Below are 57,671 nucleotides of genomic sequence, written 5' to 3' on the forward strand. Positions count from 1 at the left end.
AGCCACTTTTTTTAGTTGACTTTTTTAATAACACAACCGTTTTCATCACATATATAAGCGATTTCATTTTCTAATGGTCTGCCCTCATGAAATTGCATAATGCTATTAAGAGTAGTGGTAGCAATATTATTCAATGCTTCTTTTGTGAAATAGGCCTGGTGGGATGTAATTAATACATTAGGGAATGTAATAAGCCTTGATAATATATCATCATAAACTCCTTCAACAGAAAAATCTTCATAAAAATATTTATCTTCTTCTTCGTAGACATCTAAAGCAGCACTACCTATTTTATGTTCCTTAAGACCTTCAATCAAATTTTTGGAATTAATTAACTTACCTCTACCAGTATTAACGATCATAACCCCATCTTTCATCTTATTAATACTTTTTTCGTTAATAATGTATTCAGTATCTTTTGTTAAAGGACAATGTAGAGTTATGATATCACTTTCTTTGAATAGAGTACTAAGAGGAACATAACTAAAACCTAATTCTTTTGCTGAATTTTCATTGGGATATAAGTCATAAGCAATAACATTACACTCAAAGCCTTTTAGAATCTTAATTAGAATTTTTGCTATTTTGCCTGTACCAATGATACCTACTGTTTTTTGGTACATATCAAATCCTAATAAACCACTTAGTGAGAAGTTAAGATCTTTTGTCCTATTGTGTGATTTATGTATTTTCCTATTCAATGTGAGCATCATGGACATTGTGAATTCAGCTATTGCATGGGGTGAATAAGCTGGAACATGAACCACATGTACTTTTCCTTGTGCTGCTTTAAAATTAACATTGTTATAACCTGCACAACGAAGTGCAATCAACTTAACTCCATATTCATGCAGTTTATTTACAACAAAAGAAGAAGCTTTGTCTTGTACGAATATAGAAACTACATCAAACCCTTCTGTAAGCTTTACTGTTTTATCACTTAAACGTTCTTCAAAGTACGTTATTTCAAAATTATAATCCTTATTTAAAACTTCAAATATTTCTTTGTCATATGGTTTAGTATCAAAAAATGCTATTTTCAACATATCAGTCACCTCTTATATTATAGTTAAGTAAATATTAATATATTATTCATATGAATAAATAATAATTATTATTAATTAGGTATTAGTATAAATTAATAGTTTTTATAAGTCAAGTAGAATGACTAATAAAATAAGATAGATCCTGCCTAGGCTAGTGGGCAGAATCTATCTTTTGAAGTTAAGAAGTATTGATGAATTATGACAAATTATTCTATTATAGATTTTATCGTCAATAAATCATTGTAAGTCTGTTCTTTTAACTCTAATATTTGATTAAGAAGGTTTGCTGTTGATTCAAAGTCTTGAGAGGACATAGCATTTTTAGCATCTTCTCTTAAAGATTTAACCATAGAATGTCTTTCTTTAATTGCTTCTATATAAGGTTTAATTTCATCTCTGTGATTTATGAATTGTGACTTTAAATCTTGGAATAATGATTTTTCGTCTTCAATATTTGCTTTTCTAGAAAGAACATCGGTCTTTTGAGCTTGGAACTGGTTTACAGCAGCTTTCTTTTCTTCTATAAGAGATGCCAATCTTTCTTTATCTTCAGCGTCCTTTGCGTTTTTTACCTGCTGTGTCAATTCGGTTCTCAAAGTGTTGAAGCTATCCTTTGTAGTAGAAAATTCCTCTTTTAATGCTTTGTTTGATTCTTTCTTTGTATCCATTCTGCCTTTTATTTCATCTGCTTGAGATTTGAAGCTATCTTTTTTGGATTCACGAATTTCTTTTATTGAATCTCTAGTGGTTTTGATGTTTTCGTTCATATTCTTTATGTCATCTCTTAACTCAATAACATTCTCTGGAATCTGAACTTTTTCTTCAACATTTTCTGGAGCGCTCTCTGCAAGAGCAGATATACCTGAGAAAGTCATTATTCCCAGTATTACAATAGTTGTTACAAGTTTTTTCATATTAGATCATCCTTTCAAAAATTTTCTTAACTTGTTTACAGTTATAGTGTAAAATAAAAATACGGCAGAATATTATTGTAAATGTGGAAAAAGTATGTAAAAAGAAATTTTGATGCTAAAACAGTGGAGGATAGGAATATGACAGATAAATTGATTTATGTGGTTGATGATGAGAAAAGTATTCGAGATTTGATAAAAGCATATTTAGTAAAAGAAGGTTATACAGTCAAAACCTTTCAAAGTGGGGAATCAGCATTATCAGTTTTTAATAGTACTAAGTGTCATTTGATGGTTATTGATATAATGATGATCGGTATGGATGGTTATGAATTGTGTAGAGAAATTAGAAAGTCCAGTGATATACCAATAATTATGGTTTCAGCAAAAGATGATGAGATTGACAGGATACTAGGTCTGGAGCTTGGAAGTGATGACTATTTATCAAAACCTTTCAGCCCAAGAGAGTTAGTAGTTCGTATCAAAAATATATTCAGAAGAATTGATAAATCCAACAGTAGTAATCCGGATTAAAAAGAAATAAATAGATTGTTGATAAATGATTTGATAATTTTAGAAGATGAAAGAAAAGCAGTAGCTAATGGTAATGAATTAAAGCTTACCAACAAAGAGTTTGAATTTCTATTATTTATGGTTAAAAATAAGAATAGAGCATTTTCAAGAGAGCAAATATTAGATAACATATGGGGATATGATTATTATGGTGAAGAAAGAGCTGTAGATGACTTGGTAAAGAGAATCAGAAAGAAATTAAGAGAAAATAAGTCAAAGGTTGAGATATTAACAGTATGGGGTTATGGTTACAAAATTGTTGACCAAGGTGAATCATGAGAAGGAATATTACTAAAAAAGTCATCTTACAATTCATACCCCTGATAATAGGTGCATTACTAGTTAGTAGCATTGTAGCTAATATTGCTATAAAAGTATTTTTAGAGAAAAAAGTTATGGAAGACCTTACTAATGAAGCAGCTATCATAAGAAATGTCATCACTACAGAAATAGGTAGTGAAAAAAATATTGATAGAGAAAAATTCAAAGATGTTATTATGCGTTCTCATAAGTTGGATAAGGTTGGCTTGGATAGCAGACTTGAAGTAATAACTAAAACAGCTAATAATGTTATTGTGTCCCAATCAAAAGACTCGCAGTTTGATAGTCAGATGTTAACTGAATTAACTAATAGAATACAGAAAGGCAAAGAGAAATTTATTATTGAAAATGATAAAGACGGGTTTAAATATTATGTTGCTGTGCTTCCAATAAATAAACTGGTTAATAATAATAGAAAAGTAAGGTATTGGGTTATTTTGTATACCACTACTGAAGAAGTTTCTAATCTAACAAACACCATATTGAGAATAAACATTCTGATCATGGTTATTATAGGTTTCATATCCATCATTATTGGAGTAATTTTTGCTAGGTCATTGACAAAACCTATAATAAAATTAAAAAACAGAGCCAACAGAATATCAAAAAGGGATTTTGATTCCATAGAGATGATTAATACAGGAGATGAAATAGAGGAACTAAGCGAATCTCTTGAACATATGGTCAATGAGTTAAAAAATTATGATGAATCCCAAAAAAGATTTTTGCAAAATGCTTCTCATGAACTAAAGACTCCTTTGACATCTATTAGTGGATATGCAGAGGGACTGAAAGATGGAGTTTTTGATAATACTGAAGAGGCTCTTGATACCATTATTGATGAAAGTTTAAGATTAAAAAAACTAGTTGAGCAAATAATATTTCTATCTAAATTAGAAACTACTCATGAATTTTTTGAGATGAAGGTGGTTGATCTAAAAGAATTAATAGGAAATGCAGTTAAAAAAGTCTATGGATTATCAGCTAAGAAATCTATTAATGTCAAGCTAGATATAGAAGATAGGGTTAACATATATGCAGATGAAGATAAGTTGATTCAAGGATTCATCAATATACTATCAAACTGTATTAGACACTCAGAATCTAATATAGATATTGCTGTTAAACAAGAACAAGATTCATGTCATATTGTTATCAGTGATGATGGAGATGGTTTCAGTAAAGAAGACTTAAAGCATTTATTTGATAGGTTCTATAAAGGGAAAAGTGGTAGTACAGGTCTTGGTATGACCATAACCAAATCCATTATCAATAAACATGGTGGACAAATCAGAGTCTCCAATAATGACAATGGAGGAGCAAAGTTTATTGTGACTTTCAGAACTATTTAGAGTTTCTCAACCTTTTTTTATGTTTATTATTATATGGATTTATGATATAATCATTAAAATATTTATATACAAACTGTATGATAACATTATGAACATATCTTAATTAAATCATAGGAAGAGAGACAAGATTATGACGAAACTTTTTAGCATGAAGAAGGAAACGGTTGTATACTTTATTATTTTAGCACTAACCGCACTTGGACTTGGTTTATCTAATGATATTTTTTCTAATTATTTTAAAGATGCTTATAACATTACAGCTTATCAACGTGGAATAATTGAGTTTCCTAGAGAATTGCCAGGAATGTTATGTATTTTTGTTGTTACAGCTTTGTCATTTTTGGGAGATATTAGACTTTCAATAATTGCACAAATATTAAGTTTTATGGGTATAGTAGTATTAGGGTTTATAACCCCTACATTTTCTATAATGTTAATATTTCTATTTATCAATTCTATGGGAATGCATTTATTCTTTCCGTTACAAGATAGTATTGGAATTTCTTTAATTGATGATGATAAAATAGGAAAAAGAATGGGTCAGTACAAAGGTGTATTTACTGCTTTTAGTATGGTTGCAGCTATTATTGTATTCTTAGGTTTTAGAACAGGATTTTTTAGCTTTACCACGGATATAAAGTATATTTTTATCATTGATGCAGCTATATTTCTGGTGATTATTGTTTTATTTATATATTTGCTCAAATTATTAAAGAAACCTTTAGTGAAAAAGAAAAAAATGAATTTTTTGTTTCGTAAAGAATACAAATATTATTATATATTAGCTATAATGCATGGTGTCCAAAAGCAGATAATGGTAGTATATGGACCATGGGTTTTAATTGAAATTCTTAGCAAAAAGGCAGATACATTAGCTATATTAACAATGATTGGTAGTTTTATCGGTATTTTCTTTATACCAGCAGTTGGTAGATGGTTAGATCATTTCGGTATTAAAAAACTACTGTATGCTGATGCAATATCATTTATTGGAGTATATGTTGCTTATGGTTTGCTAACTACAGGATTTGCTTCTGGGAAGTTTACACTGGTTGGTTTGCCGGTCATGCTAGCTTACGGTCTAATAATCATAGATCGTATGTCCATGCAAATGGGAATGGTAAAAACTGTATATTTACGTTCAATCGCAGTTGATTTATCTGATATTACACCAACTTTATCTCTGGGTATCAGTATGGACCATGTTGTATCCATCTTATGCGCTTTCCTTGGTGGTATAGTATGGAGTGTATGGGGACCACAGTACATATTCTTTTTTGCAGCTACTTTATCTTTGGTCAATCTATTTGTTGCAAAAAAAGTTGAAATAGAAAATTAAATTGATTTAATATAAAATTTATACCCCTAGCTATTGACTATAGGGGTATAAAAATATATAATTATATTAAACAGTGTTTAATTATTGAATAATGTTTAATATAGATATGCGGAAGAGTTGATTATATGAGTAGACAAAGGCAAATGAATAAGAAAGAAGAAGTAAAGCAATTGATATTGAATACTGCAAGAGAAATAATGGCAAAAGAGGGTATCAATAAAATATCTATAAGAAAAATTACTAACGAATTAGATTATTCTCCTGGAATAGTTTATCACTATTTCAAGGACAAAGAAGAAATTATAGAAACATTATTAAAAGAAGGTTATGGAAGAATATTAAACAGTATACAAGAGATAAAAAAGTCTGAAAAGGAGCCAGAGAAAGAAATCAGAGAGAGATTTATGAGCTATATTAATGCTGTTTTGAAGTTCTCTGATTATTACTTAGCAATAACTTTAAGTAACAAACCCTCTATTTTACAATATACAGGTATGCTTCATAAAGGTGTTAGTGAAGATAGAAAATCAATCAACATACTGTGTGATAGCATTAGGAAAGGTATCCAATTGAATCAGTTTACAGAATGTGATGTTGAACTTACAGCCCAAGCTTTATGGGTTTCAATTTTTGGATTAACTATAAGATTACTCATTGAAGGGGAGATTCAAATAGAACAGAGAGAAAGATTGATTAATCAACAATTAGATATTCTAATGAATGGAATAAAAAAATAAAAAGAGGTGATTTAATGAAAGCTCTAAAGAAAAGCAGTAAGGTTTTTCTAATAGTATTAATTATTCTTATAATAGCATTTTTTGTCGTTAAATCGATTAATGTGAAAGAAGTTGAAGTAAGTAATATTGAGCTTGATATGATAGAAGATGGTATCTATACAGGGGGACATGATTCTACATTAGTCAAGGCACGTGTCAGTGTAGAAGTTAGGAGTCATACCATTAAAACTATCACAATTGATGAACATCAAACAGGTCTAGGCAAGAAAGCAGAAGCTATAATAGATAAAATTATTTATGAACAATCGTTACAAGTGGATGGTATAACTGGGGCAACAGTTAGTAGTAATACTATTAAAAAAGCCGTGGAAGATGCATTGCAAAAAGGTAGCTACAATAATAACTAATATGGAGGTTTTATATGAGTATCTTAATAGTTTACGGGACGAAATATAGTTTTACAGAAGAATGTGCTAAAGTTTTAGAAAATAAATTAGACGAAGAAGTAGTTTTTATCAATTTACAAAAGGATAATATTAATGATTTATCCAATTATGATAAGATAATTATAGGTGGTCCAATCTATGCGGGACAACTTTCAAAAAAAGTAAGGCAATTCTGTATGGATAATCTACAGATATTATTGAGTAAAAAAATAGGATTATATGTATCCTGTTCCATGACAGGTGAAGAGGCAATAAAACAAATGAAAAATGGTTTCCCAGAACAACTATATAATAGGGCAGTGGCAAAAGATTATCTTGGTGGGAAAATCAATTTAGATAAAGCTAAATTTTTTGATAGATTAATTATTAAGATGGTATCAAAAGCGGATGATAATAGTTCTAAACGAAATGATGGAATCTGTATGGATAGGGTTGGGAAATTTGTTGACATCATGAATGAATGTTAATAATCTATAATTATATATTTAATCATTAAGTATAAATTGATTCCTACCATTTGATTTAGCTTCATATAGTGCTAAATCAGCTCTGCTCAATATATCTATAACAGTATCTAGAGGCTTTAATCTGCTTAAACCAATGCTGATTGTTGATTCTAGATTTTTGGCTTTTCCAATATTTCGTATAGTCTGCAATAAATCATTCATTCTAGATTTAACTATGTCTTCGTTTCCAAAATATATTATAGCAAATTCATCCCCGCCCCATCTAGCTAACATATTTGGGGCTATTATGATTTCACGAGCTTTCTCTGCAAAAGATACTAATAGCTCATCACCAATAAGATGTCCATATGTATCATTGATTTTTTTAAAGTTATCAATATCTAAGAGAGCCACATATATATCAGCTTCAATTATTTCTTCATCAATTAAAATAGCTTGTAGATAATCGTCAAAAATTCTTCTATTATTAACATTAGTTAAAGAATCAAAAGTAGCTAAAGCATGTAATTTATGATTAGCTTCTTTTAACTGTACGCTATATTCTTCTTGTTTGTTCTTTTCAGTAGTATATGCAGTAGCAAATCGTTTGATTAAATAATATGATGCATATAATGTAAGAGGTATTTGAAGAAGTCTGTCCCAAAATTGTGAATCAGATGAATAAGAATTAATTAAGTCAGGTCTAATATGTTCAAATATGTAAAGTCCATTAAAAGTTGCAATTAACATAATAACTAAAATGGTTCTTTTTTTGGAATTAAATAGATAGGTTATACAAATTAAAAGTATGAATACATAGGCAATAGTATTATTAGCGGTTCCACCTGAATCAAACCATCCAACAGGAATAAAGAACAAAATGATAAATATGAAGTATGAAAATTTTACACGTTCTTTTATTGAGGTTTCCTTAGTCTCATAATGTAATGCCAAGAAACATATAATTATTAAAAAAATCCATTTTGTATTGATGATGAGAGGAAATTTGAATATTATATTACCGATTATACATATAGCTGATAAAGCTATTCCTGTTTTTAATATGGATTTGAAAATCCTATCTTCTAGCATAATTACACGCTCATTTCTTATTATGAAATCAATATTTTAGTATGAGTTTATTTATAGATTCTATCATATACTTATTTTCGTTTCAATATATATGATAGATTAATTGGATTATTTTAATAATTCATTCTAGAGATTTAATTGTTAAAAGCATAATGTAAAATTAATTGACATTACTTACCACTACAAAGATGAAACTTTTTATTAATTGTATTCGTCTTATAAATGATTAGGTTATTCTCAAAAACCTAATGCTAATGTTCAACTAATTATTACACATTTGGCAGATAACTATTATCTGCCCTTTTTTTATTTCATAATAAAACCTCATTTTTTAAACATAGGAAATAATATATAGATAAAATGCCATATTCTTATTGTTTTTTAATAGAGTTTTAACTGAAGTATAAGATTAACCATGTTATAATTTTATCAAGAATAAATAAGAAAAGGATGGTGAATATAATGCCTTTTACTTTATCGCATCCAGCGATTGTTTTACCTTTTGGCTTGAAAAAAAGTAAATATGTAGATTTTACTGCATTAGTTATTGGGTCAATGGCTCCTGATTTTGAGTATTTTATACATTTTAGACCTTATAGAACGATTGGACATAGTTTTTTGGGACAGATATATTTTAATTTGCCTATAATATTGATTCTTGCATATATATTTCATTATATTATAAAAGAACCTTTGATTACTAATCTTCCCAAGCCCTTGTGTAATAATTACTATTATATTACCAAATACAAGTGGAAATTAAATTCCTTAACTAGAATAATTGTGTTTATATATTCTGCTTTGATTGGAGCTTTTTCTCATATTTTTTGGGATGGATTTACACATTCAAGTGGTTTTTTTGTACAGAAATTTCAGGTATTAAAGGAATCTATAGATATTATTGGAATTAGACTTCCAGCATACAATTTATTCCAGCATATGAGTTCGATTATAGGATTGATAGCTATATTTTTATTTATTGTTTATAAGAGAGATAAAAATTCTAAGGTGGATGTTAAAAATACAGTAGCTAATAAGTTGATATACTGGAGTGGTGTCACAATAATAACAATTTTGGTCTTGATGGTGAAAAGAATATTGACTGGTAAGTTTTTGATTGCAAGTTTGATTATTACATCTATAAATGGATTTTTTATAGGTTTGATTATTATGTCGATATTAATAAAAGTTAAAATGAAAGATTGGCTTAATTAAATTAAAAAAATATACTTAAATTTCCATTAATTTAATATATATGTTAATATTAAATATATAATTTATTAATTTTACCAGTATTTCTTTATAGGTTTAAAATAATTAATTATAATTTTAGATTTCATAGGAGGAGGGAATTAAGTGTTAAGTAAAGCATTAGTTGAAGATGTGTTGGCAGCAGCTGTTTCTACAGGAGGAGACTTCGCTGAGATTTTTGTTGAAGACAGAAATGATACACATTTATCATTAATAGGTGGTAAGATTGAGAAGAGTGTATCAGGTAAAATATATGGTGTGGGGATAAGAATATTTAATGGATTGAACTGTGTTTATGCTTATACTAATAATCGGGCTAAAGATAATCTAATAAAAGTGGCAAAAGAAGCAGCATCAGTAATTAAAGGTGTGAGGTATAGTAATAGAGTACTTAATTTTAATCAAGGTGAATTAAATAATATACATCCAATTAAAATCATGCCAAGCTCAATATCAAAAGGTAATAAAGTAGATTTGATGAGATTAGCATATGAAGCGGCAAAAGGATATGATCCTCTTATTTCACAAGTGAAGGTACAATACTTGGATCATAATCAAAATGTACTTATTGCTAATACTGAAGGTGTTTTCGCAGAAGATAACAGAATACGTACAAGAATTATGATTCAATCTATAGCCTCTAGAAATGGAGAAATGCAAACTGGTATACATGGTCCAGGAGCACATATGGGTTATGAACTTTTTGATAATATTGATACAAAAGCTTATGCTGAAGATTCAGCTAGAATGGCAAAAACAATGTTACTAGCCGATTATTGCCCTAGTGGAAAAATGCCAGTAATAATTAATAATTGCTTTGGTGGAGTATTATTCCATGAATCTTGTGGTCATGGCTTAGAAGCTACAAGTGTAGCTAAAAAATCATCCGTATTTGCAGATAAACTTGGTGAACAGGTTGCTTCCAAATTAGTTACTGCAATTGATGATGGAACCATACCTAATGCTTGGGGTTCAATAAATATAGATGATGAAGGTTCAGAGGCTAGGAAAAACGTATTAATAGAAAATGGTATTCTAAAAGGTTATATGATAGATAAACTAAATGGACTTCGTATGAATATGGAGTCTACAGGTTCAGGTAGAAGAGAATCCTACCGTTATGCTCCAACTTCAAGAATGACTAATACATATATTGCAGCAGGTAAGTCAACAAGAGAAGAGATAATAGCCAACACTGAATATGGGTTGTTCGCTAAAAGCTTAGGCGGAGGTTCTGTTAATCCATCAACAGGTGAATTCAATTTTGCTGTAACAGAAGGTTATATTATCAAGAATGGAAAGATAGATAGACCTGTTCGTGGAGCTACGTTGATTGGTACTGGAATAGAAGTTCTTGGAAAAATTGATATGGTTGGTAATAATATGGATCATGGGCAAGGTATGTGTGGTTCTATTAGTGGTAGCATACCAGTCAATGTAGGTCAACCTACTATTAGAATAAGCAAAATGACTGTAGGTGGAAGGGATGGTGATAAATAATGGATAATAAGAAAATTATTAAAATGCTATTTGATAAAGGTAAAAAAGCAGGATTCGGAGAAATGGAAGTATATATTCTTAATAAAAAAGGGCTTAGTGTGAAGGTATTCAAAGGCGAAGTTAACAGCTTTGAGAATTCTGTAGAAGAAGGACTTTCATTTAGGGGATTATATAATGATAAAATGGGTTATTCATATACAGAAAAATTAGATGAAGACTGTGTTAATATGTTGATAAATGAAGCTATGGAGAATGCTGAGATAATTGATAATGATGACGTAGATATAATTTTTGGGGGTTCCAAGGAATATAAAGATATAAATACTTATAATAGGGATTGTGAAAAAAACACTAATCAGGAAAAAATAGATTATTTGATACAAACAGAAAAAAATGCATTTGAAATGGATAAAAGAGTTGTTGCAATGCCTTACAACATACTTAATGAGGTCACTTATCGTACAATGATCAGTAATACAAAAGGGCTTAATCTTGAATACAAATCAAACCGAGTAGAAACTGTTGCATTTGTGAATGTAAAAGAAAATGAAGATATAAAATCAGCTTTTAGATATGAAGTTGTTGATAATCTAAAAAAATTAGATGGAAAAAAGTTAGCTACAGAAGTCGTAGATGAAGCGTTATCAATGCTTGGGGCAACACAGATGAAGTCGGGAAAATATCCGGTTATCCTTAGATCTGATGTTGCAGCTAAAATTCTACAGGCGTTTGCGCCTATTTTTTCGGCAGATAATATACATAAAGATTTATCACTATTAAAAGGAAAGATTGGAGAAAAGATAGCTGATTCATCAATTACCATTGTAGACGATCCTTTTATGAAGGGTGGAGTATCCACTAGACCATTTGATGCAGAAGGAGTAGCGAGCAAATATAAGAAATTAGTTAGCAAAGGTATTCTAAAAACTTATTTCCATAATCTTAAAACAGCGGTTAAAGATGGGGTAGAGGCTACAGGTAATGCATACAAACCATCTTACAATTCACCAATAGATATTGCTCCTACTAACATGTATATAGAAATTGGTAGAAAAAGCTTAAATGAGTTAATCGAAAGTATAGAAGAAGGTATATTAATTATTGATGTACAAGGTCTACATTCAGGATTGAGTACCATTTCAGGTGACTTTTCTGTTTCTGCTTATGGTTATGAAATAAGTCAAGGTAAAATCAACAGACCAGTCAATCAAATTACTATATCGGGTAATTATATAGATATGCTGAAAAATATAGAAGACATAGGAAATGACTTAGAATTCATAATGCCTAGTAGAGGATATGTTGGTTCACCATCTTTAAAAATTAGCGGTTTGTCTGTAGCAGGAGAATAGTTAAATAAATAGAATGCTCTTGACAATGATTGTTGAGAGCTTTTTTCTTATTACCATATTTTAAAATCCATGGAGTAGAGGTGTTAATATCAAGTAGTTATGTATTAGTGTTTGAATTAATAGCGAATTATAATATAATAGAGATTAATTAATAGTTCTATATATTGAACCTATATATCATCAAAAATCAGGAGGATTGTAATATGAAGAAGTATATTATTTTAGTAGTGTTAATAACATTGATAACAGGTTGTGCTATGGACAATGAAAAAACAGAAGATAATCCACAAATGGTAGGAGGCATAATAGAAGAGAATAATGATTTGAATATAGAGGAAAAAGATAAAAAAAATAGTGATAATACCATAGACATTGTTGAAGTAGATAGTGAAGAAGTTCAACTCATTAATCCAGAGGGTAATAATGTTCAAGAGAGATTCAATGTACCCACTAATTATGAAAGGGTAAAAGTAGAAGAACAATCTTTTGGAGAATATTTAAGAACACTTCCACTAAAACCACATGGTTCAAAAGTTGAATACTATAATGGAAATATAAAAGACAAAATGAATGTCTATGAAGCAGTTATTGATATGGATATTGGAGATAAGAATCTACAGCAATGTGCTGATGCAATTATGAGGCTAAGAGGAGAATATCTATTTGGTCAGGGTTATTATGATAAGATACATTTCAATTTTACAAATGGTTTCAGGGTTGATTATAGCAAATGGATAGATGGATACCGAATCAAAGTAGATGGTAATAAAACAGAATATGTCAAGAAGAAGCAACCATCCAATACTTACAAAGACTTTTTTGAATATATGGAGTATGTGTTTATATATGCGGGTACATTATCTCTTTCTCAAGAGCTTGATGATATAGAATTGAATGATATGCAGATAGGTGATGTTTTCATCAAAGGTGGAAGCCCTGGACATGCAGTCATAGTAATTGATATGGCAGTCAATAAAGATACAGGTGATAAAGTATTTATGTTAGCTCAGAGTTATATGCCTGCACAAGATATACAAGTGTTGTGTAACAATAATAATAGTCAAAGTCCTTGGTATAATCTTAATGATGAAACGATCAATACTCCAGAATGGACGTTTGATAGAAATCAATTAAAAAGATTCCCTAAATAAAAATAATTTTTTTTATTATTAAAATGATATTGACTTTCATTATCAATAAGTATATAATATTATTAACAAGTGTTAAGGTTAACCTTAACAATTAAGAGGTGATGAAATGTTAAATAGAGCAGAGCAGGATTATATTAAAGTAATATCAGTCCTAGAAGATAAAAATACAAAAGAATATCTAAGTAATAGTGAACTTGTAAAAAAATTAGGTCATACACCACAAACTGTAAATGAAACAATTAAAAAGCTGGTTAATAAAGATTTGGTGGAATACATTCCATACAAGGGATGTAAATTGACTAAAGAAGGTAGAGATATAGGAATAAGATTAATAAGAATTCATAGGATATGGGAGTATTTCTTATATGAAAAACTAGGATATACTTGGGAACAAGTACATGAAGAAGCTGAAAAATTAGAACATGTAACGTCATTTTTATTAGAAGAACGACTTTATGAATTTTTAGGAAAACCTGAACAATGTCCCCATGGAAGCTATATACCTAAGCTAGATGATTAATTGGGAACAAATTATAATTAGGAGGTTAGATTATATGAAAAAAAATTTATTTATTATGTTTTTGGTTTTAGTATTATCTGTAGGAGTAACTGCTTGTAGTAATAGCAAAAAAGTATCAAAAGTTGATGGAAAATATAATATAGTTACAACTACTACTATGATAGCTGATTTAGTTAAGATAATTGGTGGAGATAATGTAGCAGTTAGGGGTCTGATGGGACCAGGAGTTGACCCTCATCTATATAAGGCAAGTGCAGGAGATGTATCACTGATGCAGAATGCTGATATGGTTGTCTATAATGGGGTACATCTTGAAGGTAAGATGGGTGAAGTTTTTGAAAATCTTAATGGTAATGAAAAATTAGTTATTGAAATAGCGTCAGGCATTGATGAAAAGGATTTAATAGTAAGTGAAAATGATTTACATGATCCACATATATGGTTTAATGTTCTGCTGTGGAAAGATGCTGCAAAAGTAGTCAGAGATGGTCTTGTGGATTTTGATGAAAAGAATGAAGACACATATAATGAAAATTATGAGGCTTACCTAAATGAGTTAGATGAACTACATGAATATGTTAAAACTAGAGTTGATGAGTTACCAGAAAGTAAAAGAATATTGATTACTGCTCATGATGCTTTTGAATATTTTGGAAATACTTATGGGTTCCAAGTTAAAGGGTTACAAGGGATTTCAACAGCTTCTGAGGCTGGTACATCAGATGTAAGAGAATTGGCAGATTTTATTGTTGAACATGAAATAAGTGCTATATTCATTGAATCATCAGTTCCTAAAAAGAATGTTGAAGCTCTACAAGAAGCAGTAAAAGCAAGAGGGTTTGAAGTAGAAATAGGTGGAGAGCTTTTCTCTGATTCATTGGGAAGTGAAGGAACAGAAGCAGAAACCTATATAGGAACGGTAAAAAGCAATGTAGATACTATAGTTGATGCACTAAAATAAAATACATTAATAAAAAAAGAGGGTAATTATATGGTTAATACAGATAATTATGTGATAGAAGTTGAAGATATGACAGTAGCATATCAAGTGAAGCCAGTACTTTGGGATATTGATCTAAGAATTCCAAAAGGAGTTTTAATGGCGATAATAGGACCAAATGGTGCTGGAAAGTCGACATTGATTAAAGCTATGCTTGATTTGATAAAACCCATTTCTGGAAGTACACTTTTTAATGGACGTTCTTATAGGCAACAAAGAAAAAATATAGGTTATGTTCCACAAAGAGGAAGTGTAGATTGGGATTTCCCAACAACTGTTTTAGATGTAGTTTTGATGGGAAGATATGGTCATATAGGTTGGATCAAGAGACCTGGTGGGAAAGAAAAAAAATTAGCTATGGAAGCTTTGGTTAAAGTAAGTATGGAAAATTTTGCTAACAGACAAATAAGTGAATTGTCAGGTGGACAGCAGCAACGTGTTTTTCTAGCAAGAGCAATAGTTCAAGATGCGGATATATATTTTATGGATGAACCGTTCCAAGGAGTGGATGCCAAGACAGAAAGAGCTATTGTGGATATATTGAAAGGTATGAGAAAACAAGGAAAAACGGTAATAGTTGTTCATCATGATTTGCAAACAGTAAAAGAGTATTTTGATTGGGTAACTCTTCTTAATATCCAGTTGATAGCATGTGGACCAATTGCACAAGTATTCACAGAAGAGAATCTAATCAAAACATATCACAGTACTGGTAAATTGTTAAAAGGTAGGTAATGTTTATGGTTGATTTCAGAATGATATTTACAGATTACACATTACAAATAGTTTCATTAGGTTCTGCGTTGCTTGGGATAATAAGCGGTGTAGTTGGAAGTTTCGCAGTACTCAAAAAACAGAGTTTATTAGGGGATGCAGTATCACATGCAGCATTACCAGGAATAACTCTTGCATTTATTATTAGTGGGAGTAAAAATACATTGGTCCTTTTGATAGGAGCATTAATCACAGGATTATTAGCTACATGGTTAGTTGGGTTAATTGATAAACATTCAAGAATTAAATTCGATTCAGCTCTAGCACTTGTACTATCTGTTTTTTTTGGTATTGGATTAACGTTGTTGACATATATTCAAAAAATCCCCAATGCTAATCAAGCGGGACTCGAGAATTTTATCTTCGGTCAGGCGTCCACTTTACTAAGCAGGGATGTTAAAATAATATTTATTGCCGGAGTAGTTGTTATTACATTGGTGATTATATTCTGGAAAGAGTTGAAGATAATTTCGTTTGATTACGAATTTGCAAGAAGTATTGGCATTTCTACTAAGAAAATAGATTTTTTATTAGCTAGTTTAATTGTAACAACGATAATTATTGGACTACAAACAGTAGGAGTCATTTTAATGAGTGCCATGTTAGTAGCTCCAGGTGTTGCGGCTAGGCAATGGACGAATAAACTTTCCATAATGGTTATACTTGCATCTATCTTTGGTGCAGTAAGCGGAATATTAGGAACCATAATAAGTTCATCAATAGAAAATATGCCAACAGGTCCATCTATAGTATTAGTAATAAGTATAATTGTAATAATTAGCATTTTATTTGCACCTAATAGAGGATTGTTTTGGCGAAAGATGAAAGAATATAATAATAAAAAAGATTGTATGATCGTTAAGGGGGAATAGATATGACACCACAATTAGAGATTCAAATAATAGCAGTAATAGTAGCAGTAGCTTGTTCTATTCCAGGTGTATTTCTAGTTCTTAGAAGAATGGCTATGATGTCAGATGCTATAACCCACACAATATTATTAGGAATCGTAGGAGCATATTTTATTGTATTTGATTTGAGTTCCCCTTTGCTGATAATAGGTGCTGCAGTAGTTGGATTGTTGACGGTATACTTAGTTGAACTTCTTAATTCCACTAAGCTACTATCAGAAGATTCGGCTATAGGAGTTGTTTTTCCACTACTTTTTAGTATTGCGATCATTATTGTTTCCAAGTATGCTAGTTCAGTTCATTTAGATACAGATTCAGTACTTTTAGGTGAATTGGCTTTTGCACCTTTTAACAGAATGGTTGTAGGTGGAATAGACATAGGTGCAAAAGCAATTTATTCAATGGGAACTATATTGTTGATAAATCTAGTATTGGTAATAGTATTTTTTAAAGAGTTGAAGATAGCTACTTTTGATAAAGGACTTGCAGCTGTTCTAGGATTTTCACCTATTCTGGTTCATTATGGGTTGATGACATCTGTTTCAGTTACTGCTGTAGGAGCTTTTGAAGCAGTTGGGTCTATACTAGTGATTGCATTTATGGTTGGACCACCTGTCTCTGCTTATCTAATAACAGATAATCTTAAAAAGATGTTAGGATTAAGTGCTTTCATTGGCGCAGTTAATGCTGTTGTAGGGTATCAGGTAGCTGAATTTTTTGATGTATCTATTGCAGGTTGTATGGCAGCTGTTACGGGTTTAACTTTTATGTTAGTATTCGTTTTTGCACCAAAACGAGGAATAATAACTATAATCAGAAGACGTAAATATCAAGAAATTGATTTTGCTGCAAAAACAATGTTATTCCATGTTTACAATCATGAAGGTAATGAAAATGAGTATATAGAAAATGGTATCGTAAGTATATGTAATCATTTGAATTGGCAGAAGGATTTTATAGAACGTATTACAATAAGATTAAAAAATAATAATTATATTATTGAGACTAATGGAATTTTTAAATTAACTGAAGAAGGAAGAGAATATACTATCAATAGCTATGAAGAGATTGTAGCACAATAGAAGCAGTTTAAGTTCTTAACATTTATTGTTGGGAACTTTTTTTATGAAAAGTATTGCTTGTATAAGTTTTGATAAAATGATACAATACTACTAATGTAAATACTTTAATAAAGTTATAAGGATGGGATAATATGATAAAAAAAAGAGCAAGTAATGTAGAGGTAAAAAAGATTAATCGGAATAGAATTTTTAGATATCTCAACAAATATGACCGAGTATCAAAGCCGGATATCTCATCGGAGTTAGGTATTAGTATGCCGACTGTTCTGCAAAATATAAATGAATTGATGAAACAAGGTCTAGTAGATGAAGTTGGTGAATTTCAATCAACAGGGGGCAGAAAGGCTATTGCTATTGCACCAGTAAGAAACTTACATTATGCCTTGGGCATCGATATTACTCAAAATCATATTGGGGTTGTATTAACAGATTTATCAGGGGATGTATTAAAACATAAACGTGTTTATAAGCCATTTTTCAATAATAGGGAATATTATAAAGAAATGGCTGCTATAGCACTTGAATTTAAAAATAGTGAAATCGGTTCCGATAAAAAATTTTTAGGAGTTGGTATTTCAATTCCAGGAATTGTTGATACAAGGAACAATAAGATTCTTTTTTCTCATGCTCTTAATTTGACTAACATTGAAACCGATAGATTTACTGAATTCATTCCATACCCATGTATTCTAGTCAATGATGCCAATGCTTCAGGATTCGCAGAAATGTATCATTATGATAAGTGTTTTAATGCAGTATATCTATCTCTAAGTAATAGTGTAGGAGGTGCAATTATTGTAGATGCACAGTCATACTTAAATGAGAGTTCTATTACTGATAAATTATACTTAGGAGATAATTTAAGAGGTGGTGAGTTTGGACATATGACTCTAATTCCAAATGGCAGTGAATGTTATTGTGGTAAAAGAGGATGTGTAGATGTTTATTGTTCTGCTAAAACATTATCAAAACATACAGATGGGAAATTAGAAACTTTTTTTGAAGAAATTGAAAATGGAAATAATGAATTCAAACAGCTATTGAATCAATATCTATCTTGTTTGGCGATAGAAATAAATAACTTACGAATGATATTTGATTGTACTATTATCTTAGGAGGGTATGTGGGTAGTCATATTGAACCGTATATTTCAAGATTGAAAGAAGAGGTAGCAATGCTAAATACGTTTGAAATAGATGCGTCATATATTAAGCCTTGCCGTTATCGTGTAGAAGCATCAGCTCTAGGAGCAGCATTACAGCATATTGAAGCATTTTTATGTACTGTATAAATCAATTAATATAAGTATTGTGCAAAAAACCAGCAATTGAATAATATGCTGGTTTTTTATTTGTGTATATTGATGGGAAAAACACGATAATAAAAACTATTATTATGAAAAAATACAATAAACTATTGACAGAAATATAAGCAGGTGATATTATGTAGATACTTAATTAAAGAGTTTAATAAACAAAATACAAATGTCTTGGAGGAAATTTATTATGAAAAAGATTTTATTGGTGGTATTAACGATGGCATTGGCTATGACAATGATAGCTGGGTGTAGTAAAGAAGAAAAGAAAAGCAATAGTGAAACAGAGACTGAAAATGTTGAAAAATCTGGTATGTCAGTTGGTATGACAGTTCAAGATCTAAGTAATCAGATTTGGTCAAGTTCATGTGAATCATTAAAAGGGTTGGTTGAAGCAGATGGTGGTAGCATGACATATTTGGATTGTGGCAATAATGCATCAAAACAAATAGAACAAGTAGAGAATTTTATTTCTAATGATGTTGATGTAATTGTTATTCATCCTGTAGATGTAAATGCAGTAGAACAAGTACTTTCTGATGCTAGAGAAGCTGGTATAAAAGTATACAGCTGGGATGAAAATTTAGAAAATGCAGATATTGTTTGGTTAATTGATAATTATGAATTAGGTAAGATCATTGGTGAACAAGCCGCTAAATGGATAAACGATGTTCATGACGGTGTATGTGAAGTTGCAGTATTAGATTATCCTCAAATCCCAATTCTTCTAGAAAGAGGTAATGGTATAGTTGATGCATTAAAAGAGAATGCACCAAATGCTACTATTGTAGCTAAGACAAGTGCAATTAATCCTACTGAAGGTATGACAAAAATGGAAACAATCTTTCAAGCTAATCCAGATGTACAAGTAGTTGCTTGTATAGGTGGTGGTGGTGCAGTTGGTGCCAATGAAGCTATTAAAGCAGCTGGCAAATTAACAGATAAAATAGGTGTATTCGCTGCTGATGCAACAGATCAAGAATTGGAAGCAATCAAGAACAATGAAGCAAACAGGATGTCTGTTCTTATTACAGGTGATGGTGATGCCATTGCAAAAGAAATATATAGCTGGTTAGAAAAACTTGTTGCAGGTGAATCTGTAGAAAAAGAAGTATATCGTACTACTTTTACCGTAACAACTGAAAATATTGATGAGTATTATAAATAAACATACATATTAAAATGTTTACGTGAGGTAGATATAATGGATATTACAAACACAATTTTGGAACTTAATCATATTATTAAAACTTATCCTGGAGTAGTGGCTTTGAATGATGTTACTATTAAGGTTGCAAAAGGTGAAATTCATGCTCTAGTAGGTGAAAATGGTGCAGGTAAATCTACATTAATTAAAACATGTACTGGAGCAGTAATTCCTGATAGTGGTGAAATAATCGTAGATGGTAAGAAATTTTCATCTATGACACCAAAATTATCAGAAGAAAGTGGAGTTGCTGTAATATATCAAGAATTTAACATTGTTGGTGAATTATCAGTAGCTGAGAATATATTTTTAGGTAGAGCTATAAGAAAAAAAGGAATAATAATTGATAAAAAAGCAATGGTTGATAAATCTAAAGAGATATTCAAACAATTTGATATCAATATTGATCCTAATGAGTTAGTTAGTAATTTGACAGTTGGATACCAACAAATTGTTGAAATCGCTAAAGCAATGTCTCAAAAAGCTAAAATTCTTATTATGGATGAGCCATCAGCACCTTTGACTAAGTCAGAAGTGGAATCCATGTATTTAATAGTGGACAAGTTAAAAGAAGCTGGTGTTACCATAATTTATATTTCACACAGAATGGACGAGATTTTTAGATTGACGGATAGAGTAACCGTTATGAGAGATGGCCAAAAAATAAAAACATTAAATACCAACGAAACAAATATCAATGAGCTAGTAAAACTTATGGTTGGGCGTGAGTTGAAAGAAACATATCCTTCTCGCCCGCCAGTAGTTAAAGATGAAATACTGCTGGATGTAAAAAATTTATATGGGAATGGACTTAAAGATATTTCTTTTCAAATACAACGTGGAGAAGTTTTAGGATTTGCAGGATTGATTGGTTCAGGAAGAACCCAGCTTGCAGAGTTGATTTTCGGTATAAAACCAAAAGCAAAAGGACGAATAACTTTTAAAGGGAAAGAAATATCTCCCAAAACGCCTAGAGAAGCAATTGATTATGGTATTGCACTTGTTCCAGAAGATAGAAAAAACCAAGGTGCAATGCTTGATATTGATATCAGAGGCAATATTAGTATGGCAATTCTTAACAGAATATCAAAGTTATCAGTAGTAGATAAAAAAGATGAAAATCGTATAGCCAACGAATATAAAAGTAAACTTAATATAAAGACACCTAATACTGAACAGTTAGTCAAGAATCTAAGCGGAGGCAATCAGCAAAAAGTTATTATTGCAAAATGGCTGGCTTCTAATCCTGATTTGATTATACTTGATGAACCAACTAGAGGGATAGATGTAGGTGCTAAATATGAAATTTATAAATTAATTAATACATTAGTTGAATCAGGAAAAACCATTTTATTAATTTCATCTGAAATGGAAGAAATAATGGGAATGTCAGATAGAATCATTGTTCTAGCGGAAGGTAAAATAACAGGTATGTTGGATAAAGATGATTTTAACCAAGAAAAGATTATGAGTTTTGCATCAAGTGTGAAAGGAAAGGAATAATGTCATGAACTTTATAGCTGTATTCAAGAAATATGGAATTTTTGCTGTTCTTATATTGTTGATTGTTTTTTTTAGTGTAACATCAAAGGCATTTTTTATCCCATCAAATTTGTTTAATATCGCTCGTCAGGTATCTATGTTAGGGATTGCTGCAGTAGGTATGGCTTTTGTACTATTGCTTGGAGGGATAGACCTCTCAATTGGATCGCAAATAACATTAGTAAATATAGTTACTGCTTGGTTAATGGTTAATGCAGAGGTACATCCTGTTATAGCCTGCCTTATTGCAATTGTTATGAGTGTTTCTATTGGTTTTGTTAATGGCTGGATCATAGCTAATCTTAAGATGCCGCCTTTGATTGTTACTTTGAGTACAATGACAATAATAGAAGGTATTGCTTACATAATATGCAAAGGTATACCTATTTTTGGTTTTCCTAAATATTTTTCTAAATTGGGACAAGGATATGTGGGACCAATACCTATACCAGTTATTATCACAATCATAATTTTAGCAATTGGAGCATTTGTTTTAAATAAAACATACTTCGGTAGATACTTTTATGCTGTTGGTGGTAATGAAGAAGCTGCAAAATTATCTGGTATCAATGTAAAGAGAGTTAAATATCTAGTGTATTCATTATCAGGGCTTTTTGCAGGAATTGCAGGAATTGTTATGCTTTCAAGAACCAATTCTGGACAAGTTTTAGCAGGTAAAGGTTTTGAATTTGATGTATTGACGGCAGTTGTACTAGGCGGTGTTAGTGTTAATGGTGGATTTGGAAAGATTTCAAATGTAGTTGCAGGTGTGCTGATTATTGGTGTGCTTAGTAATGGCTTAGTTCTACTTGATGTAAGCCAATATGTTCAAATGGTAACAAAAGGTATTGTCTTGTTATTTGCAGTTGCATTTGACTGTATTCAAAAAAATCGTAAGTCAAAAGCTGTTGCAGTATAAGAATAAAAATATGTAAAATGACTATTACTAATAAAGAAAGTATGTGAGGTAGCAGGATGGAAGGAATAATGAAAGTAGCTGTGATGAATGGAATTGGGAAAATGGGATATGAAGAACGTCCAATTCCAAAAGTAAAGGACGAAGAAGTGTTAATTCAGGTAGAATATGTAGGAATATGCGGTTCAGACTTACATTATTATGAGAATGGACGTATTGGAAATTATATAGTGGAACCACCTTTTGTATTAGGTCATGAGCCTGGTGGTGTAGTTGTGGAAGTAGGTAAAAAAGTTACTAACTTGAAGGTAGGAGATCATGTAGCTTTGGAACCAGGTAAAACATGTGGAAAATGTGAATTCTGTAAAACTGGAAGATATAATTTATGCCCTGATGTAGAATTTTTTGCTACACCACCATATGATGGAGTGTTTCAGGAATATGTTGCTCATGATGCTGATTTATGCTTTAAATTACCGGATAATGTGAGTACAATGGCAGGAGCATTAATAGAACCACTAGCTGTTGGAATTCATGCTGTAAATCAAGGTGAAGCACTGCCAGGTCAAACTGCTGTAATTACTGGTGCTGGAGCAATAGGATTAGTGACAATAATGGCACTGAAAATTAGAGGAATAACCAATATTATTGTTGTGGATATAATGCAAAAACGTTTGGACAAGGCTCTTGAATTAGGAGCTACACATGTAATAAATGCATCAAAGACAGATGCAGTCTTAAAGGTTATGGAAATTACAAATAGTAAAGGCTGTGATTTGGCAATTGAAACTGCTGGTACAGAAATTACTACTAATCAAATAATACATATGGTCAGAAAAGGATCTAACATAGTATTGGTAGGTTATGGTAAAACTGGTATAATGAATTTGGAAATGAGTTTAGCGTTAGATAAAGAAGTAACATTTAAGACAGTATTTAGATATCGTCACATTTATCCTATGGCAATTGATGCTGTAGCTAGCGGAAAAATAAACCCTGAGGATATAGTAACAGATATATTTGAATTTGATGATATTCAAAATGCAATGGATAGAAGCGTTAAGAATAAGGCTGATGTTGTTAAGGCAGTCGTTCGTATCAAATAGGATTGTATTGTTGTTAGGGCAGAATAAGAAAGGATAGAATTAATATGTATGATGTAGTTGCCATTGGAGAACTTCTCATAGATTTTACACCAGTTGAAGACGGTGAAAAGAAATTGCCTATTTTTGAACAGAATCCAGGCGGAGCTCCAGCAAATGTATTAGCTATGAATGCTAGACTTGGTGGAAAAACAGGATTTATAGGAAAAGTGGGTTATGACCAGTTTGGATGCTTTCTAAAGAAAGTAATAGAAGATGTTAATATAAATGCTAGTGGACTTGTTATGTCAAAAGATGTGCATACAACATTGGCTTTTGTACATCTAAGTGAACAGGGAGAGCGGTCTTTTAGTTTTTACAGAAAACCTGGTGCAGATATGATGCTTACAAAAGAGGAAATAAATAAAGAATTAATTGATAATTGCAATATGTTTCATTTTGGTTCAGTATCTTTAACTGATGAACCCTGCAAAAGTGCAACAATAATAGCAGTGGAGTATGCTAAGAAAAAGGGCAAAATTATCAGCTATGACCCTAATTATAGGGAAGCTCTCTGGAAAGATTATAGGGTTGCAAAAGAAGAGATTCTAAAAGTGATGCCTTTAGCTGATATAGTAAAAATATCTGAAGAAGAAATGGAATTTCTTTTTGGTATAACAGATATGGATGAGTGTGTAAAATTGATTAAGGAGATGGGTGTTTCCCTTGTATTGATTTCCATGGGGGATAAAGGTTCCTATTATTCAAATAAAAATGTATCAGGATTCATAAAATCATTTAAAATGAACTCCGTTGATACAACTGGAGCTGGCGATGCTTTTTTAGGAGCAGTACATTACAAAATCAGGAATAAAGATTTAACAGATATTCAAATGCTGCAAAAAGAAGAATTGGATGAAATTTTGTTGTTTGCTAATGCAGCAGGAGGAATTACAACTACCAAAAAGGGTGCTATACCCGCTATGCCCAATGAGGAAATTATTAACAGATTATGTTTGAAATAATTAAAGATAAAAGAGAGTATATCAAGGTGTGATATGCTCTCTTTCTTTTTAGATTATTAATGGCATAAATTAAGAATATGTTGCAGGAACTTACATAAATGTTTATAATAATAACAATGGTATATGAAATTACGAGGAGGAGTAACTTGAAAAATATATTAAACAAAATAGAATATAACTCACCAGTGGTACTAACATTTTCTTTGCTAGCAACAGCAATTTTCTTTATTGACCAAATTATACCTTTGGATATTATTAATTCGTTATTTGTTTATAGAGGGGGATTTTCTTTAATCAGTATGATTCAGATGATATTATGGCCTTTGGGACATGCTTCTATAGATCATTTGTTAGGGAATATTACTTTAATTCTATTGATAGGACCAATGCTTGAAGAGAAATATTCTTCAAAAACAATTTTAATATTAATTATTGTAACAACTATAGTGATTGGATTCTTTCAAGCTATTATTTTTAATAGTGGAATATTAGGAGCTAGTGGTATTGTATTCATGATGATAGTATTAACTTCCTTCACTAATATGAAAGATGGAAAACTTCCTCTTACATTTATCTTCATAGCTATATTATTCTTGGCTAAAGAAATATATAATGGAATATTTGTGACTAATAATATTTCAGAATTAGGTCATATATTAGGTGCTCTTGTAGGGATGGGATATATATACATAGTACAAAAAAATAAGAAAAAGCAAAGTATTTAACATGTTTAGCTTTACATTAGAGAGAGGGCATTTGATTGGATAAAAAATATAAATTATATGGTTTTAATAACTTGACTAAAACTCTCAATATGAATTTTTATAATATTTATTATATAGATGGTAATGAGTTGAAAGAACAATATATAGATTATATCAATTGTAGATATAGTGCAGATAATTTAACAAAAGTGCTTAGGAAAGTTACTAGTATGATTGGTGCTAATATATTAAATATAGCAAAGCAGGATTATGATCCACAAGGTGCCAGTGTCAATTTGTTGATTTCAGAAGGGCAGATACCAGTCGTCAAGGTTGATGATTCTTGCAACAGAGGAAATATCATACCTAATAATGGGCATGTAGTAGGACATTTAGATAAGAGTCATATTACTGTACATACTTATCCAGAAAATAATAATCATAGTGATATATCTGTTGTAAGAATAGATATTGAAGTTAGTACTTGCGGTGAAATATCCCCTTTAGTGGTTATTGATTATTTGCTTGAAGAATTGGATTCAGATATGGTCACTCTAGATTATAGGGTGAGAGGATTCAACAGAGATATTAATGGAAGAAAACGGTATAATGATAATAGCATAAAATCCATACAAGAGTTTATTTCAGATGATAATAAGTCGGGTTGTGAGTTGGTCGATTTTAATTTACCAAAAGAAAATATATATTATACCAAAATGAGAAATGATGATTTTGAAATTGATAAACATTTATTTAACTTAAAAGAACAAGATCTACAAGATAAACTAGTTAAATGTATAATAGACAAAATAAAAAATGAATTGAACACTATATTTTATGGACAAGAATAATATTAATGGGGCTATAGTTAGAATTGAATTCTATCTATAGCCCCATAATTATTGATTAAGATTATATATTGTTATTTGCCTAGTTTAGCCTTTAATGCAGCAAGTTCATCCATTACTTCGGTATCTGAATTTTCTAGTTCAGCAAATTGGCTGTTTAGATCATCGTTAGCCATATAACTATTTAATTCTGTAGTTGCTTCAGCTTCACTTTCAATAGTATCGACTTTTTCACTGATTCTAGAAAAAGTATCAAAAACACTTGAATCATTTACACTTGACATAGTTTTTTGGATAGATTTCTGAGCTTCTGCTCGTTTGGTTCTAGCAATCAATAAACCTTTTTTACGTTTAGCTTCTTCTATCTTATTACTTAAATCTCTTAAACCAGCTTTTAAGTTATCAGTTGCATTTTTTTGAGCCTGCCATTGAGTTTGATATTGTGCAACAAGGTCATCATATTCTTTTTTCCTATTTAGAGCTTGAAGAGCTAGAGCATCATTACCACTAGCTACAGCTAATTCTGCTTTTTTACCCCATTGTGCAGCTTTTGCAGCTTCTTCATCTAAAGCTTTCTTTAATTTTTTCTCATCAGCTATAGCTGATGCAACAGAACCTTTTGCCTCATTATACTGCTCACCCATGTCAATTATTAATTGATTTAACATTTTTTCAGGATCTTCAGCTTTTGAAATTAGATCATTTACATTTGATTTAAATACTGTACTTATACGATTAAATATACCCATTATATGTTACCTCCCTTGATATTTTCTATGTTAAAGTTATTAGTTTGCAAATTTAGCTAATAAATCATAATGTTGTATTAGAGCTAGACCAATACTGTCTATAGTTGATTGAAATTCATTCTCGTCAAGATTTTCTGCTTGTAGAGTATCTATCATAACCAAGCTGTCATTTTCAATAGCATAAGCACCATGAACTAAATCATTAGCATTTAATTCTAAGACAGTTCTATAGAACTCTTCTTTATTGTTCTTAGGTAGTTCCATGATTTTGACTCTAAATAAAACTATAGGTTCTACTAATTTGACTACGATATTATCTATATGTGATAAATCATCTTCAATTTTCCATGTGCTTTCATCTAATTCTTCATAGAGTAAATTCATGTCTAGCATGAAACTCTCAATTCTTTGTTTAATTTCCATTTATAATAACCTCCTTATATTTTGTGTTTAGTGCTATTAATAAAGTACTGCATGTTAACTATTATTGGTGAGTTAACTTTCTTTATTATATACATTATAGCATATAAAGTTCAATAGTAATTTATCAATAAAGACATATTTTCAGCAAAATAATATAATTTTTGCAATATATCTTTTATAATAATAAGATATATGATAATATTAGTTGGATGTGATTAAGGAGGTGAATATTAATGGGATTTATTGATAGAATTAAAAACATATCTAGAGCTAATAAAACTGCTAAGATGGAATCTGAAAGTAGTGAATTGACAGTTTTTAATATGAGGGTCGGAGATATAGTTTCTATTGAAGAAGTCGATTATGAAGTAAAAGGTATATTAAAATTCAATGATCATGGTTGGAGATGGACAGAGTACAAATTAAAAGATTCTAGAAAAACTTACTGGTTAAGTGTAGAAAAAGACGATGAAGTCGAAATATGCTTATATAAAGAGGTTGTAGCAATCATTACTGAGGCTCCAAAAGTATATGAATATAAAGGAATTACATATTATATGCAAGAAGGTAGTGATGCCAAAGTAGAATATGTACAAGGTGAAGTAAGCACTGTTAAAGGTGAAGAGGTTGATTACTATGAATATAGTGATGAAGACGGTGAAAATCTTCTTTCTCTTGAAATATGGAATGGTGAGGTAGAAATGGGTATTGGTAGAAAAATAGAGGATTATAATGTTGAGATATATCCTAAAAACTAGTTGCTTTTAGAGTAGGAAGGAGGGAAAGAGTATGAGTAAAGGAATAAAAATTTTTCTGGGCATTATTGCATGTGTATGGTTAATTGGAATAATTGCTTCTATAGGCTCACATAAATCTGTAGCAAAGAAATTAGATAATAATTCTAATTTTCATTATTCTACTAGTTTAACAAGTAATTATGATAAATCAGATAAAGCGAAGATTTATTCATCAGATATGAGTGTGAGAGAAACTGCACAATATCTTATAAATGAAGATAGACCACAAGATTATACAGATTTAGATAATGATGAAGCTATACAATTAACATATGATGATTATTATGTATTGATCTATGAAAGCGAAGATGGAGAGACTTATACACAGATATCATCGAGAAAATATATACATAACAATGGATATTACGGGCTCTATAGACCACATAGAAATAATATTATATTATTCTATGATACTGCGTATATTTCTAGCAGATATTATTCAAAAGATAATAATAGATATGGAAATGGGTATACTAGGCCAGTTAATAGTATGAATACTTCATCAAGTAATAGTAAATCAACTACTAGTAAAACAGATACAAGTAAAACAAAAACAGATAGTAATAAAATAAAGACTGACAAAAATGCCGATAGCAAAATTAGAACAGAAAACTCAAAAACAAATTCAACTGGTAAAACAACAAACAATAGTACTTCAACAAGTAGCTCTACAAGCAAAAGTAGTACATCAAGTAGTACATCTAGAACAAAATCTGTTCGTTCAGGAAGTGTTGGTTCAAAATCAAGAGTAGGTGGAGGAACAAGTTTTGGTAAATAGTTAGATCAACATATTAAGAAGGGAGAAAATATAATGGAAATTTTAAATAATGAATTTGTAGCAACTATTATTTATGCTATTCTAGCGTTAGTTTTAATGTTTGTAGGGTATAAGATATTTGATATGATTACACCTTATAAATTCGCTGAAGAGATAAAAGAAAAAAATCCAGCTGTTGGTGCAGTGATAGCAGGAATATTTATAGCCGTAGCAATAATCATCAAGGCTGCTATAGCATAAATTTCTAATTACATATGTGAATTATAGAAAATTGGTTTTTAATAATAATTAAGGAGGTTTGGAAAATGAATCCTATCATTTCTAGTATAATATATTTTGCAATCGGTATGTTTTTCTGTGCAATAGGATATAAAGTATTCGATATTATTACACCATTTGATTTGAATAAAGAAATTGATGATCATAACATGGCAGCTGGTTTAGCTGTTGCAGGAATTTTTATTGGCGTGGCAATAGTTGTAAGTGCTGCAATAATATAAGTTATAATAGCTTTGTAAAAAGTTATGGAGGTTGACATGTCAAAAGAAAATAGCATTAAAAAAGATACAAGTACTGGTAAAATTGATGCTACCCCTTTGATGTTTGCTGTTTTTATTATAGCAATATGCGGAATAATATATGAACTGATTATCGGTGCAATCAGTTCATATTTATTGGGGGATAGTGTTAAGCAATATTCTATTACTATAGGATTATATATGAGTGCTATGGGTATAGGGTCATATATAACCAAGAAGTTCAAGCGTAATTTATTTGATGTTTTTGTTGTAATTGAGTTGACTATAGGTTTAGTTGGAGGTATATCTGCTGTACTATTGTTTGCTGCATATGGATATACCAAAGTATATCTTCCAGTCATGTACATAATAATAATTACAATTGGTATTTTAGTAGGACTAGAGATACCTATACTTACTCGTATCATAGAAGAAAAAGAAAATAATCTAAGAATGACACTTGCTAACGTATTGAGTTTTGATTATATTGGAGCATTAATAGGTTCGGTTGCGTTTCCTTTAATTTTACTCCCACATTTGGGGTATATCAAAACTGCCTTTTTAGTTGGTTTCATCAATATAATAGTAGCCAATATAATAATATATAAGTATAGTGAGCACATTAAAAGAATTGATGTGCTAAAAGTAGTAGCGGCATTGTTTGCACTGATAATCATAGTAGGTTTTGTAACAGCTGATTCAACAGCTGATAAGATTGAAGATAGTTTTTATAGAGACCAAATCATATATAGGAAACAGACCAAGCACCAGAGGATAGTTGTAACAAAACATCGTGATGACCTTCGTTTGTTTCTTAATGGTAATGTTCAATTCAGTTCACAGGATGAATATAGATATCATGAATCTCTAATTCATCCTGCAATGACCCTTGCAAAAGAACGCAAAGAGATATTAATCCTTGGTGGCGGGGATGGATTGGCTGCAAGGGAAATATTGAAATATGATGATGTTGAGAATATTACTTTAGTTGACCTTGATAAAGAAGTTGTGGATTTTTGTAAGTCTAATCCACTAGTAGAATCCTTGAATAATAAATCATTGGATAATGAAAAGGTGAATGTTATTAATCAAGATGCTTACAAGTTTCTTGAAAACACAGACAATAAATATGATGTTATCATTGTGGATCTGCCAGATCCTAATAATGAAGCTTTAAATAAATTATACACTAATATATTTTATAGATTAATATATAATAAGCTAGATGATGGAGGTATGGTGGCTATTCAATCAACAAGTCCATATTATGCTGAACAAGCGTATTGGTGTATTCGTAAAACCGTTGAATCTGAAGGGTTTTATACTACGGGATACCATTTATATGTTCCTTCTTTCGGAGACTGGGGATTTACATTAGCCTCTAATCAGGAATTCAAAAAAGAGGATATCAATTTAGCAGTTCCAACTAAATATCTTAATGATGATATGGTAAAGGCTTTGTTTGTTTTTGCTGATGATGAGAAAAAATCTAAAGATAAGGTACAGATAAATAGCCTTACCAATCCGGTTTTATTTGGATATTATGAAAAAGCGTGGGATAGTTATTAGTCAGATATAGGAGACGATGATATGATATCAGTAATATTGAATGCAATTAAAGTCCTTCATGTATCTATGGAAAAAAGTAAGATATATAAATTAATAGGGATTTTTATAGTTGCATTATTAGTTTGCTCAACGGCATTTTATATTTTTGAAAGTAAAGCTAATGCGGATTTAAGCTATGGAGATTCTTTATGGTGGGGATTTGTTACAACAACAACGGTTGGTTATGGTGATTATTTTCCAATAACTGCCCCAGGGCGTTTATTTAGTGTGATTTTAATGTTGGTTGGTATTAGCACATTTGGTTTTTTGACGGCAGCGATTGCGTCAATATTTATAGAGAATAAAATGAAAGAGGGTATGGGACTTATGGATATCAAATTTAAAAATCATATCGTACTCATTGGATGGAATAAGAAAAGCGAGACTATGCTAAAAGAACTAGTTGAAGATAATGAAGATCGTAAAATAGTTATAGTTTCTGAAATTGAAAGATTGAGTCTCCCATACAAAAATACTTATTTCGTACATGGTGATCCTACTGTAGATGATACATTAATAAAAGCTAATATACCAAATGCAGATATTGTGATGGTTGTAGCTGATGAAAAGTTGATTGATAAAGATGGAATGGCAGATGCTAAATCAGTTCTTGTATGTCTAGCTGTTGATAAATTCAATACGAACATTCATCTAATCGCAGAAGTTCTTAATGAAGAGAATATTCCTCATTTTGAAAGAGCAAATGTTAATGATATTATTGTCAGTAATCAAATGAGTAGTCGAGTGATGGTTAGAAGTGCAATTTATAAAAATGTGAGTACTGTATTAAAAGAATTATTGACTAACTCTTACGGCAATGAGTTATATGAGTGTATTGTTAAAAAAGATGATATAGGAATATCGTTCAAAGAACTGTCAATGAAGTATCTCAATGAATATAATACCATTGTAGTAGGTATTGCAAATGAAAAAGTATCCTTGAATCCAGATAAAGATAGGAAGATACAGAAAAATGATGTTATCATATACATATCTAGTGAAAAACTGTAAAAGGTATAGGTCATAAAAAACAAATTTTTATGACTTGTATCTTTTATTTTTTTATGCCTCTAAGTTACAGAATCAATTTATGATAATCTACAAATACTAAAGTAGATAATTACAATGATATTATTGGTTGATTATTAAAAAGTTAGAGGCGAGTACATGGATAAAAGAGAGTTCAGAAATTATTATAAAGAATATTCTAATAGAGTAATTAAAACGAAGGTTATTTTATCTGTAGCTTCTAATGCAGATAATATTATTGCAGCTGCTTTTATCAGTTCTGTTGTACTTGCTTCGCTAGCACTTATTATGCCATTAGTAATTTTTATTATAGCATTGGCTGTGATGTTTTCAGCGGGGTTAGGTTCATATATAGGTTTTTATTTAGGGAGAGATAATATTCATAAGGCTAATGATTTGGCTAGTTTTATTATGATAGTGATAATTATTATTTCTCTGATAATCGGTATGATTACGTCAATTAATGCAAGTTCTATAGCTAGTATATTAGGTGCAAGTGGAAAATATCATGCAGCAGCAACCATATATCTTAGAATTTTGGGGATTAGCTTTATTCCTCAGATAATATCTACAGTTCTAGATAAATTAATCATGAATGATGGCTCTCCAAAATTCACTTATCAAGTCAATATAATTACTATGATGATAAATTTATCTTTTAACCTATTGTTAGTAATAGTTTTTAATATGGGTGTTAAAGGATTAGCTTTAGCAACACTGTTAAGTCAAGTGTTTCATCTTGGAGTTAATATATATTATTTCATGAAAAAATCTAAAGTAATAAAATTCATAATACCTTCTTATCACTTTCACGAATTAAAGAGAATTATTTATAATGGAAGTAGTGATTTTCTTTCTGTTTTTACTGATGCCATTATGATTTATGTTGTCAATAAATCCATATTAAAATTTCTACCTAATCAGTATTTGGAAGCGTTTGCTTCTGCAACTATATTTACAGCCCTTATCACGAAGATATATGTAGGTTCACAAGTAGGATTACAACCAATAGTGTCTAAATTACTTGGAAGAGGACATTTTGATAAATTGAAAGATATATTTGCCTATTCACTTAAGAGGAGCATCATATACGCTATTATTTTATATATAGCATTAATTCCTGTTTCTTTTATATTGTTACCTTACCTTTTGGATAACAAAGAATTGGTATCAGTTGCTTTTAGAATTTATCTTGGGGTAGGAGTTTCTTATTTATCATCTTGTGTAGGAGTTCAGATAATATTATTTTTTACCGCTATTAATAGACCTGTAGAATCATTGGCTATCGCTTTTATCAGAACTATAATATTGATTCCTTTGGCAAGTATAAGTATGATTTACTTGATTGGGGTTGATGGTATTGCTATTGGATTTTTATTACCGGAGATATTGATTACTGGGATTTTTATATATTATTTCAAGAAAATGGATTTTATGAAATATAGGATGAAATATGACAGATGAAATGTTCACGTGCCTTGGGGTAAAATGACCTTTTTGGAATATTTTTTTGCCAGAATCGGCGAGTATAATAATTATTGTTTACTGTATAATTAATTTATCCATAGTTTAATAACAATAAAAATTCTGAAAAGGGGATCGTTGAAATGAAAGATTTTTTACATAAATACTTTACTGAGATACAAACAGATGATATATTAACAAATCATAGTAAAATACTGGAGCAAATGATAGCTGAACAAGAATCTAAGCTATCATCCAAACAGTATAAAATTGCTAAAACACGAATATTGAACAGAATAGCATTCTATTTATCCATCCGCAAATATCTGGATGATGATAAAGCTCTTGAATATGCTAAGGAGTATTATTACTCTAAAACAAAAAAGATGAGTAATTTCATGAAAAAAGTTGGAAAATCAACAATTGGTTGTATACTGTTCAAAAAAGCATTTGTATCTGGATTGAAGGCAGATACATGGGTATCAAATATTGTACAAAATGATAATAAAGCGTTAAACTTCAATATTACAAAGTGTGTTTATAAAGATTTGTGCGATTACTACAAATGCCCAAATCTATGTAAGATGTTTTGTGATGGTGATTGGTTGATGTTTGGTAAAATGGAAAAACTTAAGTTCTCTAGAGAGTACACACTGGGGTATGGGGATAATGTATGTGATTTCCATTTTAAAAACATAAAAAAATAAAATTGAATTAATAAGTTAATCCTAATTTTAAATAAAAATAGGAAGATAAAACTTATAGAATTAATTTATTATAATCTACAATATACATATACTATTTTGCTTTCTAGTTATCTACAATATAATAACAAAACATTTTTTTCGCGTAGCGTATTATGGCTATATTATATAATTTGTAAAAATAGTATTATTTATTTTATTTGTATTGTAATTTTTCTTACACCTCTGTATAATCAATAGGTGATAAAGGTTACTAATTATTAATATGAAACAATGTTATATGATAATAGGGAGAGTTGCAAATGATAAGAAACGTTTTTAGTAAGATTATTGGGGTTATATTAATTATGGGTATAATTGCTGGGGCAGTTGTATTGGTTATTGATGGTTTTGGCAATGATACTAATGCTGTAAGTAATACTATGAAAGAAAATAATGAATCAGGAGATAAGTTATCAATCCTAACTAATACAGTTAAAAAAGAGTTAAGTGAAACAACTTTAAAATTGGATTTGGATTTAGATAATGATAATAGTACTGATTATATCCTTATGATTGATAGTGGAAGCGATGATGAGATAGAACCTACTGTTTCTAGTGAAAACTGTATTGAACATAAGTATATGAATGAGTATGAATATGAAGTAGATTTATCAGGTGATTATGGTAAAGTATTATTGACTTTTCATGAAGTATTTGATAGTGGGATGATATATTATGTTCAATATATTCCTAACAAAAATTCAAGTAATGAATTATATTTTAGCGTAGAAGCAGATAAGACAGATAGTTATAATATTTTAGAAGGATATTATATAGATAAAACATTAAAGTTTAATGATAAAGATGTAATTTCTAGTACAGTTCTCCCAAATATAATTAATTTTATTGATGGAGAGAATAATCATATTAAACTTGGAAGAGCATTTCATGAGAAAGAGTTAGGAAGAAGTGTAAAAACTGTCAGTGAAATTAACCAAAATATCAATATGGTTATTGATGATAAGACAACCTATAGATATAAATTACCTGTTAAAAAAGGTTACTCAACAAAAGTAGAAGGAGTTCTATCATTAAAGAATCTAATTAATGATAAGAAGGTCAAATTTAACATTGATACATTGATTGCATTGGATTTAGCTAATATTAAATATGTATGGGCTGATGGTGTATATTATGATAATCCTAGTACTTATAGACCTTCTGCTAAAAATGATTTTTTTAGAGCACCTTGTGCAACACATATGAGAGCTTGTTATTGGGTATTGGACCAAGGGAGTATTTTTACAACTTATGGTATAAGTCTAATGTATAGTTATGCCAAGTTATATAATGATAAGAATTACATTCCTACTGAACCAAGGTCCAATTGGATATATGATGAATATGGTATAAATGAAAATTTTTATGATACTAGATTTAATACAGATACTGCAAGTAGTTTTTTACATATGCAGGAAGTGTATCCTGATGAAGAAATCAAGAGAGTATTAGATAATTACTTTAAGTTTTTTACGGATTTTGTTGATGATAATAGTTTTTATGTTGATGGAAATATCTTTGTAGCTGACTATATGGATTATAATGGTAATGTTAAGATGCCTCATTGCTCGTTAAATCACATGCTTTCAGAAATGACGGTATTGTATAGATATTATTTATTATATGATGATAAAAAAATATTTGATTTAGCAGAGATATTCTTACATAGTATATTGAATACAAAAGATGGTTGGATAAAGAATAATGGAGATTTATATTATTGTATTACAGAAGAAGGTAAGTATAAAAGAGATGATTATCCATTAGTGACATATAATGATTTGAAAAGAGCGGAATACTATCTGAAAAAGATATATGGAGAAGCACCAAAGGAATACCAAGATATTTTAGATTCAAAAGAAAAGTGGGCTAAGGAAAAAGGGTATCTAAAATAAAATATACAAAAATAATTTCTAGTAATAATATTTAACCATTTTACTTATAATGTATTATAGTAGAATGGTTAAATTTATGTTATAGGTTGACTAAATCATTATCATATGATAAAGTATAGTTGTTCCAAACGTTTGGTACAAATTTGGGCAACGGAGGTGATAGACATGAGTAAAATACTTTATTTTGATTGTTTAGGTGGTCTAAGCGGTGATATGACATTAGGCGCACTTGTTGATTTGGGAGTTGATAAAGACATTTTTATTGGCGAATTAGATAAACTGAATGTTAAAGGATTCAGTTTGGATATTAATAAAAAAAGAAAAGATGGAATTAGTGCTACAGATGTTTATGTACATATTGATGAAAGTTTAGTCTATCCAAAAAGGAATTTAAATGATATTATTAATATTATAGATGATAGTACTATTAGCATGAGAGCTAAAGAAATTAGTAAATCCATATTTATCTTAGTTGCTGAGAGTGAAGCAAAAGTTCATGGGCAACCTATTGAAGATATTTTCTTTCATGAAATAGGTGCATTAGATTCAATGGTTGATATCATTGGCGCTTCTATTTGTATTGATTTACTTAATGTTGATAAAATATACGCATCTCCTATTCATTTAGGTACTGGATTTATAGAGTGTGCCAATGGCATTATTCCTATACCTGCGCCAGCTACTATGGAAGTATTAAGAGATGTACCTGTGTATCAGACTAATATAAAAACTGAGTTGGTAACGCCAACTGGTGCTGCAATTATTAAAACTATAGCCGAAGATTTTATTTCAATGCCTAAAATGACCATTAAGAATATTGGTTATGGATCAGGCAAGAAGAAATTACCTATAAAGAATTTATTAAGAGTCTTAATAGGAGAAGAGGTGGTTAATTGAAGATAGCTGTAGTTGATGGACAGGGCGGCGGTATTGGGAAAATAATAATAAGCAAATTAAAAGATAGTATTGACGAAACTCATGAATTAATTGCACTTGGAACGAATTCAACTGCAACCACTGGTATGATAAAAGCTGGAGCGAACTCTGGTGCTACTGGTGAAAATGCTATAAAAGTAATGAGTAAGAGAGTTGATATTATTTTGGGTCCACTTGCGATTATGGTTCCTGATGCTATGATGGGTGAGATTACTCCTGAAATTGCTTTATCCATTTCATCAAGTGAATCCAAAAAAATACTATTACCATTCAATAAATGTAATATGGTAATTGCAGGAGTACAAGGTAAAAAATTAAATAAACTTATTGAAGAATTAGTGCAAGAAGTACTAAGAAATATATAAACACCAAGAAGGTTGTGATACTTTTTTGGTGTTTATTTTTATTTGTATTAGGAAAGTTGCATTACTATATTTCTAGTAATTTTATACACAAGATGACTTTATGTTACATATATCTGAAAGGAGAATTTTTTATGAAAAGTAGACAAATGGTTTATACAGCATTATTTGCAGCGCTAGGGGTTATATTACCTCAGATGTTTCACGTTTTTGGAAGTATTAGTGGTAGAGCATTCTTGCCCATGCACATCCCTGTTCTATTAGCTGGATTTGTATGTGGACCTGTCAGTGGGTTACTTGTTGGATTGATATCTGTATTAGTAAGTCATGTATTTACAGGAATGCCACCTGTTCCAACTCTGTTTTTTATGATAGTTGAGTTGCCGGTATATGGATATGTAGCAGGTTTATTATTTAATAAATTTAAATTGAATATGATATTATCATTGATTTTAGCAATGGTAACAGGTAGAGTAGTTGTTGGTCTAATGATTATATGTGCAACAAATTTATTTGGTATCACATTACCACCATTTATTAATGTAGTTGGTATGACTTTAGCTGGTTTACCAGGTATTGCATTGCAATTTATTATTATTCCATCAATAATGCTTATAGTCAAGAAAATGGGTTACCAACATGCAACAGCTTGATAATTATGGATGGGGAGATAATAATTATACATGTATTGTGAAAAATAATGACAAAGTAGTTTTTACTTCAACTGAAAGAGGTGTTAAACCTCTACTAGATTATATTGATGAAAATCATGATTATAAAGATATTACGGTCATTGATAGAATTATAGGAAAAGGTGCTATGTGTTTAGCTATCAAAAGTAAAGCGAAAAAAGTAATTACACCTATAATCAGTAAGAAAGCGTTGGAAATAGCCAATAAATATAATATAGATGTAGAATATGATAAGGTGGTTCCTGGAATCATTAATAGAACTGGTACAGGACCTTGCCCCATAGAAAATGCTGTTTCTAATATAGATAATGTGGAAGAGGCATATAATGTTATCTTGAACACATTAAAAGAGTTATCAAATAATGGATAATATACTATATAAGTTGAATAGAACTAAATAATTGCTATAGACCAGCAATAATAGTTCTATTCAACTTTATAAAATCAAGGGAAATATATTGAACTTATTAAATTAGGTGTATAGACGTATAAGTTCAATATATATAGGTAAGTTATTTGATGTTATTATAATCAGATCTTGCAGCATAAAAACAATCAATATTATTAAGAGGTATTTTAACAGGTTCGAATTCTTTGCCAGTATACATAACACCAGTTATATAATCTTTATTGCATTTTTTTAAACGAAACATATGAGTAAACCCCATCTTTGATTTGATCATAACCATTTTGTCTTCGTAATTCTTTAGATTTGTTTTGTCTGAAATTTCTTTGAAAGGCATTTCATTATAGTATATATCTCTATTATCCATATATCCTCCATAGAATTATACTCATAACTAATATATGATTCCAGCGATATAGTATATGTATTGTTTATAGTGTTTTTGCATAATATTGAAGTTTATACTTGTTTAAAAGATAAAATAATTATATAATGAAAGTAATATATTCAACTTATTGAAATAAGTGTATAGATGTATAAGTTCAATACATATAGTTAAAACTATTATGTAATTTGTTAGCGGTCTAATGAATTCATGATAGTTTTTATTGTATCAAAATTGTAGACTGACTTGTATTTACTAAATAATGACATCAATAGAGTATTACGTAAAGATAATTATTCTTTAGGAGGTTCTATTATGGAAGGTTATACAAGGGAAGTTAAAAATCAAATCAATAGTCTAGTGGATCAAGATGGAAAATTTCAATTCGGAACATATAATAAACCTATCAAGAAATTAAATATGTTAGATGCAAAGAAACCATTAGGATTTCCATTTGGCAAGCACTTCAAAAATCTAAGATTAAAGGAATGGGAAGCATTTCAAGCGGGTAATCAAGATGTTTTTATGCTTGGAGCAGTTTATAATACTAAAACTTCTGCCCTTAATCAATTATCTATCTACGATAAAAGGAATAACAAACTCTATAATTATAGAAAATACTGTATCCCATGGAAACAAATATTAAGTACAAGCATGTATCAAAGTGAAAGTAAATATATATCAAAAGATTTTATGATGATCATATATAATAATCTTGAAGAAGGCAAAATCAATATAGTTGTTAAAATAAGAAGTAAAAATGACTTACCAAATATAAAATTAGAGATTACTGCTTTTCACTTAACAGAACCTATTGTTATTTGCCAACCTTTTGATACTAATCGAGGGCTATATTCACATAAAGCATTAATGAATATGGAGGGTGTACTTTATATTGGAAAAGAAAAAATAGTTTTTAATAAGGATACAGCATTTACTATTATTGATAATCATAAAGGATATTATCCAAGTAGCGTGAAATATGACTGGGTTACAGGATGTATCAATAATAAAGATACGGGACTTATAGGGTTTAATCTAACAGATAATCAAATCAAAGATCATGAAAAATACAATGAAAATTGTTTGTGGATGAATGGGAACATGCAAGTTCTACCGCCAATCAAATTTAAAAGGTTGATTAAAGATGATAAAGAAGTATGGAAAATAAAAGATGAGTATGGTATGGTAAATATATCATTTTATCCATTAGCTAAACTACAACTGAAGTTTAATTATGGTATCATTTATTCAGATTATGAAGGTCCTATGGGAACTTTTAGAGGATATATTAAAGATAAAGAGAATAATAAAATTATGCTTGATGAGTTTTTTGGAATGGGTGAAAAGAAAAGATACAGAGTTTGATAATCTAGTTAAATAGGAGCAGTATATGAACAGAAGAATAAGTTTATCAGAAATGTCAAAGTTGTTAAACATATCAAAACATACATTAAGATATTACGATAAGATAGAATTAATTACACCAAGTTATGATAGTAACGGCTATCGATATTATTCTATTGACCACTATTATATTTTGAGTACCATTAAGCTATTAAGAGATATGGATGTATCTATTAAAGATATTAAGAAGAGTCTTAATGACGATAATCTAGAAGATTTTGTTCAGTTATTGATTAATAGTAAAGAACATATAGATTCTGAAATTATAAGAATGACAAAACTTAGTAATCTTATAGGAAATAAGATAAAAGTTGCGTTTCATGAAAAAAGTTGTGAAAATCAATGGTATATACGAAAAGAACAAGAAAGAAAATATATTCATTTTGGCAAGTATCCTACACTAGCTAATAGTGGAGAAGATGAGTTTAAAGATATATTTGAATTAGGTTACACTATCTTAGCTGAAAGTAATATAATGATAAAACATTCCATAGAAGAATTAGAAAAGATAACAAATGAATTTACTAACTTTTTTATAGAGTATGATGACAAGTTGATGTTAAAAGGTGATTTATCCGTAATACCTGAGGGAGATTATATAATATATTATTATAAGGGAAATGAACAAGATATATATGAAAGTTTAACCAATACTATAAAAGATATTGAGTCAAGAGGGTACAGCATTGGTGATGAGATATATGAAATGTTGAGACCATCACAATTTATTACCAGCTCTAATAAGTCTTTTTTTACAGAATTTAATATACCTATTGTAAAAAAAGACTTGACATTAGAGTAGCTCTAACCTTTACAATGTCTAATAATTGATTATTAATTAGTTATTATAACATTGTGGAGGACTTTATATGAAACAATTAGATCTAGGAAAAGACAAAATAAGTAAGTTGTTTATTAATTATTCTATTCCAGCTGTTATTAGTATGGTGGTTATTTCACTATATATCATAGTTGATGGAATCTTCGTTAGTAGGGGAGTAGGACCTGATGGTTTGGCGGCGGTTAATATTGCATTACCGTTCATACAAGCTCTTAATAGCGTTATTATCATGATTTGTATAGGTGGTGGAGTGTTAACGGCCATAAAGCTAGGGGAGAATGATGTAAAAGAAGCAAGTAGAAGGTTTACTTTTACAATTATAATAGCATTGGTGTTCATTTTGGTTACATCATTATTATCACTAATTTTTTTGGATACTCTAGTAAAACTTCTGGGAGCAGATGAATCATTGATTCATTTGGTTAAAGAATATCTGGTTATAATGTTAAGTTGTAATTTATTATTTCAACTTGCACCTATTATGGAGAATTTTATAAGAATAGATGGTAGACCATCATTTTGTATGATTGTATCGATAATAGGAACAATGATTAATATTGTTCTTGACTATGTATTAATCATCAAATTGAATATGGGATTAACTGGTGCAGCTACAGCAACTTGTATAGGTGCAGGATTAAGTGGATTAGCAATGCTTACTTATTTCCTAAGCAAAAGATCCAAGTTAAGATTTAGAAAACCAATCTTTGACATAAAACTATTAGGTAAAATGTTATACAATGGTAGTTCTGAATTCCTTACTGAAATATCGTCTTCAATAGTTTTATTGATCTTCAATATAGTTATAATGAGAAAGATGGGACCATTGGGAGTATCAGCAATAAGTATTGTGTTATATATTAATACTTTAGTCATTATGGTACTTTTTGGGGTAAGTCAATCATTACAACCAATAGTAAGCTATAATCTCGGAGCTGGACAGGTAGATAGAGCCAAACAAGGATTGAAATTTTGTTTGATCACTACTCAATCAATAGCATTAATATCAATGGTAGTGGTTTTTATATTTAGTGAACCATTAGTCAAGATCTTTGCTGAAGGTAATAAAGAATTGATAGATATGGGAGTTTGGATGACAAGATTATATTTGACATCTTACGTATTTTTAGGGATAAATATAACATCATCAGCATTCTTCACTGCTGTAGAGCAACCGTTGATGTCAGCAGCAATATCACTATCAAGAAGTTTGGTTTTAGTTATTATAGGATTAGTGGTTCTTCCTATGATGATAGGGGATAGTGGGATATTCCTTTCAAATACTTTGGCAGAAGTTGGAACACTTTTTGTTAGCTTATATTATCTAAAGAAGTATTTCAATAAAAAATGTGATAGATATTTAAGTAATAATAAAAAGGCTATTGTATAGCCTTTTTATTATTAGAATCTATTAAATAACGGATTCTAAGTTCTTTATAGAATTATGTAGGGCGTCAATACTACTGGAATGACATCTTAAAATAGGGATGTTTTTCTTTTTTGCTTCTTTATTAGCAATATTAACCATTTTATGTGAAACTGTACTAGTGAATATAAGTAATGCATCGGGAGTACCGATACTCTTACTTAATCCTCCTGACATTTGTGTAAATACTTTTAGTTTGTGACCAGCTTTCTTACAGACTGTCTTATATTCTCTATGCATACGGTCATGACCGCCAATTAATACAATACTCATATTATCACCTTTTTTTAACTTTTTTTATATTATACAATAAATGATAATGATTGTCAATATCAAATAATAAATTTTTTTAATAGAAAACCCTTCTTGAATTGAAAAATTAAGTGCTCTCTTGTTCTTTCTAACTCTGTGTTTTTTTCTCTTGAGTCTGACTTTCAATAATAAATCAATAGGTTTAATTTTGATTAAGCCTCTATCAATATAATTGTATATGGTTTTCGTACTTACACATGGCAAATCTCTGTTTTCATGTTTAAATCTGCCAATAGCAGCATCGGGTGACCACTTATCATGCAAAATCTTATCCTCAATATAGCGTATAGAATCAGAACATGAAATTAATTTCAACTTTGCCCCAGAATTACGCCTTTTAATCTCATACTGCATTTGGGCTGAGTCAGCATAATAATCTATCCTTTCTGTTAAATTACTATTTCGTTGATTGACAGAATATCTATTGATTTCACGACTAACGGTACTCTTATGTCGACCTATTTTATTAGCTATAGCTGTTTTGGTTAATCCATCTTTCCAAAGAATTTCAATCTTAATTCTCTCTTGAAGGTTTAAATGATTGTAGTTCTTGGTTATACTATTATTAGAATCCATTAATTAAATATCTCCTTTATGTTTGTCAGAATTACATCTTGGAGTATTAACTAATGGATTTTTTTTAACCATTTTTACTCATTTTCACTGTTGCACTTCAAATTTCAATTCGCCAATAGAAAACCCTTCTTGATTTTCGGTCTCAGGAAGGGTTTTACATTATATAATATAAGGTTGTAAGCTATATTTCACAATACCTCATTAATATTGCGTATTTATATCACTTTACTTAGAATATAAATTATTTAATTTTTTTAAACAAAATAAATATTGACTTTTAAAGAGCTCAATCATATATTCATTGTTTTCTGATTAAGTATTGCATTATTGAGTTGGAGTACTTTGTTAGTATATTATTTTCGATTACCGTATATTCGATATAGCTAATAGCAATACTTGCTAATGATAGTTAGCTAGATTATTTAAAAATTAAAAACCTCTTGCAGATAATATAATGGTGCAACTATATAATTTTATTTTTTTTTAATTTTATAATTGCCTGAATAATAGCATTTTTTACTGCTATATAAACAATCAAACCGATATATATTCCCCAAAGTAACATTTCCATTTTGCAACACCTTCCTTTATGAAATTAAAGTTATAGTTTAATGTTAACTACAAAAGGAAATTATTTGTCAATAATTCTTTCTAATTCTGTACCAATAAAAGTTGCGAAAGTAAAAGGTTCTTCTTCTTGTATCAGAGAATATCCACCAAACTCAGTTCTATATGAAATCAGATGTTTCGAAAATGAAGTTTTATTATCTATCATCATATCTACAAGGTTTAGATTTTTGATAATTACATTACATATATAAGTAGAGTATAAATTTTCGATATTATCTAATTTAAAAAAACCAGTATTTGAAGATGAACATAATCGTAATTGACTATTTATTTTATCATAAACATTATTTTTAATATCAATAATTTGATAAAATTTTACTATTTCACTATAATAATAATAATCCCATGCTTTATTTTTAATATCGTTATTAATAATTGATTTTTCAAGACTACTAATTAAACTATATAATAATTGGTCATCATATTGTATAGTTAACATATCTAAAACTCTTATATAATACCATTTGTCTTTATTGTTTTCAAATATAACGTTATCTTTGTTAATAACTAAGTTATAAATTTTGTTTTTGTTATAACAGGACAAATAATTAAGATACAAATATATAATTTTCCAATTAGTATTTTCTTTTTTAATTTCTTTAGTTATGTAGTTTGAGATTTCTAAATCGGTAGTTAATAAATTATCATTACTGATATTATTACTAATTATAATATTCATTATTGAATCTTCGTCAAATATATTTTCATTATTTATAATTTTAGTATGATAGCCAGCAAAATAATTTGAATGAGTATTTGATAAATCTAATACTAAATTTTTATACTCTGTTATATTTTGTCCTAGTAATTGTTTTATCTTTAAAACGTACAATAATTGCTTGTGAGATAATAAATTAATTCTATTGTCTAATATTATAAAATTACATTGATTTTCTAATTCAGTTGTATCAATTAATTTGTTATTTATTAATATTTTAAGAATGTCGTATACTTCTTCTATATTAATAAATGAATCTGAATTTAAAATATTATTAATCCTATTTAGTGAGTTTTTTATTACGGTATCCTTATTATCATTAATTAATTTGTTCAAATCAATTAAATTGTTGAGTTTGTTCAGAGAAAATATAATGTTTTGATCTTTTATTGCTCTTTTTGCAAATAGCTTTAAATTTTCTTTGCTATTATATGCTATACTATTTTCAATCATATCAGGTAAATAATCCACTAGAAATAAATTGTTTATTATTTCTAGGTCATTTTGACATAGTAGTCCTTTTTCTATAGATTGAAAATCGTTGTGTTTAATTATCTTATCTTTTATATCTATATTTAAATTTAAAATTTGTGAAGTTTTATATATAAATATTAAATCAACAATATTATTAGTATTACTTATTTCTTTTTTTAAGAAAGAATTATAATTATCTGCGTTATGTTTTTTATTTATACCAACCATAGATTGCATTTCTAAAATATAGTATGTATCATAAATATCAGGATTAATTGAAAAAATATAATTAACATCATTATATTTGGCAGAGTCTATGAGTGTTAAAGTGTTTTTTTCCCATTCTGTACTACTATTTTTTTTAATGAATGTAGAGGATATTATTAGTAATGATATAAATAAGACACATAAAACTAAAAAAAGTTTATATTTTTTCATATATTGTCCTTTCTAATTTATAAAATAACACTACAATATTTAAATATATTGTAGTGTTTAAATTTAATATTATATCATTATCCCGCTACTATTGCTTTGATTATAGCGCTTACAGAATCTTTGCTAGAATTATCATATATTTTGACACAACTTCCAGACTCAAAATAGATATTAAGAGCACAAACAGAACTTATATGAGAGTCAACGGTTTGTCTTGCTGTTGAAGTATCATTATTTGTATTAGTTATTGAATGACCTGCAGATGTCATTCCACTAAATGATACTCCTGCTAACGAACCATTTACATTTACTCCTGTAATTCTAGTGCCTACTGTATTTGATATTTCAGCTACGCTACCAATAGGCATAGCCGAAGTACCAAACCATACTGATTGTGAATCAATATTAAAATCCCAACCATTAAAAAAGGTGTTAAGAGTTTCTACTTTTACACTTGCCATATGATTTTCATAAGTAGAACTTCGATTACTATGATAAAAACCATCTCCTAGATTACCTGTATATGTTGTTGTCTGTGTAGAACGAACAGATACTCTATCCTTATTAATTTGAACTAAATAATTATAATCTTCTAAGGCTAATTTATATGCTTCTTCTGATATATACTTACTTTTTAACATTTTTTCTAAATATTTCAATGGATCATGTTGTGGATTAGAATTAGTTTCTACTGTTAAATTTGGTGCAGCCAAAGCGCTGGTAGAAAATACAAGTAATGTAAAAATAACTGCTATAAATTTTTTTGCTTTTCTCATATTGAATCCTCCCTAAATTTGTTTAATCATTAATATTTTTAAAATATATTATGCTGATATTTTTTATGTTTTATTTCTGGGGTCTATATAAATTACCTCGTACGCTGGTAAGAATATAGCATAGATAATAAATGTAATATTATTATCTACAGTTAATTATAGACTACTCTAAAAAAATGTCAATAAATATCATAATTATTTTAATTAAATCTATTTTTGATATAAAACAATATATTTAAACAGTTTATAAACAATTATAATAAATATTTTAAATTTATAATTAACTAAACATATATACATTTTTAAAACTTATTATAATATTAATAATTAGAAAACCCTTCTTGATTTTCGGTCTCAGGAAGGGTTTTACATTATATAATATAAGGTTGTAAGCGGTTTAATAAATTAATTAAATATTTTTAGCGGTTGTACCATAGAATGCTGCTTTGTATATTTCTTTAACATCATCTGCGTTAGATTGTCTTGGGTTAGTTAAAGAGCAAGGGTCTGCAAAAGCATTTTCACTCATTCTGTTTAAAACTTCATTGAATTTTTCTTCTGTAATTTCAACTTCAGTAATTTCTTTTAAAGTTGTTGGGATGCCAACTTTCTTGTTTAAATCTTTTAACTCAGCTACTAAATCATTAATCTCAAGTTGTTTTTCTATTTCAGCAAATTTATCTGTAGCTTTCATATTGTATTCTATGATGTATGGTAATAAAATAGCATTAGCTAAACCATGAGTAATACCAAGTTCTCCACCAATTTTGTGTGCTAAACTATGAACAAGTCCAAGTGAAGCGTTAGTGAATGCCATACCTGCAAGGGTAGAAGCATTATGCATATCTTCTCTTGCTTTCATGTTACTACCATCAGCATAAGCTACTGGAATTTGTTTGTGAACTAATTTGATAGCTTCCATAGCAAGTGGATCAGTATAACTTGTTGCAGCTGTTGAAACATAAGCCTCAATAGCGTGTGTCATAACATCCATACCTGTGTTTGCTGTAATATGTGCAGGCATTTTAGCAGGAAGTGCTGCGTCTAATAATGCAATATCAGGAGTGATTTCATAAGATACTAGAGGATATTTTATATGATTTTCTGTATCTGTAATTACTGAGAAAGCTGTGATTTCTGATGCTGTACCACTTGTTGATGGTATAGCTATAAATTTAGCTTTTGATCTAAGTCTTGGGAATTTACCTGCAACTAAGTCTTCGAATTTAGTTTCTGGATATTCATAGTAAACCCACATGATTTTTGCAGCGTCAAGAGCAGAACCACCACCGATTGCAATAATCCAATCAGGTTTAAACTTAGCCATTTCTTTTCCGCCTCTAACAACTGTATCGATTGATGGATTAGGTTCAACACCATCTACTATAGATACTTCCATACCAGCTTTTTCTAATTGTTTTTTAGCTTCGTCTAAGAAACCAAATCTTTTCATTGAACTACCACCTGTAACAAGAGTAGCTTTTTTACCTTCTAAAGTTGATAAATATTCTAATGCACCTTCACCGAATACGATATCTTTTGGAACTCTGAACCATTGTAAACTCATTATAATTTCCTCCTTATATTTAATTATTATTTAATTTATAATCTATTGCAGCAGCAGCTTTTTTTCCAGCACCCATAGCCAGTATGACTGTTGCTGCACCTGTAACAGCATCACCACCAGCATAAACATTTTGTTTGCTGGTTTCCATTGTTTCTTCTTCAACAATTAATCCTCCCCAAGACTGAGTCTTAAGTCCCTCAGTTGTTTGTCTAATAAGTGGGTTAGGGGTTTGACCAATCGCTACTATTACTGTTTCAACATCAATAGTGAAATCACTATCATCTACAGGACATGGTCTTCTTCTACCAGATGCATCTGGTTCACCAAGTTCCATTTGAATACAACTAATGCCTGTAACAGATCCATTTTCACCAATTATCTTAGTTGGATTTGTTAAGAGCTTAAATATAATTTCTTCTTCTTTAGCGTGATGTACTTCCTCTAGTCTAGCAGGAAGTTCATTTTCACTTCTTCTATAGATTATATAAACATTTTCTGCGCCAAGTCTTTTTGCAGTTCTTGCAGCATCCATAGCAACATTACCACCACCAATTACTGCGACACTTTTACCTACTTTTATTGGTGTTGCAGAATTTTTTTCATAGGCTTTCATAAGGTTGACTCTTGTTAAATATTCATTAGCAGAGTATACACCATTAAGATTTTCACCTTCAATGTTCATGAATCTTGGAAGACCTGCACCACTACCAATAAAAACAGCTTTATAATTATCTTCAAGTAATTCATCTATTGTTATAGAACGACCAACAAGTACATTAGTTTTAATATCAACACCTAATTTTTTAATGGTTTCGATTTCATTACTAACTAATTTCTTAGGAAGTCTAAACTCAGGAATACCATAAGATAAAACTCCTCCTGTTTTGTGCAATGCTTCAAATAATGTTATATCATAGCCTTTTTTAGCTAGTTCAGATGCACAGGACAGTCCGGAAGGACCAGCTCCTATAACAGCTACTTTTATATTGTTTTTTTCTATGTTTGAAGATTCCTCATTGCTTTTATGTTGCATATGATAATCTGCTACAAATCTTTCTAAACGACCAATTGCTACAGGCTCACCTTTAATACCTCTTACGCATTTACCTTCACATTGGTTTTCTTGTGGACAGACTCTTCCACATATAGCAGGTAATGAGTTTTCATTAGTAATTATTTTATAAGCTTCAACAAATTCACCATGGCTTACAGCGTTAATGAATTCTGGTATTGGTACATTTACAGGACATCCACTTACACATGGTTTGTGTTTGCATTGTAGACATCTTTTTGCTTCAGATATTGCTTCTTCTTCTGTATAGCCTAAAACTACTTCTTTAAAATTTTTGTTCCTGACTAAAGGTTCTTGTTCACTGATTGGTGTTTTTGTTAATGATTTATTAAGCATTTCTAGTCCTCCAATCCTAGTCTACATACATGATCTTTTTCTTCTTCTTTATACATACCTTGACGTCTCATGGCTTCATCAAAGTCAACTTGATGACCATCAAAATCAGGACCGTCGACACATGCGAATTTTGTTTCACCGCCTACAGTTACACGACATCCTCCACACATACCAGTACCATCAATCATAATAGGATTTAAGGAAACATTTGTTTTTATATTATGTTTTTTAGTTATATCACATACGGCTTTCATCATAATTAATGGTCCGATTGCAATAACTAAATCATATTTTTCACCATTTTCAATAAGCTCATTAAGTTTATCAGTTACAAAACCTTTTATACCTTTTGAACCATCATTAGTAGCATAATAAACGTTATTACTTATATTTTCCATTTCATCTTTTAAGATTATGAATTCATCACTTCTACCACCAAGTATAGTATCTACTTGTACACCTAATTCTTTCATTTTTTTCAGTTGAGGATAAAGTGGAGCGATACCAACACCGCCACCAATACCTAAAACTCGTTTTACTTTATGAAGAGGTGCTTCTTGACCTAGAGGTCCTACAAAGTCTTCAATAGAATCCCCTGCATCTTTTTGACTTAATTTTTTAGTTGAATAGCCTACAACTTGATATATAATAGTAACTGTTTCTTTTTCTCTATCATAATCAGCGATAGTTAGAGGAACTCGTTCGCCTTCTTCATCAACTCTAAGGATGATAAACTGTCCAGGTTCACATTTTCTTGAAACGTATGGTGCTTCTATTTCCATAAGTTCAACTAAATCATTTAATTTTCTTTTTGCTACGATTTTATACATTCTGACACCTCATTAGTATATTGTGATTGTTAATAATTAGACATTTTGTTACATATTAAATACTTAGTATAAAAATAATGCATAAATAAAGCTAGTTCATGATTTTTTTCAAATATTTGGCGGAATGCTAGCATTGACATTCTTCTAAGTTTTAGTTATCATGTACTTATGAAAAACATTATAATATGAAACATAAAAAAAAACTAACACTAAATTTGAAAAAGTAGTACTTTTTTGATTAATATTGATAAAAATTTAACAAAAGTAGGTGGAGTGATGTTAAATGTCTTTGATAAAAAACTAGAGAAGATTGATGGATTTGAAACAGATTACGTAAAAATACTTTATTATGATTTGCCAAAAAATTTTACTGGTGAATATAAATCATATAATTATGCCCGTTTTTGTACAATTCTCAGTGGAAGAAAGCATGTAACATTAAATAACAACAGGAGATTTGTGTATACGAAGGATAATTATTTATTATTACCTTCCAATTCAAAAGTGCATATGGATATAGATACACATACTAGAGCATTAGTATTCGAATTAAATGATGAACTAGTAAATAATGTACTAAATAAGATTAATATTAAAGAGGATATAAAGGAAGAAGTTAAATCAGATAACAATTATTTCTTAGGTCAAAACAAATATAATATATCAGAAGATATTAATAACATATTTGCGGCATCTAAAAGTAAAGATAATAATAATGAATTTTTGATTGACTTGTATGCTCAGAAACTAGTATTTGATTTGGTGAAAAATAAATCAACATATCAAATACTTAATAGAAATAGTACACACCCAATTAATATTGCTGTAAAGTATATTAATGAAAATATTGAAGAAATGATTAATATAAAACAGTTAGCTAAAGACTTGCATATGTCAGAATCCAATTTCTCACATTTATTTAAAAAAATTATTGGAATAAAACCAGTAGAATACATTAAGAATAAAAAATTAGAATTGGCGTTGGAGTATTTAAGAAATGAAAGCGTGACGGATGTAGCTTTTAATTTGGGATATGCCAATATATCATATTTCATCAGACTGTTTAAAGATAAGTATAATATGACACCCAAGCAATATAAATTAACTTATTTTGAAAAAAATGTAATTTAAATAAACTTTACAAGTTGAATTAAATAATTGCTATAGAACCAGCAATTATGTAGTTTCTTATTGAAATGGGTGTATATTTTACTAATATAAATAAAATATTTTTGTTATTATCATTGACGTATTATCAATAATATCTTATTATTGATGTGTAACACAATAATAGGAGAATACTTTGAATTGACAAAGTATTAATAAATAAATGAGGAGTGAAATTTCATGCCAGTAGTTGATTACAAAAATTATTGTAAAATGCTAGATAGAGCCTTAGAAAATAAGTTTGCTTATCCAGCAGTTAATGTTTCTAATGTTGAAACAGCTAACGCAGTTCTAGAAGCGTTCGCAAAGGCAAAATCAGACGGAATTATTCAAGTATCCATAGGTGGAGGAAAACATGCATCAGGTATGGTTGCTAACAGTGCGATAGGAGCTATATCACTTGCAAATCATCTTCATCTTATGGCTGAGAAATATGATATCAACATTGCTTTACACACAGACCATTGTACAGCTGCTAATGTTGAACCATTCATGAAGCCTCTTATTGAAGAGACTAAAAAAAGAAGAGCACAAGGATTACCTAATCTATTTAACAGTCATATGTTTGATGGTTCAGATATTCCATTAGAAGAAAATATTAAAATTTCTAAAGAACTTATGGCTCTTTGTGCAGAAAACGAAATCATACTTGAAGTTGAAGCTGGTGTTGTTGGTGGAGAAGAAGATGGTGTAAGTAATGAAAATGTATCAAAAGAAAAACTTTACACAACTCCAGAAGACATGCTTATGTTTGAAGAAGCATTAAAAGGTATCGGCGATCGTTATATGTTAGCTGCTACATTTGGTAATGTACATGGTGTTTACAAACCAGGAAATGTTAAATTGAAACCAGTAATATTAAAAGAAGGCCAAGATGCTTTAAAAGCTAAATATGGTCAAGATGCTAATTACTATTTAGTATTCCATGGTGGTTCAGGATCAACAAAAGAAGAAATAGAAGAAACATTAGAGTATGGTGCAATAAAAATGAATATCGATACAGATACTCAATATGCATTTACTAGACCAGTTGTTGAACATATGTTTAAACATTATGATGAAGTACTTAAGGTTGAGGGTGAAGTAGGGAATAAAAAAGTGTATGACCCAAGAGCATATTTGAAAAAAGCTCAAAATGGTATGGCTGATAGAGTTATTGAAGCTTGTAATGTATTAAGATCAAGTGGTCAAACTATGGGTAGACAATAAAATATATAAGTAAATATAGCTTAGCTTATTAATATAAGATGAGCTATATTTTTTTTGCTGTATTATAAAAATAAATATCTAGAAACAATAATATATGTTATAATTATAAATTATATATAAAAAACTAAATGATACTTTTGTATTATTTTGACAAACTAAAGTAAACATGTAATAAATACAATGAGGATTAGATAAGAAAGGAATAATTATTATGAAAAATTTAAGTAAAATATTATGTTTGATGTTGACACTAGTACTTGTTACTACAGTATTTGCAGGTTGTAAATCCAATAAGAAGAAAGATGTTGAAGATGATATATACAAGCAGCAACAAGAAAATGACAAAGATGCTGATAAAGATGAAGAAAACAAAGAAAATAATGTAGATGATAACACAAATGAAGGGGTTAAAGAAGAAGATAAAGATGAAACTGCTTCAGATGATACTAATTTGAAAGATACAACTATAAGAGTTGCGACATTAAAAGGTCCTACAGGAATGGGTATGGCAAAATTGATAGAAGAAGTAACAACAGGTGAAGCAGAAGTGAATTGCGAATTTACTATAACTGGTGCACCAGATGATTTGGTAGGTAAAATTGTTAATAAAGAAGTTGATTTTGCTTGTCTTCCAACTAACTTAGCGTCTGTTTTATACAATAAAACAAAAGGTGGTATTAAGATTGCTGCAGTTAATACACTTGGTGTGTTATATGTTATGGAAGTAGGTAATGAGATTAATGATATCAATGATCTAAAGGGTAAAGAAATCTATGCTAGTGGAAAAGGTTCAGTTCCAGATTATATTTTACAATATATATTAAAAGAAAATGATATAGATCCAGAAAAAGATGTTGATATTAATTTTTCTATGCAACATGCAGAAGTTGCTACAACTGTAATATCAGGAGATAATAAAATTGCATTATTGCCACAACCATTTGTGACTACTGTATCAATGAAAAATAAAGATGCTAGAATTGCACTTGATATGACAAAAGAGTGGGAAAAAATTCAAGGTGAAGATAGTCCTCTTGCAATGGGATGTATCGTAGTAGATGCAGAATTTGCAGCTAACAATAAAGAACTAGTAGATAAATTTCTACAAGAATATAAAGAATCAGTAGACTTTGTTAATGCTAACAATGAAGAAGCTGGTAAATTAATTGAAAAACATGAAATCTTACCTAGTGCTGCAATTGCACAAAAAGCTATACCTAATTGTAACATAGTTTACATGAGTGCTATTGATGCAAAAGATACATTACAGAACCTATATGAAATACTATTTGACTTCAATCCAAAGTCATTAGGAGGAAAATTACCTGATGGAGACTTCTATTACCAAAAATAGACGACTAGTATATAGAATAATAGCTTTAATATTTTGGATAATAGTATGGGAGATTATTGCCTTAGTTATAAATAAGGAAATATATCTTCCTACTCCTTATAATACTTTTAAAGTATTATTGGAAGAAATCAAAACAGTTATGTTTTGGCAGACGATTTTTGCAACTATATTCAGAGTTGCCGTCGGTTTTATAATAGCATGTATTGTAGGAATATTGGTGGGAATAATATGTGGTATCAATGAATTCATGTATGAGATTCTTAATTTAATTATAGTTGCAGTGAAATCAACACCTGTTATGTCTTTTATACTTATTGCCCTAGTATGGTTCAAATCAGAGAATGTACCTATTTTCATATGCTTTTTAATGTGCTTTCCGATTATATGGACTTCAGTTGTTGGAGGAATCAAACATATTGATAGAAGGTTAATAGATATGGCATATGTGTATAATGTTGATAAAAGGTATATAATAAAAGATATTTATGTGCCTTCAATCATTCCATATATTACAACTGCTATGATAACTTCACTTGGTTTGGGGTGGAAGGTAACAGTTGCAGCAGAAGTACTTAGTAGCCCTAAGTTTTCGATAGGTACCAAATTATATAACGCAAAAGTATATATAGAATCAGAACAATTATTTGCTTGGACAATAGTAGTTATTGTTCTTAGCTTGATGTTAGAATATATATTCAAATATTTACTTAGAAAAATGCTACCAGTGCGTATACAAAAGTAGGTGTGATAATGATGATTAAACTTAACAACATTAGTAAGGCATTTGATGATTTAACTATCTTCAAAGATTTTAATTTATCTATTGAAAAAAATAAAATAGTATGTTTTTTAGGTGCATCTGGATGTGGTAAGACTACACTTCTCAATATAATTTCAGGAACTATGAAATATGATAAAGGGTCTGTAGAAGGTATTAATGATAATGTATCATATGTTTTTCAAGATACTAGATTATTGCCATGGGCAACTATAGAAGATAATATTAAGTTCGTACTAAAAAGCAATAAGAATATAGATGTTGAAAAATCAGCTAAAAAGTATATAGATATTGTTAAGCTAAGTAGGTTTAGTGATTATTATCCAAAACAATTAAGTGGTGGTATGAAACAAAGAGTTTCTATCGCAAGAGCTTTCGCTTATCAATCTAAAATACTTCTTATGGATGAACCATTTCAAGGATTGGATTATGATCTGAAAATGGAGTTGATAAATGCTTTTCTAGAACTATGGGAAGAAGACAATAGAACGGTTATATTTGTCACACATGATTTAGAGGAAGCTTTATTATTGTCAGATAAGATATATGTATTAGATGGTAGACCAGTAGAAATTAAAAAAGAACTAGAAATAAGTATTCCCAAAAGGGAACGTATAAAACAAAAAGATAAATTGAATGAATTTAGAGAAATGTTAACTACTATTAATTAGTCTTTTAAGATATTAACCCTCTAAGCCTAGAGGGTTTTAATTATATATATTGAATTTAAATATCTATACACGTTTCAATACGTTCAATATATTTTCCTTGGTTTTATATGTTGAATAGAATAAAAGTTTAATTGATAGTATTTTGGAGGGACAATTTAGTGATTTACAAGAAGCATACATTAAATAAAAAATACAAAAATATATTTGATAGTTTCAGAAAGTATTTCTGGTCTTTTATTAAATATCAAATAGCAGCTAAGATTCTTGTTGCCATCGTCCTTATTCCAATATTTAAAGAGCTTTTTAAACTAATTCTAAAAAGTAAAGGGTTAAATATACTTTTGAATGGAGTTATATTAAAATTTCTTTTGTCTCCTCAGGGATTTTTAAGCGCAGTATTGATAATTATATTTGCAACATTAGTTCTTTTGATTGAATATGGGGGACTAGTAATTATTAGCTACGAAGCCTCTATAGATAAACAACCCAGCAGTCTTTTTAATGTCTTTAAGATTAGTATGAAAAGGTTTAAGAATCTCATTGGGTTTGGCGGTTTTTTAATATTGATTTATGTCATAATCATATTTCCTTGGCTTGATATGGGATATCATACAAGTTTATTAACATCGCTAAAAATCCCAACTTTTGTAAAGGCGTATATTAATAGAAATCAGTTTTTATATATGACTATGAAAATAGGAACTGTCATTCTTTTTTTCTTTTCCATAAGCTGGATTTTTTCTATGGAGATTATTATGTTGGAGAATAAATCAGCCCTTCAAGCCATGAAAAAAAGCTTTCGTTTAGTTATGAATAACTTTAAGATGATTATAAAACATCTATCAATTACAGTGGTATTGATGATTATCTTTAGTGTAGGTATATTTGGGAGTATAGCAATATCATTTCCAATCCTATCATATAACAATTCTATTACTAATATAGTTATCAATGGTTTAATTATTTTTCTTGGAGTTGTTTTATATGTAGCAAGTTTTTTAATGATACCATATGTTATTCATCATTTTACTTACCTGTATATAATTATTAATGATTGTCCTTTAGAGGTATTTCCTTCAAGTAAAAGATTAAAACCATCTTTGATAGATAGAATATTTAGTAATAGAAAAATTGTGAAATTAATGATGGTATTATCATTTGTCATTGTATTAGTTTTGACTAAATACATCTTAGCGGATTTTGAAAATACTCATTATAAGGTTGGTGTTACTGCCCATAGAGGCAGTTCAAAAGAAGCACCAGAAAATACTCTTGCGGCAATTAAAAAAGCAATTAACAACAAAGCAGATTTTGTTGAAATAGATGTACAGGTAACAAAAGATGGAAAAGTTGTACTATTTCATGATGAAAATCTAAAACGGATTACTGGACTCGATAAAGATCTATATAATGTTAATTATGACGAAATCAAAAAATTGGATGCGGGGAGCTGGTTCGGTGAAAATTTTGAAGGAGAAAGGATTCCTACATTACAAGAAGTAATAAATTATTCAAAGGATAAAATAAGGTTAAATATCGAATTAAAGCAAAGAGGTAAGAAAAAAGGTTTAGTGAAAAAAGTCGTAGATATTATTAACAAAAACAATATTGTCAAATCATGTGTTGTAACATCACTTGATTATAGTCTTCTACAAAAAGTCGAATTACTTAATAATGACATTAGAACAGGGTATATCATGTTTTTTGCAATAGGGGATATTAATAGTATCAAGGATGTGGATTTTTATAGTATTGAAGAAAGTTATGTTGATGAAAATTTTGTGCTGAAGGCACATTTAATGAATAGAGATGTCCATGTATGGACGGTAAATGATAGTGAAAAAATGAAGGAATTTA

Annotated in this window: 59 protein-coding genes (1 of these 59 running past the window's edge); 46 read left to right on the forward strand and 13 right to left on the reverse strand. The window is 29.6% G+C overall.

Going from position 1 to position 57,671, the window contains the following annotated elements; all coding sequences use genetic code 11:
• Positions 1–11 precede the first annotated feature (11 nt).
• On the reverse strand, positions 12–1,046 hold the full coding sequence (locus ACX6CF_RS12380; RefSeq protein ID WP_458785647.1) for a 2-hydroxyacid dehydrogenase: 1,035 nt from the start codon (positions 1,044–1,046) through the stop codon (positions 12–14).
• 206 nt (positions 1,047–1,252) lie between these two features.
• Complete coding sequence (locus tag ACX6CF_RS12385; protein ID WP_458785648.1) at positions 1,253–1,960, reverse strand: hypothetical protein; 708 nt, start codon at positions 1,958–1,960, stop codon at positions 1,253–1,255.
• A 138-nt stretch (positions 1,961–2,098) separates the two neighbouring features.
• Between ACX6CF_RS12385 and ACX6CF_RS12390 the strand changes: the two genes are divergently transcribed.
• From ACX6CF_RS12390 to ACX6CF_RS12420, 7 genes are all read left to right on the forward strand, one after another.
• Positions 2,099–2,491: a response regulator transcription factor gene (locus ACX6CF_RS12390; protein WP_458785649.1), complete on the forward strand. Its 393-nt coding sequence runs from the start codon at positions 2,099–2,101 to the stop codon at positions 2,489–2,491.
• Between the two features lie 15 nt (positions 2,492–2,506).
• Positions 2,507–2,809: a winged helix-turn-helix domain-containing protein gene (locus tag ACX6CF_RS12395; RefSeq protein WP_458785650.1), complete on the forward strand. Its 303-nt coding sequence runs from the start codon at positions 2,507–2,509 to the stop codon at positions 2,807–2,809.
• Entirely contained in the window at positions 2,806–4,203 is a 1,398-nt protein-coding gene (locus ACX6CF_RS12400; protein ID WP_458785651.1) for a sensor histidine kinase, read from the forward strand. The genes ACX6CF_RS12395 and ACX6CF_RS12400 overlap by 4 nt, the downstream gene beginning before the upstream one ends.
• Positions 4,204–4,333: 130 nt before the next feature.
• Positions 4,334–5,542 carry an MFS transporter gene (locus tag ACX6CF_RS12405; protein ID WP_458785652.1) on the forward strand — a complete coding sequence of 403 codons (1,209 nt, stop codon included), beginning with the start codon at positions 4,334–4,336 and terminating at the stop codon, positions 5,540–5,542.
• Between the two features lie 125 nt (positions 5,543–5,667).
• Entirely contained in the window at positions 5,668–6,279 is a 612-nt protein-coding gene (locus ACX6CF_RS12410; RefSeq protein ID WP_458785653.1) for a TetR/AcrR family transcriptional regulator, read from the forward strand.
• Positions 6,280–6,293: 14 nt separating this feature from the next.
• Positions 6,294–6,686 carry an FMN-binding protein gene (locus tag ACX6CF_RS12415; RefSeq protein WP_458785654.1) on the forward strand — a complete coding sequence of 131 codons (393 nt, stop codon included), beginning with the start codon at positions 6,294–6,296 and terminating at the stop codon, positions 6,684–6,686.
• Between the two features lie 14 nt (positions 6,687–6,700).
• Entirely contained in the window at positions 6,701–7,192 is a 492-nt protein-coding gene (locus ACX6CF_RS12420) for a flavodoxin domain-containing protein (RefSeq protein ID WP_458785655.1), read from the forward strand.
• An 18-nt stretch (positions 7,193–7,210) separates the two neighbouring features.
• Here ACX6CF_RS12420 and ACX6CF_RS12425 read toward each other — a convergent pair whose 3' ends face one another.
• Entirely contained in the window at positions 7,211–8,263 is a 1,053-nt protein-coding gene (locus ACX6CF_RS12425; RefSeq protein WP_458785656.1) for a GGDEF domain-containing protein, read from the reverse strand.
• Between the two features lie 462 nt (positions 8,264–8,725).
• Between ACX6CF_RS12425 and ACX6CF_RS12430 the strand changes: the two genes are divergently transcribed.
• From ACX6CF_RS12430 to speD, 17 genes are all read left to right on the forward strand, one after another.
• On the forward strand, positions 8,726–9,478 hold the full coding sequence (locus ACX6CF_RS12430; protein WP_458785657.1) for a DUF4184 family protein: 753 nt from the start codon (positions 8,726–8,728) through the stop codon (positions 9,476–9,478).
• Positions 9,479–9,619: 141 nt separating this feature from the next.
• The gene (locus tag ACX6CF_RS12435) at positions 9,620–11,014 is read left to right on the forward strand and encodes a TldD/PmbA family protein (protein WP_458785658.1); all 1,395 of its coding nucleotides are present in this window, start codon (positions 9,620–9,622) and stop codon (positions 11,012–11,014) included.
• Positions 11,014–12,366 carry a TldD/PmbA family protein gene (locus tag ACX6CF_RS12440; protein WP_458785659.1) on the forward strand — a complete coding sequence of 451 codons (1,353 nt, stop codon included), beginning with the start codon at positions 11,014–11,016 and terminating at the stop codon, positions 12,364–12,366. The genes ACX6CF_RS12435 and ACX6CF_RS12440 overlap by 1 nt, the downstream gene beginning before the upstream one ends.
• A gap of 203 nt (positions 12,367–12,569) precedes the next feature.
• The gene (locus ACX6CF_RS12445) at positions 12,570–13,517 is read left to right on the forward strand and encodes a DUF4846 domain-containing protein (protein WP_458785660.1); all 948 of its coding nucleotides are present in this window, start codon (positions 12,570–12,572) and stop codon (positions 13,515–13,517) included.
• Between the two features lie 106 nt (positions 13,518–13,623).
• Positions 13,624–14,037, forward strand: coding sequence for a metal-dependent transcriptional regulator (locus ACX6CF_RS12450; RefSeq protein WP_458785661.1), 414 nt, complete (start codon positions 13,624–13,626; stop codon positions 14,035–14,037).
• Between the two features lie 34 nt (positions 14,038–14,071).
• Positions 14,072–14,998 carry a metal ABC transporter solute-binding protein, Zn/Mn family gene (locus ACX6CF_RS12455; RefSeq protein WP_458785662.1) on the forward strand — a complete coding sequence of 309 codons (927 nt, stop codon included), beginning with the start codon at positions 14,072–14,074 and terminating at the stop codon, positions 14,996–14,998.
• A 30-nt stretch (positions 14,999–15,028) separates the two neighbouring features.
• On the forward strand, positions 15,029–15,772 hold the full coding sequence (locus ACX6CF_RS12460) for a metal ABC transporter ATP-binding protein (protein WP_458785663.1): 744 nt from the start codon (positions 15,029–15,031) through the stop codon (positions 15,770–15,772).
• Positions 15,773–15,777: 5 nt separating this feature from the next.
• The gene (locus ACX6CF_RS12465; protein ID WP_458785664.1) at positions 15,778–16,683 is read left to right on the forward strand and encodes a metal ABC transporter permease; all 906 of its coding nucleotides are present in this window, start codon (positions 15,778–15,780) and stop codon (positions 16,681–16,683) included.
• 2 nt (positions 16,684–16,685) lie between these two features.
• Entirely contained in the window at positions 16,686–17,804 is a 1,119-nt protein-coding gene (locus ACX6CF_RS12470; protein WP_458785665.1) for a metal ABC transporter permease, read from the forward strand.
• A 131-nt stretch (positions 17,805–17,935) separates the two neighbouring features.
• Positions 17,936–19,096, forward strand: coding sequence for an ROK family transcriptional regulator (locus ACX6CF_RS12475; protein ID WP_458785666.1), 1,161 nt, complete (start codon positions 17,936–17,938; stop codon positions 19,094–19,096).
• A 214-nt stretch (positions 19,097–19,310) separates the two neighbouring features.
• Entirely contained in the window at positions 19,311–20,288 is a 978-nt protein-coding gene (locus ACX6CF_RS12480) for a sugar ABC transporter substrate-binding protein (protein ID WP_458785667.1), read from the forward strand.
• Positions 20,289–20,324: 36 nt separating this feature from the next.
• Positions 20,325–21,830: a sugar ABC transporter ATP-binding protein gene (locus tag ACX6CF_RS12485; RefSeq protein ID WP_458785668.1), complete on the forward strand. Its 1,506-nt coding sequence runs from the start codon at positions 20,325–20,327 to the stop codon at positions 21,828–21,830.
• A 4-nt stretch (positions 21,831–21,834) separates the two neighbouring features.
• Positions 21,835–22,788 (forward strand): ABC transporter permease, encoded by a 954-nt coding sequence (locus tag ACX6CF_RS12490; RefSeq protein ID WP_458785669.1) that lies wholly within the window; start codon positions 21,835–21,837, stop codon positions 22,786–22,788.
• A gap of 56 nt (positions 22,789–22,844) precedes the next feature.
• On the forward strand, positions 22,845–23,891 hold the full coding sequence (locus ACX6CF_RS12495) for an NAD(P)-dependent alcohol dehydrogenase (protein WP_458785670.1): 1,047 nt from the start codon (positions 22,845–22,847) through the stop codon (positions 23,889–23,891).
• 44 nt (positions 23,892–23,935) lie between these two features.
• Positions 23,936–24,892: a carbohydrate kinase family protein gene (locus ACX6CF_RS12500; RefSeq protein ID WP_458785671.1), complete on the forward strand. Its 957-nt coding sequence runs from the start codon at positions 23,936–23,938 to the stop codon at positions 24,890–24,892.
• A gap of 146 nt (positions 24,893–25,038) precedes the next feature.
• Entirely contained in the window at positions 25,039–25,617 is a 579-nt protein-coding gene (locus tag ACX6CF_RS12505) for a rhomboid family intramembrane serine protease (protein ID WP_458785672.1), read from the forward strand.
• Positions 25,618–25,652: 35 nt separating this feature from the next.
• The gene (speD, locus tag ACX6CF_RS12510) at positions 25,653–26,447 is read left to right on the forward strand and encodes an adenosylmethionine decarboxylase (protein WP_458785673.1); all 795 of its coding nucleotides are present in this window, start codon (positions 25,653–25,655) and stop codon (positions 26,445–26,447) included.
• Positions 26,448–26,518: 71 nt separating this feature from the next.
• Here the strand turns inward: speD and ACX6CF_RS12515 are convergent, their stop codons facing one another.
• Both ACX6CF_RS12515 and ACX6CF_RS12520 read right to left on the reverse strand, forming a co-directional pair.
• Positions 26,519–27,193: a PspA/IM30 family protein gene (locus tag ACX6CF_RS12515; protein WP_458785674.1), complete on the reverse strand. Its 675-nt coding sequence runs from the start codon at positions 27,191–27,193 to the stop codon at positions 26,519–26,521.
• Positions 27,194–27,232: 39 nt separating this feature from the next.
• A complete protein-coding gene (locus tag ACX6CF_RS12520) occupies positions 27,233–27,616 on the reverse strand; it encodes a type III secretion system chaperone family protein (protein ID WP_458785675.1) in 384 nt (127 codons plus the stop codon).
• A gap of 233 nt (positions 27,617–27,849) precedes the next feature.
• On the opposite strand from ACX6CF_RS12520, the gene ACX6CF_RS12525 reads away from it, so the two are divergent.
• The 13 genes from ACX6CF_RS12525 to ACX6CF_RS12585 all read left to right on the forward strand — a co-directional run bounded on the left by ACX6CF_RS12525 (position 27,850) and on the right by ACX6CF_RS12585 (position 38,811).
• Positions 27,850–28,374, forward strand: a complete 525-nt coding sequence (locus tag ACX6CF_RS12525; RefSeq protein ID WP_458785676.1) for a DUF4178 domain-containing protein — start codon at positions 27,850–27,852, stop codon at positions 28,372–28,374.
• Between the two features lie 31 nt (positions 28,375–28,405).
• Positions 28,406–29,191: a hypothetical protein gene (locus ACX6CF_RS12530; RefSeq protein WP_458785677.1), complete on the forward strand. Its 786-nt coding sequence runs from the start codon at positions 28,406–28,408 to the stop codon at positions 29,189–29,191.
• A gap of 33 nt (positions 29,192–29,224) precedes the next feature.
• A complete protein-coding gene (locus ACX6CF_RS12535) occupies positions 29,225–29,431 on the forward strand; it encodes a DUF350 domain-containing protein (RefSeq protein WP_458785678.1) in 207 nt (68 codons plus the stop codon).
• A 65-nt stretch (positions 29,432–29,496) separates the two neighbouring features.
• Positions 29,497–29,691, forward strand: a complete 195-nt coding sequence (locus ACX6CF_RS12540; protein ID WP_458785679.1) for a DUF350 domain-containing protein — start codon at positions 29,497–29,499, stop codon at positions 29,689–29,691.
• A 36-nt stretch (positions 29,692–29,727) separates the two neighbouring features.
• Positions 29,728–31,278, forward strand: a complete 1,551-nt coding sequence (locus ACX6CF_RS12545) for a polyamine aminopropyltransferase (RefSeq protein ID WP_458785680.1) — start codon at positions 29,728–29,730, stop codon at positions 31,276–31,278.
• Positions 31,279–31,299: 21 nt separating this feature from the next.
• A complete protein-coding gene (locus ACX6CF_RS12550; RefSeq protein ID WP_458785681.1) occupies positions 31,300–32,328 on the forward strand; it encodes a potassium channel family protein in 1,029 nt (342 codons plus the stop codon).
• A 156-nt stretch (positions 32,329–32,484) separates the two neighbouring features.
• Entirely contained in the window at positions 32,485–33,810 is a 1,326-nt protein-coding gene (locus ACX6CF_RS12555; RefSeq protein WP_458785682.1) for an MATE family efflux transporter, read from the forward strand.
• Between the two features lie 143 nt (positions 33,811–33,953).
• Positions 33,954–34,517 (forward strand): L-2-amino-thiazoline-4-carboxylic acid hydrolase, encoded by a 564-nt coding sequence (locus tag ACX6CF_RS12560; protein ID WP_458785683.1) that lies wholly within the window; start codon positions 33,954–33,956, stop codon positions 34,515–34,517.
• A gap of 299 nt (positions 34,518–34,816) precedes the next feature.
• Entirely contained in the window at positions 34,817–36,451 is a 1,635-nt protein-coding gene (locus ACX6CF_RS12565; protein ID WP_458785684.1) for a hypothetical protein, read from the forward strand.
• A gap of 165 nt (positions 36,452–36,616) precedes the next feature.
• On the forward strand, positions 36,617–37,348 hold the full coding sequence (gene larC, locus ACX6CF_RS12570; protein ID WP_458785685.1) for a nickel pincer cofactor biosynthesis protein LarC: 732 nt from the start codon (positions 36,617–36,619) through the stop codon (positions 37,346–37,348).
• A complete protein-coding gene (locus ACX6CF_RS12575; RefSeq protein ID WP_458785686.1) occupies positions 37,345–37,752 on the forward strand; it encodes a DUF3842 family protein in 408 nt (135 codons plus the stop codon). The genes larC and ACX6CF_RS12575 overlap by 4 nt, the downstream gene beginning before the upstream one ends.
• A 131-nt stretch (positions 37,753–37,883) precedes the next feature.
• Entirely contained in the window at positions 37,884–38,402 is a 519-nt protein-coding gene (locus tag ACX6CF_RS12580) for an ECF transporter S component (RefSeq protein WP_458785687.1), read from the forward strand.
• Complete coding sequence (locus ACX6CF_RS12585; protein WP_458785688.1) at positions 38,389–38,811, forward strand: DUF1893 domain-containing protein; 423 nt, start codon at positions 38,389–38,391, stop codon at positions 38,809–38,811. The genes ACX6CF_RS12580 and ACX6CF_RS12585 overlap by 14 nt, the downstream gene beginning before the upstream one ends.
• 142 nt (positions 38,812–38,953) lie before the next feature.
• Here ACX6CF_RS12585 and ACX6CF_RS12590 read toward each other — a convergent pair whose 3' ends face one another.
• Positions 38,954–39,214 (reverse strand): hypothetical protein, encoded by a 261-nt coding sequence (locus tag ACX6CF_RS12590; RefSeq protein ID WP_458785689.1) that lies wholly within the window; start codon positions 39,212–39,214, stop codon positions 38,954–38,956.
• Between the two features lie 333 nt (positions 39,215–39,547).
• Between ACX6CF_RS12590 and ACX6CF_RS12595 the strand changes: the two genes are divergently transcribed.
• The 3 genes from ACX6CF_RS12595 to ACX6CF_RS12605 all read left to right on the forward strand — a co-directional run bounded on the left by ACX6CF_RS12595 (position 39,548) and on the right by ACX6CF_RS12605 (position 42,870).
• Positions 39,548–40,600, forward strand: a complete 1,053-nt coding sequence (locus ACX6CF_RS12595; RefSeq protein ID WP_458785690.1) for a DUF2804 family protein — start codon at positions 39,548–39,550, stop codon at positions 40,598–40,600.
• Positions 40,601–40,625: 25 nt separating this feature from the next.
• The gene (locus tag ACX6CF_RS12600) at positions 40,626–41,441 is read left to right on the forward strand and encodes a MerR family transcriptional regulator (RefSeq protein WP_458785691.1); all 816 of its coding nucleotides are present in this window, start codon (positions 40,626–40,628) and stop codon (positions 41,439–41,441) included.
• A gap of 67 nt (positions 41,442–41,508) precedes the next feature.
• Entirely contained in the window at positions 41,509–42,870 is a 1,362-nt protein-coding gene (locus tag ACX6CF_RS12605; RefSeq protein WP_458785692.1) for an MATE family efflux transporter, read from the forward strand.
• A gap of 21 nt (positions 42,871–42,891) precedes the next feature.
• On the opposite strand, the gene ACX6CF_RS12610 is transcribed toward ACX6CF_RS12605, so the two are convergent.
• The 7 genes from ACX6CF_RS12610 to ACX6CF_RS12640 all read right to left on the reverse strand — a co-directional run bounded on the left by ACX6CF_RS12610 (position 42,892) and on the right by ACX6CF_RS12640 (position 50,635).
• Positions 42,892–43,179 carry a DUF2325 domain-containing protein gene (locus ACX6CF_RS12610; protein WP_304943544.1) on the reverse strand — a complete coding sequence of 96 codons (288 nt, stop codon included), beginning with the start codon at positions 43,177–43,179 and terminating at the stop codon, positions 42,892–42,894.
• A 24-nt stretch (positions 43,180–43,203) separates the two neighbouring features.
• A complete protein-coding gene (locus ACX6CF_RS12615; protein WP_458785693.1) occupies positions 43,204–43,794 on the reverse strand; it encodes a transposase in 591 nt (196 codons plus the stop codon).
• Positions 43,795–44,425: 631 nt separating this feature from the next.
• Complete coding sequence (locus tag ACX6CF_RS12620; RefSeq protein ID WP_458785694.1) at positions 44,426–46,054, reverse strand: hypothetical protein; 1,629 nt, start codon at positions 46,052–46,054, stop codon at positions 44,426–44,428.
• 77 nt (positions 46,055–46,131) lie between these two features.
• Positions 46,132–46,830, reverse strand: coding sequence for a hypothetical protein (locus ACX6CF_RS12625; RefSeq protein WP_458785695.1), 699 nt, complete (start codon positions 46,828–46,830; stop codon positions 46,132–46,134).
• A 409-nt stretch (positions 46,831–47,239) separates the two neighbouring features.
• On the reverse strand, positions 47,240–48,397 hold the full coding sequence (locus ACX6CF_RS12630) for an iron-containing alcohol dehydrogenase (RefSeq protein WP_458785696.1): 1,158 nt from the start codon (positions 48,395–48,397) through the stop codon (positions 47,240–47,242).
• 19 nt (positions 48,398–48,416) lie between these two features.
• Positions 48,417–49,805, reverse strand: coding sequence for an NADPH-dependent glutamate synthase (gene gltA / locus ACX6CF_RS12635; protein ID WP_458785697.1), 1,389 nt, complete (start codon positions 49,803–49,805; stop codon positions 48,417–48,419).
• A gap of 2 nt (positions 49,806–49,807) precedes the next feature.
• Positions 49,808–50,635 carry a sulfide/dihydroorotate dehydrogenase-like FAD/NAD-binding protein gene (locus ACX6CF_RS12640; RefSeq protein WP_458785698.1) on the reverse strand — a complete coding sequence of 276 codons (828 nt, stop codon included), beginning with the start codon at positions 50,633–50,635 and terminating at the stop codon, positions 49,808–49,810.
• Positions 50,636–50,869: 234 nt separating this feature from the next.
• Between ACX6CF_RS12640 and ACX6CF_RS12645 the strand changes: the two genes are divergently transcribed.
• The 6 genes from ACX6CF_RS12645 to ACX6CF_RS12670 all read left to right on the forward strand — a co-directional run.
• Positions 50,870–51,766, forward strand: coding sequence for a helix-turn-helix transcriptional regulator (locus ACX6CF_RS12645; RefSeq protein ID WP_458785699.1), 897 nt, complete (start codon positions 50,870–50,872; stop codon positions 51,764–51,766).
• Between the two features lie 216 nt (positions 51,767–51,982).
• Positions 51,983–53,011 carry a class II fructose-bisphosphate aldolase gene (fbaA, locus tag ACX6CF_RS12650; protein ID WP_458785700.1) on the forward strand — a complete coding sequence of 343 codons (1,029 nt, stop codon included), beginning with the start codon at positions 51,983–51,985 and terminating at the stop codon, positions 53,009–53,011.
• Positions 53,012–53,222: 211 nt separating this feature from the next.
• Complete coding sequence (locus ACX6CF_RS12655; protein WP_458785701.1) at positions 53,223–54,365, forward strand: ABC transporter substrate-binding protein; 1,143 nt, start codon at positions 53,223–53,225, stop codon at positions 54,363–54,365.
• Positions 54,340–55,107, forward strand: coding sequence for an ABC transporter permease (locus tag ACX6CF_RS12660; RefSeq protein WP_458785702.1), 768 nt, complete (start codon positions 54,340–54,342; stop codon positions 55,105–55,107). Before ACX6CF_RS12655 ends, ACX6CF_RS12660 begins: the two co-directional genes overlap by 26 nt.
• Before the next feature lie 8 nt (positions 55,108–55,115).
• The gene (locus ACX6CF_RS12665) at positions 55,116–55,814 is read left to right on the forward strand and encodes an ABC transporter ATP-binding protein (RefSeq protein WP_458785703.1); all 699 of its coding nucleotides are present in this window, start codon (positions 55,116–55,118) and stop codon (positions 55,812–55,814) included.
• Positions 55,815–55,972: 158 nt separating this feature from the next.
• On the forward strand, positions 55,973–57,671 hold the 5' portion of the coding sequence (locus ACX6CF_RS12670) for a glycerophosphodiester phosphodiesterase family protein (RefSeq protein WP_458785704.1). Its footprint extends 74 nt past the window's final position; only the first 1,699 of its 1,773 coding nucleotides appear in the window; the start codon lies at positions 55,973–55,975; the stop codon falls past the right edge of the window.

This window comes from Vallitalea sediminicola, from assembly GCF_054408565.1.

Coding starts and splice junctions, on each gene's coding strand:
- ACX6CF_RS12380 (WP_458785647.1), bottom strand. CDS start 1,046: ATGTTGAAAATAGCATTTTTTGATACTAAACCATATGACAAAGAAATA.
- ACX6CF_RS12385 (WP_458785648.1), bottom strand. CDS start 1,960: ATGAAAAAACTTGTAACAACTATTGTAATACTGGGAATAATGACTTTC.
- ACX6CF_RS12390 (WP_458785649.1), top strand. CDS start 2,099: ATGACAGATAAATTGATTTATGTGGTTGATGATGAGAAAAGTATTCGA.
- ACX6CF_RS12400 (WP_458785651.1), top strand. CDS start 2,806: ATGAGAAGGAATATTACTAAAAAAGTCATCTTACAATTCATACCCCTG.
- ACX6CF_RS12405 (WP_458785652.1), top strand. CDS start 4,334: ATGACGAAACTTTTTAGCATGAAGAAGGAAACGGTTGTATACTTTATT.
- ACX6CF_RS12410 (WP_458785653.1), top strand. CDS start 5,668: ATGAGTAGACAAAGGCAAATGAATAAGAAAGAAGAAGTAAAGCAATTG.
- ACX6CF_RS12415 (WP_458785654.1), top strand. CDS start 6,294: ATGAAAGCTCTAAAGAAAAGCAGTAAGGTTTTTCTAATAGTATTAATT.
- ACX6CF_RS12420 (WP_458785655.1), top strand. CDS start 6,701: ATGAGTATCTTAATAGTTTACGGGACGAAATATAGTTTTACAGAAGAA.
- ACX6CF_RS12425 (WP_458785656.1), bottom strand. CDS start 8,263: ATGCTAGAAGATAGGATTTTCAAATCCATATTAAAAACAGGAATAGCT.
- ACX6CF_RS12430 (WP_458785657.1), top strand. CDS start 8,726: ATGCCTTTTACTTTATCGCATCCAGCGATTGTTTTACCTTTTGGCTTG.
- ACX6CF_RS12440 (WP_458785659.1), top strand. CDS start 11,014: ATGGATAATAAGAAAATTATTAAAATGCTATTTGATAAAGGTAAAAAA.
- ACX6CF_RS12445 (WP_458785660.1), top strand. CDS start 12,570: ATGAAGAAGTATATTATTTTAGTAGTGTTAATAACATTGATAACAGGT.
- ACX6CF_RS12450 (WP_458785661.1), top strand. CDS start 13,624: ATGTTAAATAGAGCAGAGCAGGATTATATTAAAGTAATATCAGTCCTA.
- ACX6CF_RS12455 (WP_458785662.1), top strand. CDS start 14,072: ATGAAAAAAAATTTATTTATTATGTTTTTGGTTTTAGTATTATCTGTA.
- ACX6CF_RS12460 (WP_458785663.1), top strand. CDS start 15,029: ATGGTTAATACAGATAATTATGTGATAGAAGTTGAAGATATGACAGTA.
- ACX6CF_RS12465 (WP_458785664.1), top strand. CDS start 15,778: ATGGTTGATTTCAGAATGATATTTACAGATTACACATTACAAATAGTT.
- ACX6CF_RS12470 (WP_458785665.1), top strand. CDS start 16,686: ATGACACCACAATTAGAGATTCAAATAATAGCAGTAATAGTAGCAGTA.
- ACX6CF_RS12475 (WP_458785666.1), top strand. CDS start 17,936: ATGATAAAAAAAAGAGCAAGTAATGTAGAGGTAAAAAAGATTAATCGG.
- ACX6CF_RS12480 (WP_458785667.1), top strand. CDS start 19,311: ATGAAAAAGATTTTATTGGTGGTATTAACGATGGCATTGGCTATGACA.
- ACX6CF_RS12485 (WP_458785668.1), top strand. CDS start 20,325: ATGGATATTACAAACACAATTTTGGAACTTAATCATATTATTAAAACT.
- ACX6CF_RS12490 (WP_458785669.1), top strand. CDS start 21,835: ATGAACTTTATAGCTGTATTCAAGAAATATGGAATTTTTGCTGTTCTT.
- ACX6CF_RS12495 (WP_458785670.1), top strand. CDS start 22,845: ATGGAAGGAATAATGAAAGTAGCTGTGATGAATGGAATTGGGAAAATG.
- ACX6CF_RS12500 (WP_458785671.1), top strand. CDS start 23,936: ATGTATGATGTAGTTGCCATTGGAGAACTTCTCATAGATTTTACACCA.
- ACX6CF_RS12515 (WP_458785674.1), bottom strand. CDS start 27,193: ATGGGTATATTTAATCGTATAAGTACAGTATTTAAATCAAATGTAAAT.
- ACX6CF_RS12520 (WP_458785675.1), bottom strand. CDS start 27,616: ATGGAAATTAAACAAAGAATTGAGAGTTTCATGCTAGACATGAATTTA.
- ACX6CF_RS12525 (WP_458785676.1), top strand. CDS start 27,850: ATGGGATTTATTGATAGAATTAAAAACATATCTAGAGCTAATAAAACT.
- ACX6CF_RS12530 (WP_458785677.1), top strand. CDS start 28,406: ATGAGTAAAGGAATAAAAATTTTTCTGGGCATTATTGCATGTGTATGG.
- ACX6CF_RS12535 (WP_458785678.1), top strand. CDS start 29,225: ATGGAAATTTTAAATAATGAATTTGTAGCAACTATTATTTATGCTATT.
- ACX6CF_RS12540 (WP_458785679.1), top strand. CDS start 29,497: ATGAATCCTATCATTTCTAGTATAATATATTTTGCAATCGGTATGTTT.
- ACX6CF_RS12545 (WP_458785680.1), top strand. CDS start 29,728: ATGTCAAAAGAAAATAGCATTAAAAAAGATACAAGTACTGGTAAAATT.
- ACX6CF_RS12550 (WP_458785681.1), top strand. CDS start 31,300: ATGATATCAGTAATATTGAATGCAATTAAAGTCCTTCATGTATCTATG.
- ACX6CF_RS12555 (WP_458785682.1), top strand. CDS start 32,485: ATGGATAAAAGAGAGTTCAGAAATTATTATAAAGAATATTCTAATAGA.
- ACX6CF_RS12560 (WP_458785683.1), top strand. CDS start 33,954: ATGAAAGATTTTTTACATAAATACTTTACTGAGATACAAACAGATGAT.
- ACX6CF_RS12565 (WP_458785684.1), top strand. CDS start 34,817: ATGATAAGAAACGTTTTTAGTAAGATTATTGGGGTTATATTAATTATG.
- larC (WP_458785685.1), top strand. CDS start 36,617: ATGAGTAAAATACTTTATTTTGATTGTTTAGGTGGTCTAAGCGGTGAT.
- ACX6CF_RS12580 (WP_458785687.1), top strand. CDS start 37,884: ATGAAAAGTAGACAAATGGTTTATACAGCATTATTTGCAGCGCTAGGG.
- ACX6CF_RS12585 (WP_458785688.1), top strand. CDS start 38,389: ATGCAACAGCTTGATAATTATGGATGGGGAGATAATAATTATACATGT.
- ACX6CF_RS12590 (WP_458785689.1), bottom strand. CDS start 39,214: ATGGATAATAGAGATATATACTATAATGAAATGCCTTTCAAAGAAATT.
- ACX6CF_RS12595 (WP_458785690.1), top strand. CDS start 39,548: ATGGAAGGTTATACAAGGGAAGTTAAAAATCAAATCAATAGTCTAGTG.
- ACX6CF_RS12600 (WP_458785691.1), top strand. CDS start 40,626: ATGAACAGAAGAATAAGTTTATCAGAAATGTCAAAGTTGTTAAACATA.
- ACX6CF_RS12605 (WP_458785692.1), top strand. CDS start 41,509: ATGAAACAATTAGATCTAGGAAAAGACAAAATAAGTAAGTTGTTTATT.
- ACX6CF_RS12610 (WP_304943544.1), bottom strand. CDS start 43,179: ATGAGTATTGTATTAATTGGCGGTCATGACCGTATGCATAGAGAATAT.
- ACX6CF_RS12615 (WP_458785693.1), bottom strand. CDS start 43,794: ATGGATTCTAATAATAGTATAACCAAGAACTACAATCATTTAAACCTT.
- ACX6CF_RS12620 (WP_458785694.1), bottom strand. CDS start 46,054: ATGAAAAAATATAAACTTTTTTTAGTTTTATGTGTCTTATTTATATCA.
- ACX6CF_RS12625 (WP_458785695.1), bottom strand. CDS start 46,830: ATGAGAAAAGCAAAAAAATTTATAGCAGTTATTTTTACATTACTTGTA.
- ACX6CF_RS12630 (WP_458785696.1), bottom strand. CDS start 48,397: ATGAGTTTACAATGGTTCAGAGTTCCAAAAGATATCGTATTCGGTGAA.
- gltA (WP_458785697.1), bottom strand. CDS start 49,805: ATGCTTAATAAATCATTAACAAAAACACCAATCAGTGAACAAGAACCT.
- ACX6CF_RS12640 (WP_458785698.1), bottom strand. CDS start 50,635: ATGTATAAAATCGTAGCAAAAAGAAAATTAAATGATTTAGTTGAACTT.
- fbaA (WP_458785700.1), top strand. CDS start 51,983: ATGCCAGTAGTTGATTACAAAAATTATTGTAAAATGCTAGATAGAGCC.
- ACX6CF_RS12655 (WP_458785701.1), top strand. CDS start 53,223: ATGAAAAATTTAAGTAAAATATTATGTTTGATGTTGACACTAGTACTT.
- ACX6CF_RS12660 (WP_458785702.1), top strand. CDS start 54,340: ATGGAGACTTCTATTACCAAAAATAGACGACTAGTATATAGAATAATA.
- ACX6CF_RS12665 (WP_458785703.1), top strand. CDS start 55,116: ATGATGATTAAACTTAACAACATTAGTAAGGCATTTGATGATTTAACT.